This window comes from Streptomyces sp. NPDC001204, assembly GCF_053598035.1.
Genome location: NZ_JBSFJL010000002.1, coordinates 534149 through 577783, shown reverse-complemented (window position 1 = coordinate 577783; position 43635 = coordinate 534149). Strand labels below are relative to the sequence as shown.

The following is a 43635-nucleotide window of genomic DNA, read 5'->3' as shown; positions in this document are numbered from 1 at the left end:
GCGTTGCGGCGGGGGGGGCCACCCGGGGTTGCGGGGGTCCCGCTGGGTCTCACACCCCCCGGGGGCGCACCCGGGGGGCCCCCCCCCGCGGGGGGGGGGCCCCTCGGGTTCCGCCAGCGGTCGTATTCCGGAGCGGAGGGATCCCGAAGCCGTCAGACCACCTGGTGCAGCCAGCGCACGGGAGCGCCTTCACCCGCATAGCGGAACGGCTCCAGTTCGTCGTCCCAGGGCTTGCCCAGGAGCTTGGCGAGTTCGGCCTCCAGGTCGGTCTCGCCGCGCTGGGAGCGCAGCAGGGCGGCGCGCAGCCGGTCCTCGGGGATGAGGATGTCGCCGTGGATGCCGGTGACGGCGTGGAAGATGCCGAGGTCGGGAGTGCAGCTGTAGCGCTCGCCCTCGGCGGTGGGACAGGGCTCGGCGGTGACCTCGAAGCGCAGCAACTGCCAGCCGCGCAGCGCGGAGGCGAGTTTGGACGCGGTGCCGGGCTGGCCCTGCCAGGAGAACTCCGAGCGCCAGGTGCCGGGCGCGGCGGGCTGCCGGATCCAGTCCAGGCTGACGCGCGTACCGAGCACCCCGGCGACGGCCCACTCGACGTGCGGGCACAGCGCGCGCGGCGCGGAGTGCACGTACAGAACTCCACGTGTCGTCACCGGGACCTCCGGACAGAGCGGGACATGGTGCGGGCGGGCGGACAGCGGTGGCGTTTGAGGCCACGTTGATGGCGAGGCTACCGTGAGACGGGGCAAGGAGTGTGACGTACCGTCGGTCCCAGTGCCAGGAAACGCCCTCCATTCACCCAGGGGGACGCTTGTACGGGTGCGAGCCCCCCACTCGAGTGGGGGCGGGAACACTCGCGCGTTCTCATGGAGGGAAGCACTTCACGACGACCGAGGGGATCACCAGGGCATGCGGAAACGACGTCACCGTACCCGGGCCGCTCACGCCGTCGTGGCGGCGGCCGTACTGGCCACCGCGGGCTGCAACGCCGTCGGACTGGAGGCCGGGGCCGGAGCCTCCCGCCCGTCCGCGGCACCGCCACCCGTCTGGAACACCAGCCCGGACTCGATCGCCGCGGTCGGCGACTCCATCACCCGCGGCTTCGACTCCTGCATGGTGCTGACGGACTGCCCGGAGGCGTCCTGGGCGACGGGCAGCGACGCGTCGGTCAACAGCCTGGCGGTGCGGCTGCTCGGGTTGACCGGGGCGGCCCAGCGCAGCTGGAACTTCGCGGTGACCGGGTCCCGGATGACCGACCTGAACAGCCAGATGGCCAAGGCCGTGCGGAAGAAGCCGCAGTTGGTGACCGTCATGGCCGGAGCGAACGACGCCTGCCGGGACTCCCTGGACGCGATGACGCCGGTGGCGGTCTTCCGGGCCGAGTTCGACGCCGCGATGGACACACTGCGTCAGGCCCTGCCCAAGACACAGGTGTACGTCTCCAGCGTGCCGGACCTGAAGCGGCTGTGGTCCGAGGGCCGTACGAACGCCCTGGGCAAGCAGATCTGGAAGCTCGGCATCTGCCCGTCCATGCTGGGCGACGCCGACGCGCTGGACGCGGCGGCCACCAAGCGGCGCGACACGGTGCAGGCCCGGGTGCGGGCGTACAACGAGGTGCTGAAGGAGGTCTGCGCGAAGGACCACCGCTGCCGCTTCGACAACAACGCGGTCTTCGACTACCGCTTCGGCACCGACCAGCTGAGCCACTGGGACTGGTTCCACCCGAGCCGCGACGGCCAGGCCCGGATCGCCGAGATCGCCTACCGGACCGTCACCGCGAAGACTCCCTGAGAGGCCCTTGAAGACCCCCGCGGAGCCCCTGCGGAGCCGCCGGAAGGCCCTGACGACAGGACTTAGGGTTTCCCCATGAGCGACCCCACGAGCGACCCCATGAGCGAACCCTTCGGCACTCTGGCCGACGGCACCGAGGTGCACCGCTGGAAGCTGGAGCGGGCCGGGGTCCGGGTACGGGTGCTGTCGTACGGCGGGATCGTGCAGTCGGTGGAGGTCCCGGACCGGGACGCGCGCACTGCGGACGTCGTGCTGGGCTTCCCCGACCTGGACGGCTATCTGGCCCACCCCGAGCCGTTCCTCGGCGCGCTGATCGGGCGGTACGCCAACCGGATCGCCGGGGGCCGCTTCCCGCTGGACGGGCGGACGTACGCGCTGGAGCAGAACGAGGGCGGCAACTCGCTGCACGGCGGTGACGGCGGCTTCGACAAGCGGATGTGGGAGGCGGCGCCGGTCGAGCACGGCGTGCGGCTCAGCCGGGTCAGTCCGCACGGCGAGGAGGGCTTCCCGGGCCGCCTGGAGGTCTCGGTGACGTACACCCTGGACGACGCGGGCGCCCTGCACATCGCCTACGCGGCGGTCACGGACGCGCCGACCGTCGTCAACCTCACCAGCCACTCGTACTGGAACCTCGGCGGCTTCGGCGACGCGGGCGGGCACGAACTGCGGCTCGCCGCCTCCCGGTACACGCCGGTGGGCGCGGATCTGATCCCGACCGGTGCCCTCGACGGGGTGGCGGGCACCCGTTTCGACTTCCGGGAGACGCGGAAGGTGGGCTCCGGCTACGACCACAACCTGGTCCTCGACAAAGGCGTCACGGACGAGCCGGTGGAGGTCGCCGTGCTGCACGATCCGGCGTCCGGGCGGGTCCTGACAGTGGCGACGACCGAGCCGGGCCTCCAGCTCTACACCGGCGACCATCTCCCCGCGCCCTTCGCCCCGGGCGACGGGATCGCCCTGGAGACCCAGCACTTCCCGGACTCCCCCAACCGCCCCGGCTTCCCGAGCACCGAGCTCGGGCCCGGCGAGGTCTTCCGCTCGCGGACGGTGTACGGCTTCTCGACGCGCTGAGCGCGCCGGCCCAGCCCCGGCCCAGGGGTCAGGTCCCGGACCGGGGCTGCCGGTGGGCGGACTCGGCCCGGACCCGACGTTAACCGCCGGGGGGAGAAGCCGGCCGGTCATCGGGCACTGTGCCGCGATCTCGTACGAACCCTTCACAAACGAGGGCGGCTTCGCCCGGCTGTGCCCGGCCTCCGCGTCAGGCGGGTGCCGCCGACTGCGACGGCGGCGGCGTCCGGGGTGCCGGGGTGACCGCGTCGCCGGTCTCCTCGTCCAGCAGCTCACGGGCGAGCAGGGTGGCGCCCGCGACCGCGCCCGGCATCAGGAACACCGCCACGAACGGCACCAGGAAGGCCAGGCCGAGCGGGGCGCCGAAGCCCCAGACCAGCAGCTTGCGGGAGCGCAGGAGGGCCAGACGGTCGCCGAGCCCCACGCCCCGGCGCTGGAGGGCGACGGCGGTGAGCTCCTCGGTCAGGAAGAAGCCGGTGACGAAGAACCCGAGCACCGGCACGACCGTCTGCCCGACGAACGGCAGGAAGCCCAGCGCGAAGAGCAGTACGCCCCACAGTGCGGCCCGCACGACGATGCGCAGGCTGTCGCGGGCCGAGATCCACAGGTCGCGCCAGAGCGGCAGGCCGGACTCGGGCGCCGTGCCGTCGGGCGACACCTCCCGGTCCACCTGCTCGGAAAGGCTCTCGTAGAAGGGCTGGCCGATCAGGAGGGTGACCGCGGTGAAGGTGACCACGGCGAGGAGCAGCCCCAGGGCGAACAGCACGGCGGTGAGCAGGCCGCGGAAGAGACCGGTCCAGGGACCCGGCCAGTCGTCGGCGAAGGGGGTGGCCCAGGTGACGGCGTCGCCGCCCCACAGCGCGAGCGCGGTGAGCGCCGCCGTGTACAGCACCAGCGTGATCAGGCCCGGGAGCAGTCCGAAGCGGTACGACTGCCCGTGCCGGGCCATCCAGCGCTGGCCGTTGAGGAGATGGGCGAAGCCGGCCCCGAGGTCACGCATGGAAAAACTGTATGCGGAGCCCGCGCCCGCCCGTCCTCCGGGTACGCGCCCGCGCATGACCCGGGGGATCCACGGCTCGGTCGCCGACGGCTGCGAACCGGTGCGGGAGGAGTTCGCCGCGTTCGTGGCGGCTCAGCGGCCGGACCACAAGGGGCAGTTGTGCGCGTACGTTCTCGGGCGGAGCGTGGTCGACCGGCGCAGCCACCACCGACGGGGGGCGCGCCGGTGCCGAGGGAGCGAACGCGCAAAGGCGCGAAGCGCGGAGCACGATCGGGCCCCCGGCACCGGCTGGAAGCGCCCGCGGGCGACCGAGCCGTCGGCTCAGCCCAGCGTCACCGTGATGTTCCCCCGGGTCGCCTTCGAGTACGGGCACACCTGGTGGGCCTTCTCCACCAGGCTCCTGGCCGTCTCGGCGTCGACGTTCGGGATGTCGGCCGAGATCTCCACGATGATCCCAAACCCGTCCTCGTTCTTGCCGATGCCGACCTTCGCGGTGACGGTGGAGCCGGAGATGTCGGCGCCCTCCTGGCGGGCGACGACGCCGAGGGCGCCCTGGAAGCAGGCGCTGTAGCCGGCGGCGAACAGCTGCTCCGGGTTGGTGCCGGCGCCGCTGCCGCCCATCTCCTTGGGCGGGTTGACGACGACGTCGAGCTTGCCGTCGTCGGTGGCGACCCGGCCGTCGCGGCCGTTCTCGGCGGTGGCGACGGCGGTGTACAGGACGTCAGAACGTCGGATTGCAGGGCTGGGCATGGGGTTGCGTTCCTTCCTTCGTCCGCCGCGACTCGCGCCCACGGTCGCACCTGGCGGTTTCGGGTTCCGGAAAGAAGTTACCGCATACCGAAACTCCAGGGAACGGCCGCCGGGTGGCTCACAGCTTGACGATCATCTTTCCGGTGTTGTCGCCGCGCAGCACACCGAGGAACGCCTCCAGCGTGTTCCCGATGCCTTCGACGAAGGTCTCGCGGTACTTCAGCTCGCCCGAGCGCACCCAGGCGCCGACTTCCCGCACGAACTCGGGCTGGAGGTCGTAGTGGTCGCCGACGAGGAAGCCCTCGATGCGGCCACGGGTCTGGATCAGGCGGGCGAGGTTCTTCGGGCCCGGGGCGGCCTCGGTGTTGTTGTAGACCGAGATCATTCCGCAGATCGCGATGCGGCCGCCCAGGTTGAGGGAGCCGATGGCGGCCTCCAGGTGCTCGCCGCCGACGTTGTCGAAGTAGACGTCGATGCCGTCCGGGGCGGCGGCCCTCAACCGCTCGGCCACCGGGCCGCTCTTGTAGTTGAAGGCGGCGTCGAAGCCGTACTCCTCGGTCAGCAGCCGGACCTTCTCGTCGGAGCCGGCGGAGCCGATCACCCGCGAGGCGCCCTTGAGCCTGGCGATCTGCCCGACCTGGCCGCCGACCGCGCCGGCCGCGCCGGAGACGAAGACGGCGTCGCCCTCCTTGAAGGAGGCGGTGCGCAGCAGACCCGCGTAGGCGGTCAGCCCGGTCATGCCCAGCACGCCGAGGTACGCCGGCAGGGGCGCGGCCGCGGGGTCGACCCTGACCGCGCTGCGGCCGTTCACGGCGGCGTACTCGCGCCAGCCGCCGAAGTGCAGGACGTGGTCGCCGACGGCGATCCCCTCGGCCTCGGAGGCGACGACCTCGCCGACGGCGCCGCCCTGCATGGGCCTGCCCAGTTCGTACGGCGCGGCGTACGACTCGGCCGCACTCATCCGGCCTCGGATGACGGCTGAGTGACAAACATTCAGGTACCCTGTGACCAGGAGGTACGGCGCAACTGCCGTGCCACACAGGGACGGTGGGGAGCCGTCCGGGGAGGGAGACAGGGACATGCGACGGGTACTCCTGGCAGAGCGGATCTCAGACGACAAGGGAGAGCGCTCGGAGTCCATTGAGGACCAGGACCTCAAGCTGAGGACCAGGGCTGTCACTGAGGGGGGTGTGTCCATCGTTGGGACGGCTGCAGACCTGTCCGTCTCTGGTGACGTTGACATGTTCGTCCGGCCCAAGCTGGGGACGTGGCTCACCCCTGAGGGACGTGAGCAGTGGGATGAGTTGTGGGTCACCACTCAGGACAGGCTCAGCCGCGATGACATCCACTTCATGGCCTTTGTGTTCAAGGTCATTGAGTGGGGCAAGTCCGTGATCGTGCTGGATGACCCTCAATTCAATGAGCAGATGCATACGGCTGAGGGACGACTCATCCTTCACGCCAAGGCCCTAGGTCCGGCCAAGGAGCTGGAGCGCATCAAGATCAGGAACCAGGAAAGCCACGACCGCCGTAGGTTCACTAACCGCTGGCCTGGGGGCATCCCTCCCTTTGGCTACCGAGTCGTCAAGAAGTATGAGGGTGGCAAGACTGCCGCATACCTTGAACTCGATGAGGACATGGCCAAGGAACTGCGCTGGATGCGGCAAGAGCTGATCGCCGGCAATTCCTTTGTCGGTATTGCCAAGGGTCTTGACGACCGGGGTGTCCTCACCGCTAGGGACCGCAGTCGTGTCAGCAAGGGAAAGCCTGTAAAGGCTAGGAATGGTGAGGAAGGGACTAGGGAGCGCTGGTCCGAGACAGGAGTTAAGCGCATCCTCACCGATGGCTCTTCCCTTGGCCTGAAGAAGCACAAGCGAGAGATCATCTATGGCATGGACGGTAAGCCCATTCAGCTCGCTGAGCCTGTGTTCACTCAGGATGAGTGGGAATCCCTTCAGGCTGCGGTGAAGCGCAGGGAGGTCACAAGCGTTCCTAGGGTGAATGGCACCAGCCCCATGTATGGGGTGGTGTACTGCGCTCAGTGTGGCTTCAAGGCACGTCACAAGTCTTCCACCCTCCGAGGAGCGACCTACCGCTATTACGTCTGCGGAGCATGGCCCAAGGCAGATAGGTGTGTCGGCATCTCCTGCCGCGCAGAGGCCATTGAAGAGATGATGGAAATCCACTTCCTTCAGAAGTTCGCCAGCGTGCGAGTAACCAAGAGGGTTTGGGTCCCTGGCTCTGACAACGCCAAGGAACTCACCGATATCACTAAGCGCATAGAGCGTCTGCGGAAGCAGGACGAAGAAGGTGACTGGGATGATGACCAGGACGGCTATCGGGCCCGCATGAGCCAGTACAAGCACCGTAAGAAGGAGCTTGAAGCTACGCCTGTCGTCGAGGCTGGATGGCGCGAGGAAGACCAGGGAGTGACCTTTGGGGAACTGTGGCCAAGGCTGGACCTTGAAGGGAAGCGTAAGCAACTCATCGAGTCTGGCTACAGGGTCCTGGTAGGTAAGAAGACGTTCACGTTCACGCCTGAGCCGGACACCTACGAGGAGAGAAAAACCAAGTGGGACGCTCTCAAAGAGGCTGAGATGGTCTGAGAGCCACACCGAACACAATGCACGCTAGGGCCCCCGATCGATTGGGATTGGGGGCCCTTCCCTATCCCTGAGAAGAGAAGCCATGGAACCCGTAAACACAACCTCTAGTCCCTTCGGTGGCCCCAACCCTTGGGAGGTCGACATAGCTCCGTGGGGGAAGCCTGCACAAGCCTCTGAGATGGCCCCTAAAAAGCAGACCGACCCTGAATCCTTGGCGGAGCTTGAAAGAGCCTCACAGGGCCATGTAGAGCCTTACGAAATGACCGATGAGGATAAGGCTGCCGCCTTGACTGAATGGATGGCAGAGAGGGACAGAGAGCCTGCCCCTGACGACTGGCAGGACATGACCGCTACTCCTATGGACTGGCAACGGCACATGATTGGCACTGACATAAAGCCCTCTGCCAAGGTGTTGGGAGTGAGCATGTCCCACTACTGCGGACCGAATAGTCATGGCTGCTCTGCGAGCATTGCAACCCTGGCCGCAAACGCCAATATGTCTGAGCCTACTGCCAACAGAGCAGTGAAGGCACTGAAGGACGCAGACCTAATCAGGCAGTGCGGCACTGGCATGAAGTTCGTGAAGGTGTACCGCCTAGGCAAGCCAGCCTGATCACCTCTATCACTGGTGATAGACCTACCTAGGCCGAGAAGTGTCCAGGTCTATCACTGGTGACATACCTACATCCTCAGCCCTATCACTGGTGATAGAAGAACTACTTACAACTACTTATATATAAACTACTTAGTAAGTAGCCTTGGCTGTCCTGAGAGACAGTCAAGGGCTGGTATCGATCTTTGGGGGATCTCAACCAGCCAAGGCAGAGTGAACGGAGTGAACGAGTCGAACTAGCCAACTAGTTGGCAGTGAGACCCAAGAGCAGACCTCTTGGAGAGGGTGTTTGTTCCGCCCCCGCCGTCACGACTTCTCGGCCACGAAAGAACCACGTCCCGACACTGTGTAGACCAGGCCCTGAGCACGTAGGGAAGTAACGGCACGAGATGCCGTTGACTGAGACACGTTGAACTCAGAGGCGATGCTCACTGTCCCCGGTACACGCTCCCCAGGCTTGTACTCCCCTGCCAGGATGCGCCGCTTGATCTCCTCTGCCACCTGAGGCCAATGAGGAAGCTGCCTGTTGATCTCCACCTAGTCAGGGTGCGACCAAACCTCCTGCCGTGCTATCGACGTTTCGAGGTAGTCAGGTAGTCTGGCCAGCCAAGAGAAACGGCCCTGGGCAGAGGGACTAGCTCTGATCCAGGGCCTTGATTCGGAAGGTGATCCGAACCCATGCACAGCATCCCAGAACCTCTGTCCGAGCTTCCACGGTGCCCTGAGAGCCGTCTCTCTCGGTTCGGCTGTCTGAGGGATCCAGGACATGAGGGATCTCACCGTGACTCCCTCGGTGTCGAGTGGGGAGCCTCTCAGCGACTCCAGCGCATGCCAGCGGACGAGGCAGGGCGTACTGCCTACTACCAACCTGGAGGCCTCATGGCAGTCATCGCTGAGACCGCAGAGGCGGCAGCCCTCCGGACCGCAGCCAAGGACGTTGGCCGTGTTGAGAGGCTGCTGAAGAAGCACACAGAGGTGACCAGGGCTGAACTGGTTCATGCGCTCTGCTTCCTGGTCCAGTCGGCCAAGGCTGCCGTGGACGTTGCTGAGTGTCGTGGTGAGCGGCTGGAGGCTGCCAAGGAAGTGATCTAGGTCTCTCTTTCGCCAATCGGCGTCCCTTTGCGCCACAAAGGACACGTACATACATAGTGAGAAGACTTCCGAGAGGGCTCTTTCTCACTGTTGGCCCTGGCTCTCTAGCTCATTGCGCTAGAGGGTCAGGGCTTTTCATTTGCCCACACACAATCCTCTAGGAGTAATCGTGGATAAGAGCATAGTGGCCAAGGTCTACAACGGTCGTGAGTGGCGATACCGGCGCAACAAGGTTCTCAACATGAGCTATGAGGAACTAGCGGCAAAGGTAGGAGTCCATCCCCACAGCATTCATCGATGGGAAAACGGCACTAGGACGCCGACTGCGGCTCAGGTCGTTGTAATGGCTCACCATCTCGGAATCCCGATCATGGAATTGACAGACAAGGTCTCCGAGGATGCCGAAGCCTTTCGAGCGCTCCTCACTCTTGAAAAGATGCGCTGGGCCGAGGACGGAGAGGAACCGATTACCCGTTACCCGGCCGAACGCGATTGACATTCAGGCCAATGCCTCAGCCGGCATGACGCCCCAGGACATTTGAAGATAGATGCACGACGGGGGAATGATGACCGATCGAAAGCAGTGCAGTAAGTGCGGTGAGCTGAAGCCAGGAAGCGACTTCAACAAGGACGGGAAACGCAATGGGGTGCAGCGCTACCGGTCAAGCTGTAGCCCTTGCGAGCATGAGCGTAACAAGCTCTACATGGAAGAATACCTCAGCGATCCGGAGCGCAGAGTCAAGACTCTGAAGGAGATCAGGGAAAGGGTTGCGAGAAGGAGAGCCAAGGACCCTGAAGGCGGCAGAGCATATCGACGCGTACACAAGACTCTGCGACGTTCTCTAGGCCCTGCTAGCGAATACACCTGCATTGGTTGCGGGAACCAGGCCGAGGAATGGTCACTGAGGCCAGATGCAAAGGGCCTTATACGAACTGCGCTGCACTCTTGGTCTGAGTCGATTACCGACTATGACCCAAGGTGTGTGCCATGCCATCGAGCCTTGGACAAGGAAATCAGAAGGAGTGCAGCGGCCTAGGCCAAAGAGGCTTACAAAATGCAGGAGAGACACAATGGAGAGGAAGCACACACGAGAGCGCTCTACGTCAAGGCTGTTGCCATTTTTCGGCAGGCCCATGGCACTGCGCGAACTAGGACAGGGTAGATCACCAAAACTCTGGCTCTTGCCATTGGACACACGTTGGACGCTGCCCCCCAGAGGACAAGAACTCCTTTACAGCCTGACGCACAAGAGCGATGGGAATTTCCGAACGGTTCGGAAATTCGGTCACATTTCCCATGATGGAGAAGGAGATCCCTCCTCGCCCCTTCGAGGAATCAAGCGAGACAAAATTTCCGTTGTCCATGAAGGCGAGGACTCCGACTTGAAGGTCTCCGTCAGCCCCAACCAGCAACTCATGGTCGGGAACCCCTGCTGGCATGAGCGGACGTTCCAAGCTGTGCAATGCGGCCAAGTTCTCCGATGGCCGACTTGCGAGGAGCGCGTCGATCAAATCGTCAACATCGCTTGGGCTTTGAAGCAAAACAGGGTTATCCCCGTGTTCGTGTCGATAGTAGGCCTCCACCTGGCCGTACGTCACTTCACGCCTCCATAGGTTTTATTTGCGTAGCCGCCTTTTTTCCGTTCGGCCAGTATAAAGCAAGCTCCCTATCGCCGACTCGCGCTTGATGGCAGCCCATCGCTGCGGGCATGGCCCCGCAGGGTTGTTGATTTGCTGCCAGCCTGACCTTTTCCTCTGCGCTCTGGCTTATGTAGCGCAGTCTTACCATGAATACCGACTGATCAAGGAGTACCACCATGCCTAAGCCTTATGACACTAACTTTGAGATCGAACCCCCGGCAGACCTCCCACTCTCACCCAAGGTGAAGAGTCTCAGGAAGGTGTATCAGGACGCCGAGGCGGCTCACGAGAAGTACATCCAGGAGAATTCCCGATACCGCACTATCAATGTGGCTCCGGTATGGTCCAGCACCCGCCAGGATGGCTCCCTTGCCCTTGAAGACGCTAAGAGGGAACTCCGAGAGGCTGAGATTGCCGCCGTAGGGGCTAAGAAGCCGCTCCCTGATAAGGATGAGTTCCTTGCCCCGGTGAAGAACAAGATGGATGAGTACGACCGTACTGTGTCTGCTCTGAAGGTCCTGGCTCAGAAGGCTAAGCAGGAGTATTCACATGCTCTGCACGGTGAATTGAAGGCCATGGGCCTCAGGCAGGCCGAGAAGGCAGCCAAGGCACGTGATGAGTGGGAGCAGGCTTATCGCGCCATGGTTGCTGCCAGGGAAACCATGCTGCGCCATGTCGGCCTGTTCACTTTCTGCGTCTCGGCTGGCGATGCCGACTTCCACCCGAGGCATGGACACAGTCAGGGTGAGCGTCTTGAGGTCTGGCAGCTTACCAAGGATGGAATGCTTACCTTTGAGGCTTCCCAGGAGCTTGAATACCCTGGCTACCTCATCAAGGTTGAGGGGCTTATTGAGCCTAACCCGAATCCTCCGGAGCCTGTGAAGGAAGTCGAGTTCAAGATGCCTCCCCAGCACCACAGCAAGCCTGCATGGGATGAGAACGTTAGTTACGTTGGAGAGATCTACTGACGATCCTGGGGACCTCTGGTGAGTAATTTCACCGGGGGTCCCCTTTTTTTGTGCCTTCTGGAGAACACTAGGTGTCCTGCCGGGGAAACCGAGACACGGACACTCGAAAATAATTGAAACCCGTACAGCTACGAAGAAAGGCGCCCCTGCGGTCCCCGTGGAAGAATTACGTTATCATTACCCCCGGGTTATCACGTCATGGGGTGATGTAGTAATTACGTTATCGGCCCGTTATATAGGGGCATTGTTATTGCAGCATGAGGTTGATGTGGGATATCAGTCCAGCGGCTACACGCTCAGTGATGACATGCTTACATACAGCACTGGAGGCGGTTACAGAGCGTGTAGTTTGTCAAAACCTCGTAATCCGGCCCCGCATATAAGGGTCGACGGAGAGGTACTCGTTGCGTACGAGGACCTGACCCTCGCCCGGCTGCGGGATCCCGGTCTCGACCAGGGCGAAATCCTCGGGCTTCGGCCAGCCGACCGGACGGCTGAGCAGGTGCCATTCTCGGTTGATCACGACAGCGCCTTTCGATTACTTCAGTTACTGAAACAACCATGCGCCTAAATATTTCATGAAGTCAAGTAAGCCGGTACGCTGGACGCATGGCCGCTGCACCGAACACCCGCCGACCCGACGCGCTGACCCTGGAGGTCGTCGAGCTGATCGGCGACGTCGTGGCCCGGTTCTACGAGGACTACGAGGAAGCCGCCGGGGAGCACGCGCTGACCGGGGCGCAGGCGCGGCTGCTGAGCCTGCTGTCGCTGGAACCGCTGCCGATGCGGAAGCTGGCGCAGAAGCTGAAGTGCGAGCCGTCGAACGTCACCGGGATCGTGGACCGGCTGGAGACGCGGGGACTGGTGGAGCGGCAGGCGGATCCGGGCGACCGGCGGGTGAAGCTGGCGGCGGCGACCGAGGACGGGCGGCGGGTGGCCCGGGAGCTGAGGGAAGGGCTGCGCTTCGCGCGCGAGCCGCTGGCGGGCCTCTCCGAGGAGGAGCGCATGGCGCTGCGGGACCTGCTGCGGCGGATGGTGGACCAGGGGGAACCCGGCTGACCGCGGCCGCCGTCACGGCGACGTGGAGCCCAGCGCCGACGACGCGGCCCGCCGGCCCGTGGATCGCCCGCTACGTGCACCACCACAGGAAGCGGTCGCACTTGTGCGTCGGCGTGGGGGTCGGATCCGGCTGAGGGGCCGGTGGGGCGGGGTCCGTCGTCGGCGGGTCCGCGGGCCGGGGCGCCTCCGAGGTCGCCGGGTCCGGAGCGCCCGGTCCGTCCGAGCCCCCGCCCGTGCCGTTCTGCGCCGTGGCCTCCGCCGACTCCCGGGGGCTGCTCGCGTCGCTCGCGTCCGGTTCCGGTTTCCCGCCCTTCGCGGAGGCGGAGGGCGAGGCCGACCCGGAGGCGTCCGGCGAAGCCGTGCCCGTACCGGTCCCCGGAGCGTCGTCAGCCGGCGCGGTCGTCCCGCCGGTGCCGGTCGGGGACGCGTCGCCCTCCTCCGCATCGTCACCGACCGCCGCCGGTTCGGGGTGGGAGAAGCCGGGCAGGCCCGGTGCGTCGACGCCGAGTTCGGCCAGGCTCAGGCCACTGCCCGCCAGTACGAAGCCGACGGCTATCAGCAGGACCCGGCGGCGGCGCCGGCGGTGGGCCGCGGCCTTGCGGTCCCGCCGGCTCGCGCCCCGGCGCCCCTCGACCTCCGCGCTCTCCGTGTCCTCCGTGCCCTCGGAGTCCCCCGCGTTCCCCGCGCCCCCTGCGTCCTCGGCGTCCTCGGCGTCCTCGGCGTCCTCGGCGTCCTCGGCGTCCGTCCGGGCCGCCTCGGCGGCTCCGCCCCGGCCGCGGCCGCGCGTGCGGCGCCGCCCGGCCCGCCCCTCCGGCTCGGCAGGACCGCCGTCGAGGCCATCCCCGTCGCGGCCGTCGTACCCGTCGTGGCTGTCGCGCCCGTCCCGCCCCTCTTCGGGGTGGAACTCACGGCTCTCCTGCGGGACTTGGAAGTTCGCCGTTTCCGCGCCCACTCCCCGATCCCCCGCGTACGCGGAAGGTGTCTCCACTGGGGTGCCGCACCCCGGGCAGGCGAGGGCGCCGTTGAGGTGCCGTCGGCACGGGTGGCAGTAGTTCATGACGCGGGAAGAGTAAGTTCCGGATGGGTGCGGTTCCTAGGCACCCCTGTGAAGGTTCTGTGCGGGATCGAAAGGGTTGTCGAAAGTCTCGCCGAAACCGTTATCTGTCGGACCCATTGACACCCTCACCACCCCCTCCTTACTGTCTCGCCAGCATTTCGAACGACTGACGAAATCTCGAACAGCGACATCGATGTCGAGCAGCCGAGAGGCGGGCACCGTGCGCATCACCGGAATCAGCACCCATGTGGTCGGGACGCCGTGGCGCAACCTGACCTACGTCCAGGTGCACACCGACGAGGGCATCACGGGGGTCGGCGAGACCCGGATGCTGGGCCACACCGACGCGCTCATCGGCTACTTGAGGGAGGCCGAGGCCAACCACATCCTCGGCTCCGACCCGTTCGCCGCCGAGGACCTCGTCCGCCGGATGAAGTACGGCGACTTCGGCCGCGCGGGTGAGATCGTGATGTCCGGCATCGCGGTGGTGGAGATGGCCTGCTGGGACATCAAGGGCAAGGCTCTCGGCGTCCCCGTGTGGCAACTGCTCGGCGGCAGGGTCACCGACCGGGTCAAGGCGTACGCCAACGGCTGGTACACCACCGAGCGCACCCCGGAGGCGTACCACAAGGCCGCGCGGGAGGTCATGGAGCGCGGTTACCGGGCGCTCAAGATCGACCCCTTCGGCACCGGGCACTTCGAACTCGACCACGAGGGAACCCTGTACGCCGTCTCGCTCATCGAGGCCGTACGGGACGCCATCGGCCCGGACGCCGAGCTGATGCTGGAGATGCACGGCCGCTTCTCCCCCGCCACCGCCGTCCGGCTGGCCAGGGAGATGGCGCCCTTCGCCCCGGCCTGGCTGGAGGAGCCGGTCCCGCCGGAGAACCTGAAGGCGCTGCGGAAGGTCGCCGCCAAGGTGGACGTACCGGTCGCCACCGGAGAGCGCATCCACGACCGGATCGAGTTCCGCGAGCTCTTCGACGACCAGTCCGCCGACATCATCCAGCCGGACGTCGGCCACATCGGCGGCATCTGGGAGACCCGGAAGCTGGCCGCGACCGCCGAGACGCACTACATGCTCGTCGCCCCGCACAACGTGGGCGGGTCCGTGCTCACCGCGGCCTCGCTCCAAGTCGGCTTCACCACACCGAACTTCAAGGTCCTGGAGCACTTCAACGACTTCGCGGACGCGGAGATCAAGCAGGTGGTCAGGGGCGCGCCCCGGGTGGACCCGGAGGACGGCTGCTTCCACCTCTCCGACGCGCCCGGTCTCGGCGTCGAGCTGGACGTCGACGCGGCGGCCGAATTCCCCCAGCAGCAGGCCCGGTTCGACCTGTGGGCCGAGGGCTGGGAACAGCGCAGGCCGAAGGGGACGAAGTGAGCACCGAGGTCGTCGTCGAGGCCCCGGGCGCGCACCGGATCGCCGGGCACACGCCGCGCGACCCGGGTCCGGGTGAGGCGCTGGTCGCCGTGCACGCCGTGGGGATCTGCGGCAGCGACCGCGAGCTGTACCAGGGCAACCGGCCCGAGGGGTACGTCCGTTACCCGCTGACGCCGGGCCACGAGTGGTCCGGGACCGTCCGGAGGGTGGGCACCGGGGTGCCCGGCGGTCTCGTGGACCGCAAGGTGGTCGGCGAGGGTTTCCGCAACTGCCAGGTGTGCGACCGCTGTCACGCGGGCGAGACGACCCTGTGCACTGCGGGCTACGAGGAGACCGGCTTCACCCGGCCCGGCGCGATGGCCGCCACGCTGACGCTGCCGGCCAGGCTGCTGCACGTGCTGCCCGAGGACGCCGGCCTCACCGCCGCCGCCCTGCTGGAGCCGGCCGCCTGTGTCGCGGCCGCCGCGCTGAAGGCGGACGCCCGGCCGGGCGAGCGGGTCGCCGTGGTCGGCACCGGCACGCTCGGGATGTTCGCCGTGCAGTTCCTCAAGGCCCTCTCCCCGGCCGAGCTGCTGGTCGTCGGCACCCGCGACGACCGCGAGGCCCTGGCCCGGCGGTTCGGCGCCACCGGCTTCTCCACCAAGGACCGGCGGCTGCCCGGCGGCTTCGACGTGGTGATCGAGACCGCCGGGTCCGCGGGCGCGGCGCGGACCGCCGCCGCGCTGCTCAGACGTGGTGGGCGGCTGGTCCTGACGGGCATCCCGGCACCGGGCGCCGAGGGGCTGGACCCGACCGACCTCGTCGTACGGCAGCTGGAGGTGCACACCGTCTTCGGGGCGCCGCCGCACGCCTGGGCGCACACGGTGCGGGTGTTCGCGGCCGGGCTGCTCGATCCGCTCCCGCTCGTCACCCACGAACTCCCGCTCGCCGAGTTCTCGCACGCCATCGATCTGGTGGGGGCGGGCGATCCGAAGGTGGGCAAGGTGCTGCTCCGCCCGTGACCGTGCGCCGCTCACGGCGTGACCCGACGACGTCGGGAGCGGCGCACCGGGGCCCGGATCAGCGGCAGCGGTGCACGGGGCCGGTTCACCGCCGGCCCCGTGCACGGCCCGTCACACCCGGAGTCGCGAACCTTGTCCGAGATACCGAACACGAAGGACTGCCTGTGACCGACGCTTCCGCAACGGCCGCCCGCAGGCCCGGTGAGCAGACGCTCACCGCGCTCGGCCTGGGCGCCCCCGCCCTCGACCCCGCCGACGCCTCGCCCCACGCCTTCCCTGGCGGCGGCCGCTGGCGCACCGAGATCCCCTCGTGCGAGGGCCCGGAGGCGCTGGCGGTGGTCCTCGACGAGGCCGCACGCCTCGATGTGCCGATCCACCGGATCAGCCAGGGCAGCGGCGTGTGGATGCTGACCGACGCCGAGATCGCCGAGATGGCCGGGGCGAGTGCCGCACGCGGCATCGAGCTGTGCCTGTTCACCGGCCCGCGCGGCACCTGGGACACCGGCGGCTCGGTGCGCTCCGACTCGCGCGGGGCGGGACCGCGCGCCCGCGGCCACGACGCGGTCGCCGGGTGCGTCGAGGACGCCGTACGGGCCACGGAGCTGGGCGTGCGCTGCCTGCTGGTCGCCGACGAGGGGGTGCTGTGGACGCTGCACCGGGCGCGTACGACGGGACTGATCCCGGCCGACACCACCCTGAAGGTGTCCGCGCTGATCGGCCCGGTGAACCCGGCGTCGTACGCCGTCTTCGAGCGGCTGGGCGCCGACTCCGTCAATGTGCCCAGCGACCTGACGCTCGATCACCTCACCGAGATCCGGCGGGTGTCGGGTGCCCCCATGGACATGTACATCGAGGCACCCGACGACCTCGGCGGCTATGTGCGGATGTACGAGGTCGCCGAGCTGATCCGGCGCGGCGCACCGCTCTATCTGAAGTTCGGCCTGTCCAAGGCGCCCGGCATCTACCCGTACGGACACCATCTGCGCGAGCTCACCCTGGCCACCGCCCGGGAACGGGTGCGGCGCGGCCGGCTCGCCCTGGACCTGCTCGCCCGGCACGGCGCCGCCGGTGACATGGCGCCGCTCGGCTCCCGGCTGCCGGGCCCGCTCCACCGCTTCCCCACCGGCGCCTGACAGGCGCCGGGAGCACCTCCCCACACCCCACCCCGACCAGACGGACAAGGACTGATCACCATGCGCAACCGCAGAGCCGCCCTCGCCGCCACGGCCGCAGCCGCGTCCCTCGCCCTGACCCTGTCCGCCTGCGGGCAGAACAGCGAGGGCGGCAGCAAGGAGAAGGCGGGCAGCACCAAGGGCGCCACCATCGGCATCGCGATGCCGACGAAGTCCTCCGAGCGGTGGATCTCCGACGGCGACAACGTCGTCAAGGACCTCCAGGCCAAGGGCTACCGGACCAAGCTGGTCTTCGGCGAGGACAACCCCGACACCCAGGTCTCGCAGATCGAGAACCTGATCACCCAGGGCGTCAAGGGCCTGATCGTCGCCGCCATCGACAACAAGTCGCTGAACAACGTGCTCCAGGAGGCGGCCGACGCCGGCATCCCGGTCATCGCCTACGACCGGCTGATCCTCGGCACGGAACACGTCGACTACTACGCCTCCTTCGACAACGAGAAGGTCGGCCGGCTCCAGGCCGGCTACATCGTCGACAAGCTCGGCCTGAAGGACGGCAAGGGCCCGTTCAGCATCGAGCTGTTCGCCGGCTCCAACGACGACAACAACACCAAGTACTTCTTCAACGGCGCGATGAGCGTCCTGAAGCCGTACCTGGACAGCAAGAAGCTGGTGGTGAGGTCCGGCCAGACGCAGCTCACCAAGGTCACCACCCTGCGCTGGGACGGCGCGACCGCGCAGCGGCGCATGGACGACATCCTCACCTCCTCCTACAAGAGCGGCCGGGTCGACGCGGTGCTCTCGCCCTACGACGGCATATCCATCGGCATCCTCTCCGCGCTGAAGTCGGACGGCTACGGCTCGGGGAGCAAGCCGCTGCCCGTCGTCACCGGTCAGGACGCCGAGCTGGCCTCGGTGAAGTCGATCATCGCGGGCGAGCAGACGCAGACCGTCTACAAGGACACCCGCAAGCTCGCCGAGGTGGCCTCGGCCATGGTCGACGACGCTCTGAAGGACAAGAAGCCGCAGGTCAACGACACCAAGACCTACGACAACGGCACGAAGGTGGTCCCGGCCTACCTGCTGCAACCGGTGAGCGTCGACCAGAGCAACTACGAGGAGGTCCTGGTCAAGGGCGGCTACTACACGGACGCCGAGCTGAACAAGTAGCCCGGGAAGCGACCGCCGCATCCACCGACCCCAACCGACTGGAAGGCACGACCATGGCGGGACCCGTCCTGGAAATGCGCTCGATCGGCAAGACCTTTCCCGGTGTCAAGGCGCTGTCGGACGTCACGCTGACGGTTCGCCGGGGCGAGGTGCACGCCATCTGCGGGGAGAACGGCGCCGGCAAGTCCACCCTGATGAAGGTGCTCTCCGGCGTCCATCCGCACGGAAGTTACGAGGGCGAGATCCTCTTCGAGCAGGAGGTCTGCCGCTTCAAGGACATCCGGGCCAGTGAGCGGCGCGGCATCGTCATCATCCACCAGGAACTGGCGCTGGTGCCGTACCTGTCCATCGCGGAGAACATCTTCCTCGGCAACGAACACGCCACCCACGGGTTCATCAACTGGAACGACACCCTCCGGCACGCCACCGAACTGCTGCGCCGCGTCGGCCTCGACGAGCACCCCGAGACCCGGGTCGCCGACATCGGCGTCGGCAAGCAGCAGCTCGTGGAGATCGCCAAGGCGCTGTCGAAGTCGGTGAAGCTGCTCATCCTGGACGAGCCGACGGCCGCCCTGAACGACGAGGACAGCGGCAAACTCCTGCGTCTGATCCTGGAGTTGAAGAAGCAGGGCATCACCTCGATCGTCATCTCCCACAAGCTGAACGAGATCCGCCGGGTCGCCGACTCGGTGACGATCCTGCGCGACGGCCGGACCATCGAGACCCTGGACGTGAAGGCGGCCGGCACCACCGAGGAGCGGATCATCGCCGGCATGGTCGGCCGCGACCTCGACCACCGCTTCCCCGAACGCACCCCGCACCAGCCCGAGGAGGGCGCGGCCCCGGCCCTGGAGATCCGGGGCTGGACGGTGTTCCACCCGATCGACCGGCAGCGCCGGGTCGTCGACGACGTGTCGGTCCGGGTGCGGCGCGGGGAGATCGTCGGCATCGCGGGCCTGATGGGCGCCGGCCGCACCGAACTGGCGATGAGCGTCTTCGGCCGCGCCTACGGCCGGTACGCGGCCGGCACGGTCCTCAAGGACGGCCGGGAGATCGACACCAGAACCGTCGCGGAGGCGGTCGGGCACGGCATCGCCTACGTCACCGAGGACCGCAAGCACTACGGCCTGAACCTCATCGACACCGTCCACCGGAACATCTCGCTGACCGCGCTGCGCAAAGTGGCCCGGCGGGGCGTGGTGGACGAGCACGAGGAGCGGCAGGTCGCCGAGGGCTTCCGCACGTCCATGAACATCAAGGCGCCGACCGTCCTCGAGCCGGTGGGCAGGCTGTCCGGCGGCAACCAGCAGAAGGTCGTCCTCAGCAAGTGGATCTTCGCCGGTCCGGACGTGCTGATCCTGGACGAGCCCACGCGCGGCATCGACGTGGGCGCCAAGTACGAGATCTACACGGTCATCGACCGCTTGGCCGCCCAGGGCAAGGCGGTCGTCTTCATCTCCTCCGAACTGCCGGAGCTGCTCGGCATGTGCGACCGCATCTACACGATGGCCGCGGGGCGGCTGACCGGTGAGGTGCCGCGGGCCGAGGCCACCCAGGAAGTGCTGATGCGCCACATGACGAAGAACACGAAGGACGAAGAGGTGACGCGATGAGCACGGACGTGACCGCGCAGACCCCGGCCCCCGCGCCACCGGAGCGCGGCGCGGCGGCCGCCGGACGCGGCCTGCTCCGGCTGGTGCTGAACGGCCTGCGCCGCAACATGCGGCAGTACGGCATGCTGATCGCGCTCGGCCTGATCGTCGTCCTGTTCGAGATCTGGACCGGAGGGGACCTGCTGCTGCCGCGCAACGTCTCCAACCTGGTGCTCCAGAACAGCTACATCCTGATCCTGGCCATCGGCATGATGATGGTGATCATCGCGGGCCACATCGACCTGTCGGTCGGCTCGCTGACCGCCTTCGTCGGTGCGGTGGCGGCGGCGCTGACGGTCAGTCACCAGGTTCCGTGGCCGGTCGCGATGGGCCTGTGCCTGCTGGTGGGGGCGGCCGCGGGCTCGCTGCAAGGGTTCATGATCGCCTATCTGGGCATACCGTCGTTCATCGTCACCCTCGCCGGGATGCTGCTCTTCCGCGGTCTGACGGAGATCCTGCTCAAGGGCCAGACCCTCGGCCCGTTCCCGGGCGGGCTCCAGAAGATGGGCAACGGCTTCCTGCCCGAGGTCGGCCCGAACACCAACTACCACAACCTGACCCTGCTCCTCGGCCTCGTCCTGATCGCCTCCGTGGTGTGGCAGGAGGTGCGCGACCGGCGCCGGCAGCAGGAGTTCTCCCTCGGCGTCCTGCCCGCGCGGCTGTTCGCGCTCAAGCTCGTCGCCCTCGTCGCCGCGGTCCTGGTCGTCACGCTGCTGCTCGCCAGCTACAAGGGCGCGCCGATCGTGCTGATCGTCCTCGGCGTGCTGGTCGTCGGCTACGGCTATGTGATGCGCAACGCCGTCTTCGGCCGCCACATCTACGCCATCGGCGGCAACCTGCCGGCCGCGAAGCTGTCCGGCGTCAAGGACAGGCGGGTCACCTTCCAGGTGTTCCTGAACATGGGCGTGCTCGCGGCCCTGGCGGGTCTGGTGGTGGCGGCCCGTCTGAACGCGGCCTCCCCGAAGGCGGGCGTGAACTACGAACTGGAGGCGATCGCCTCGTCGTTCATCGGCGGCGCGTCCATGAGCGGCGGTGTCGGCACCGTGCTCGGCGCGATCATCGGCGGCCTCGTCCTCGGCGTGCTGAACAACGGCATGAACCTCCTCAGCGTCGGCACCGACTGGCAGCAGGTCATCAAGGGCCTGGCGCTGCTGGCGGCGGTCGGGTTCGACGTGTGGAACAAGCGCAGGTCCGGCTCGTGAACCGGCCCTCGCCGCACCCGCGCGGGGTCGCGGTTACCCGGGAATCACACTTCCCACACATGAGTTGAACAACGCCGCCTCCGTCTCCGTATCCATGGGTGGCCCGTGCTCCCCCGCGCGGGCCACCCCAGGACGACGGGCCCGGTCGTCCCCGCCGGGCCCGCCACACACGGAGGTTCCATGGCCGACAACGTCACCTCGCTGTTCCGCAGCACTGCGGCGCACAGCCCGTCGATGGCGGCGCTGACGCGGGAGGGCGGCGACGGGGCCGGGCCGGTGGACTTCTGCATTCCGTGCAACCCCTACTTCCCCACGCCCGCCATGTTCCAGGACATGGCGGCACGGCTGCGCGAGATCGTCACGTACTACCCGTCCAGCGCCGACACGATCACCGCCGAGCTGTGCAGCCTGCTCCAACTGCCGCCCCAGTGCGTGGCGATGGGCAACGGCTCCACCGAGCTGATCACCTGGATCGACCACCTGCTGGTGCGTGAGTCCCTGGCCGTCCCCGTCCCCACCTTCGGCCGCTGGACCGACCAGCCCATGGAGACCGGCAAGCGGGTCGACATGTTCCCGCTCCAGGAGTCCAACGGCTTCGCCCTGGACCCGGCGCAGTACGTCGAGTTCATCCGGGCTCGGGGAACCAGGGTCGCCGTGGTCTGCAACCCCAACAACCCCGACGGCGGCTTCGTGCCCAAGCACGCGCTGGAGCAGTTCATGGACGCCCTGGCCGATCTGGACCTGGTGGTGATCGACGAGTCGTTCCTGGAGTTCGCCGACGCCGAGGCCGAGCCGAGCGTGGTGCAGGAGGCGATGCTGCGCCCGAACGTGGTCGTGCTGCGCAGTCTGGGCAAGAACTTCGGCCTGCACGGCATCCGCTTCGGGTATCTGGTCGCCAATCCGGCGCTGGCGGGCAAGGTCCGTTCGATGCTGCCCAAGTGGAACCTCAACTCCTTCGCCGAGCACGTGGTGTTCATGCTCAAGGAGCACGGCGCGGAGTACCGGCAGAGCCTTCAGCAGGTGCGTCGCGACCGGCTGGAGATGGCCGCCCACCTCTCGGCGCTGCCCGGCCTGACGGTCTACCCGTCCCAGGGCAACTTCCTCTTCGTGCGCCTACCCGTGGGCGCCGAGGGCACCGTGGTCCGGGACCGGCTGCTCACCGAGCACCGGATCCTGGTCCGTGAGTGCGGCAACAAGATCGGCTCCTCCAGCCGCTTCCTGCGGCTCGTGGTGCGCCCCGAGGTGGACGTTCGTCGTCTCGGCTCCGCCTTGGAACAGGTGCTCTACGGGAGCGGGAGGGGAACGGCCGTACCCGAGCTGGGTAATGGGACCAACTACAGCTCGGGTACGGCCGCGGTGGACCGTCTGGTGAGCGAGACCAACGGGGGCGGGCTGCGAATGCCGGCCGCCGTTCCCGGGATAGCCGCCGCACCGGGGACACCCGCCCCGGCCGCCGGCACCGCGATGCCGCTCCCCGTCACGGCGTCGGAGGCCCCAGCCCCTCAGCAGGTCACCCCCGGCACGCCCCTGCCGGCGGCCACCGCCCAGCCGCCGGCCCCCGCACCGGCCCCGATGCACCCCCTGGCACCGGCGGCACAACAGGTCCCGGCTCCCGCCCCCGCCCCCGCCCCCGCCCCCGCCCCGGCACCCGTACCGGCGCCCACTCCCGGGCCCACCCCGCCTGGTGTCCCCGCCCGCGGCGGCCTCACCGCCGCCCAGGTGCGCGGCATGACCGCCCCGCCCCCCGGCACCCCCGGCCTGACCCCGGCCCCGGCGACCGGCTGGCCCAGCCCCCAGAACTGGCCGAACGCGGCAGGCATGGGACAAGCGGGCTAGGCGACGGGGCCAGGGGCGCCTCCCCGCGGGCCTCCGGCGGCGCTCGTACGCCGTCGTGCGACCGCGTCGAGTTCCGGTGCGCGTGCGGGGCGCGGGGCGGCTTCCGTGCAGAATGGCGGCACCCGCGCCCCGTAAGATCGCCCCGGAGGCACACCCTTGGCGCTCAGCAGACGTTCATTCAGCGCCCTCGCCGGCGCCGCCGCGCTCGGACTGGCCCTGGGCGGCAGCGGCGGACCGGGGGCGCCGTCGGCCTACGCCGCCCGCTCCGTGCCCACCGGCCCGCCGCCGCCCCCGCCGAGCGCCGACGGGCGGCGCCACAGCGTCGGCTTCGACCGCTACTCACTGCTGGTCGACGGCCGCCGGCTGGTGCTGTGGTCGGGCGAGATGCACCCCTTCCGGCTGCCGAGCCCCGCCCTGTGGCGGGACGTGCTCCAGAAGATGCGCGCGTACGGCTACAACGCCGTCAGCGTCTACGTGGCCTGGAACTACCACTCCCCCGCCCCGGGGAAGTACGACTTCACCGGAGTGCGGGATCTGGACCTGTTCCTGCGCATGGCCGCCGAGACCGGCCTCTACGTCATCCTGCGCCCCGGCCCCTACATCAACGCCGAGGTCGACGGCGGCGGCTTCCCCGGCTGGCTGACCGCCACCGAGGGCACCGCGCGGACCGCCGATCCCACGTACCTGAGACACGTCGACGAGTGGCTGGGTCACGTCGACGCCATCGCCACCCGGCACCTGTTCACCCGGGGCACCGGCACGGTCCTGCTCTACCAGATCGAGAACGAGTACGACGCCCACGTGGACGAGCCGACCGGGCGCGCCTACATGGCCCACCTGTACAAGAAGGTGCGCGCCGACGGCATCGACGTCCCCCTCTTCCACAACGACAAGGGCAGGAACGGCCACTGGATCCCCGGCTCGTTCGACACCGGCGGCGAGAAGCGGGGGTGGCTGTACGGGTTCGACGGGTACCCGTCGCCGTCCCAGACCCCGCCCGACTGGGGGTACTTCGGGAGCGGCGGCAGGACCGGCGGGGCGAGCGCCAGTCCGCGCACGCCCGGCTTCATGCCGGAGTCCGGCGGCGGCTGGTTCGATCCGTGGGGCGGTGCCTGGTCGAAGGGCAAGGGGTACGCGGAGTCGCGGCGCACCCGGGACGCGGCGTACGAGCGGCGCTTCTATCTGACCCACCTCGCCAACGGCATCACCGTCCACAACGTGTACATGGCCTTCGGCGGAACCTCCTGGGGCTGGCTGCCGGCGCCGGTCGTCTACACGTCGTACGACTACGGGGCGGCCCTCGACGAGGGGCGCCGGCCCACCGACAAGCTGGTGCCGATGCACCAGATCGGGCACATGCTCCAGCGCGTCCCGGACTTCGCCAGGCTGGACCGCGCGGCCGATGTGAAGGTGCGCGGGCTGAGGACGTACCACCTGAAGAACCCGGACACCGGCACCCACGTCTACGTCCTGCGCAACGACGGCGACCAGGAGGTCTCCTCGACGCTGCGCGCGGCCGGCGCCGACCTGCCGGTGACCGTGCCGGCCCGGGACGCCCGGCTGACGGTCACCGGGCTGTCGCTGGGGCGGCGCAAGGTGCGGTACTCGACCGCGCAGCCGATGCTGTTCCTCACCGCGGGACAACAGGACGTCGCCGTGTTCTGCGGGCGGCAGGGCGAGCTGGCCCGCGTGGTGCTGGAGGCCGCCGAGGAGCCGCTGGTCACCCGGATGAGCCAGGAGGCCGCGTACGCCTACGACCGGGGCCTGCTGCGCCTGACCGTCCCGCTCGGCGCCGGCGGGCTGATCGGGGTCCGGGTGGAGGGCGACGGGAACGACCGCCCGCTGCTGCTGCTCTTCGCCGACGAGGCGACCTCGATGCGTCTGTGGCCGTACGACACCCCGTCGGGCTCGCTGCTGGTCCACGGCCCCGCGCTGCTGCGCACCGCCACCGTGCGCGGCTCCACGGTGCACCTCACCGGCGACACCGTCGGGGAGACCGGGCTGGAGATGTGGGGGCCGCACGGCATCGACGGTATGACGTGGAACGGCCGCGCGATGCCGGTGTCGGCCACCGGCTCGGGGAGCGTGCGGGCCGGCACACCGCTGCCGGGCGTGCCCGAGGTGACGCTGCCCGTGCTCGGCGGCTGGCGGACGCGCACCGAGAACCCCGAGTCCGGGCCGGGCTTCGACGACTCGGCGTGGAAACCCGCCGACCGGACGTCCTCGCACAGCACGACCCCCGTACCGAAGGGGCAGCCGGTGCTGTTCGCCGACGACTACGGCTTCCACTACGGGGACGTCTGGTACCGCGGCACGTTCACGGACTCCACGAGCGTCGAATCGGTCTCCCTCGCCTACAGCACCGGCACACAGGGACTGCTGATGGCCTGGCTGGACGGCGAGCCGCTGGGCACCCACCGGATGCCGGTGCCCGACAACAGCACCATCCGGCGGGGAAGTTGGTCGGACACGGCGGTCTTCCCGGTGCGCGGCCCGCAGCGCGGACCCGGCCGGCACGTGCTGTCGGTCCTGGTACGGCGGATGCAGCACGACCAGGACGGCGCGGCGCGCGACACCCACAAGGCGGCGCGCGGTCTGACGGCGGTCACCTTCACCGGGGCCGCGCCGAAGGTGCGGTGGCGGATCCAGGGCGAGGCCGCGCCCGACCCGGTGCGCGGGCCGCTGAACAACGGCGGGCTGTACGGGGAGCGGGAGGGCTGGCACCTGCCGGGCTTCCCGGACCGCGACTGGGAGCCGGTCACGTTCCCGCGCGCGGCGCGGCGGCAGGGGGTGACCTGGTACCGGACCACGTTCCGGCTGGCCGTGGAGCAGGGCGTCGACGCCTCGATCGGGCTCACCCTGGACGACGACCGGTACCGCTCCTACCGCGCGCAGATCTTCCTCAACGGCTGGAACATGGGCCAGTACATCAACGATGTCGGTCCGCAGCACACGTTCGTCCTGCCGAACGGGATCCTGCGCACCCGGGGCACCAACACCCTGGCCCTGGCGGTGCTGTCGGAGTTCACCACCCTGTCGGGCCCGGGGCGGGTCCGGCTGACGCTGCTGGGCGCGGCGGCCGGCGGGGTGCCGGTGACACCGCTGCCGTCACCGGGGCGGTGACGGAGCAAGCGCTCAACGACCCGAAAGACAGCGGTCGTTCCCGGTCGTACAACGGTCACCGGATCGCATGGCGCGGGCAACTCCCGCCGCGTAGGCTCGGACGGCCCTCCCGTGACGGAGGGCCGGAAGGGGTGTGGCGATGGACTCAGCCGGCGGGCCGGTCCGCCTCGCCCCGGACCCCGCCCGTACCGGCCGGGCGGTGCTCCGTGTCCTTCCGGACCCCGGCCGCCGTGCCGGCGGGGAGCGTGCCCGTTCATGAGTGGCAGGAGTGGGGGAGGAAGGACCTTCCGCCGCCGCGGGCGGCGCGGGGATGATGGGGGCAGGCCTGGGAGATGCACGGGAGAACATGGTGCGTAGGAAAAGGGAGATGCGGCGGCTCGCCGACGCGCTCATCGACCCCATCCAGGTGCCGGTACCCGCTGACCCGGAGGTGCTGTTAACCGCGCTCGTCGACTCCGTCAGCGCCTGGCGGGGCCGCCGGGTCGTCGTCCGGCGGGAGGTGTTCCCGCCGCACACCGCCAGCGGGCTGTGGCTGGAGGGCGAGACGCAGGACGTGGTCGTCGTCGACCAGCGGGCCGCCGTGTGGCACCAGATCGTGATCTTCTGCCACGAAGTGTGGCACATGAACCGGCGGGAGGCCGAAGCGGACGCCGCGCCCGCCGCGGGCCCGCCCCGGCCGGTCGCGGCGCGCACCGACTTCAGCCTGGCCGACGAGCAGGAGGCCGACCGGTTCGGCATGCTGATGGGCCGTCGGCTGCGGACCTGGCTGGAGGCGTCGGCGGATCCGGCGTTCGGCGACGGCCCCGACCACGGCCAGGATCTCGCCGGACGTATCGGGGCGGCGCTCAACTACCGGGGGAACCGGGGAACATGAGCGGTCTGATCAACTACGTCAGCTGCGGTGTGCTGTGGCTGGGTCTGGCGGTCAAGGCCCCCGATCTGGCCCGCCACCGGAGCGATCCCTATCTCCGCGCGATCTGCGCGGTGCTGGGTCTGGGCGGCTTCTGCTTCCTCCTCGGGGCTCCGCCGACGGTCGGCGCGATCAACCGGCTCAGCGGTGTGCCGAACCTCGCCGCGCCGCTCACGTACGCGTCGATCACCGCGTACAGCGCGGCCTCCCAGGTCCTCGTCGTCCACTGGCGGGGAGGCGAGCACGTGCACCGGGTGGCCCGGCGCTGGATCGTGGCCTACGCGCTGGTGCTCGTCGGCATCGCCGTCACGTTCGCGCTCGGCGAGGCGCCGGTGGAGCGCCGTACCGACCTGGACACCTACTACGCGACGACGCCGTTCGTCGCCGAGATGATCGTGCTGTACCTGGTGGGGCATCTCTGCGCCGTCAGCGTCACCACGGTGTCCGCGCTGCGCTGGGCGCGCGAGGTGGCCGGCTGGCTGCGTGCGGGGCTGGTGGTGCTGGGGGTCGGGTCGCTGTGCGCCGGCGGGTACAGCGTGACCAAGCTCGTCGCCGTGGTCGCCCGCTGGTGCGGGCGGGACTGGTCGTCGCTCGGCACGCACGTCTCGCCGGCCGCCGCCGGGCTGGGCGCCCTGCTGACGTCGGCGGGCATCCTGGTGCCGCTGGCCGGGCCCCGCCTCACCGAGTGGCGGCGGTCCCGGGTGGCGTACGCGCGGCTGGAACCGCTGGAGCGCGAGCTGGACGACCTGCTCACCCGCCGCTGTCTGCGGCTGCCGCGACCGCGCTGGGCGACGCCCACCACCCGGCTGATGTGGCGTCAGACCAGCATCCACAACGCGCTCAGCTATCTGGACGCGTCCTTCGACCGGTCCCTGTACGAGCGCACCCACGAGGCGGTGCTGGGGTCGACCGGTGACACCGAGCGCGCCGAGGCCGCCGCGTGGGCGGCGGTCATCGCCGCCGCCGTGCGCGAGCCCGGTGAGCCGCTGCCCGGCGAGGCGGACCGGCTGACCGTCCGGGTACCGGGCCCGGCCGCCCTGGTCCGCGTCGCGGACGCCCTGGTCACCCCCACCTGCGCTGCGGCCACCCGCGTCCCCGCCGGCCCGACCCCCACGACCGCACCATGACCGACTCCCGCGCGGCCCGACGACCGCCACGAGAAACCCCCGGAGCCACGCCCACGGCCCACACGACGGCCGCACCCGCCACCACCGCCCGGGTCCCGGCGGCACACCGGCCGACCACGACGCCCCCGCACGCGACCGCCACCGACTCGCCGTCCAGCAACCGTGGAACCGACCCGCGCCCGTCCCCCACGCACCCGGCCGCCGCACCCGGGAAAGCCGCCCGAAGAACCGTCCCCTGCGAGACCGCCACGCACAAAACGACAGCACCACCGCCCAGTCGGCGAGCGACGCCCCCGCACGCGACCGCCACCGACTCGCCGTCCAGCAACCGTGGACCCGACCCGCGCCCGTCCCCCACGCACCCGGCCGCCGCACCCGGGAAAGCCGCCCGAAGAACCGTCCCCTGCGAGACCGCCACGCACAAAACGACAGCACCACCGCCCAGTCGGCGAGCGACGCCCCCGCACACGACCGCCACCGACTCGCCGTCCAGCAACCGTGGAACCGACCCGCGCCCGTCGGCCGCCCGCCGGACCGGCCCGCGCGGGGCCGCCGCACACGGAGCAGTGACGCCGCCGCCCGGCGAGCGTGGGGCCACCCCGTGCCCGGCACCCGCGCCCCGGACAGCCGTCCCCCGCTGGGGCGCCACACGCAGAGCAGCGACACCGCCACCCGGCACGCGCGCGACCGACCCGCGCCCGGCCGCCGCCCCCCGGACGGCCGTCCGTGAAGCCGGGGTGGTCATGGGAGTTCGGGGTGGCAGCGGTGCGGGGCGGGTCGGGCCTGCGGGGAAGTGGTCGGCGTGAGTCTCGTCGTTTATCTGGCGGCCGGGATCTTCGGACTGTCCGCGACCGTGTTGCTGCGGCGGCCGCGTACCGCGGTGCGCAATCCGCTGACCATGTCCACGTGTGCGGCGATCGTCCTCGGCTCGCTGGTGTTCGTCTGCTCGGCGCCGCTGACGCTGGCCACCGTCAACGACCTCACGGGCATCCCCAACTTCGGTGCCCCGCTGACCTACGGGATGCTCTCCGCGTACAGCTGCTCGCTGCTCATCCTGCTGATCAACTGGCGGGGCGGCCCGCGCGAGCGGGTGCGGAGCACGGTGCTGCGGAGCATCGCCGCCTACGCTCCGCTGATCGTCGTCATCGTCGTGCTGTTCATGCTGGGCGACGCCCGCACCGAGCGGCTGACCGACCTGGACACCTACTACGCCAACACGCCGTACCTGCGCGAGATGATCCTGCTCTACCTGCTCGGGCACAGCGCCGCGACACTGGCGGCGTGCGCGCTGTGCGTCAAGTGGAGCCGCGAGGTCACCGGGCTGCTGCGGGCCGGGCTGCGGCTGATCCTGGCCGGCTCGGTGCTGGACGTGGTGGGCTTCCAGCTGACCAAGTACACGGCGGTCGTGGCACGTTGGGCGGACCACGACCTGGACGTGCTGTCCACGAAGGTCGCCCCGCCGATGGCGTCGCTCGGCGCGCTGCTGTGCTCGGCCGGCTTCGTGCTGCCCAGGCTGCTCCCGGTGGTCCTCGCCCAGGCGCGCGGCCTGCGCGACCACCGGCGGCTGGGCCCGCTGTGGTCGCGGGTGCGGTTCGTGTCCACCGCGCCCAAGCCGCCGAGCCCGTGGTGGCAACTGCCGCTCGCACGCCTCCAGTGGCGGGAGGTGTCCATCCACGACGCGCTGCTGGGCCTCGCCCCGTACTTCGACGACGAGGTCCGCGAACGGGCGCTGGCCGCCGCCCGGCGCGCGGGCCACGGCGCCCACGAGGCGCGGATCGCGGCGGAGGCGGCGATGCTCGCCGACGCCGCGCGCCGCGCCGCCGCCCGCGAGGAGCCGCTCGCGGCGCCGAGCGGATACCGCCTCCACGCCACGGAGGTGTCCGGAACCAGCGGTCTCGTGGAACTGGCGCAGGCGCTGGTCCCCACACCCGCCGAAACCGCCGTACGAGCAGGAACGGTGAGGACCTCCCATGGCTGAGGCCATGGCCGACCCCGAGGAGCCCCATGCCCCGTAGAGCTGTCGTCATCGGTGCCGGACTGGCCGGCATGCTGGCCGCCGCCGTGCTCTCCGACGTCGTGGACGACGTGGTCGTGGTGGACCGCGACGACCTGCCCGAGGGGCCCGAGCACCGCCGGGGGCTGCCGCAGGGGCGTCATGCTCATCTGCTCATGGCCGGTGGCCTGGCCGCCATGGAGGAGCTGATGCCGGGCGGGAGTATCCGGGAGCGGCTGCTGACCGCGGGCGCCCGGGAGATACCGCTGGGCCACGGCATGGTGGCCCTGACCCCCGAGGGCTGGCTGCGGCGCTGGCGGCACGACGGACCGCGGATGCTCAGCTGCACCCGCGCCCTGCTGGACTTCACGGTCCGCTCCGCCGTCGTCGCCCGTACCGGGGCGGTGATCCGCAAGGCGCAGGCGGTCGGCCTGGTGGGCGACGCGCGGCGCGTGCGCGGTGTCCGCGTCGCCACCCCTGCCGCGGAGGAGGTGCTGGCCGCGGACTTCGTGGTCGACGCGAGCGGGCGCGGATCGCGGGTGGTGACCTGGCTCCGCGAGCTCGGGATCTCCGGGGTGCGGGAGCGCGGCGTGGACGCCGGGCTGGTCAACGCCACACGTGTGTACCGCACGCCCGCCGGGGCCGAGCAGTTCCCGCTGACGATGGTGCAGGCGAACCCGTACGTGGGCCGGCCGGGCCGCAGCGGCATGGTGCTGCCGATAGAGGGCGACCGCTGGATGGTCAGCCTCGCCGGCTCGCGGGGCGGTGAGCCGCCGGCGGACCCCGAGGGGTTCCTGCGCTACGCCCTCGATCTGCCGTCCCCCATCGTCGGCCGGCTCGTCTCGGGTGCCGAACCCCTCACCGACGTGTACATCAGCCGCAGCACCAGCAACGCCCGCCGTTACCTGGAGAAGCTGCCGCGCTGGCCGGAGGGCTTCGTGGCACTCGGCGACGCGGTGGCCACCTTCAACCCGGCCTACGGGCAGGGCATGTCGGTGGCCGCGCTCGGTGCGCGGCTGCTGCGCGACGAACTGCGCCGCTCCGGCCCGGACGCGCCCGGTCTCGCCCGCCGTGTGCAGCGCGGCGCCGCCCGTCCGGTCGACGCGGCCTGGGCGGCCGCGGTCGGCCAGGACGTCTGGTACCCGAACAGCCGCGGCGCCGCGCGCGGCGCCGCCGACCGCCTGGTCACCGCCTACAGCCGCCGTCTGACGCGGGCGGCCACCGGCTCCTACCGGGCCGCGGCCGCCCTCTGGGAGGTCACCAGCCTGCGCACCGGCCCGCAGCGCCTCCTCCGCCCCGACACCCTCCTCGACGTACTGAACGGCCCTCTGCTCCCCCCGCTGGCAGGTCCCCCGCTGACCCCGGCCGAGCGCAAGATCCTGGAGGGACTGGACCGGACGGACACCTGACCGGGCCCGACCACCGGAGCGGGCCGGCGGTGTCAGCCCGCGAAGGCGGGTTGGGCCAGGCCCTGGCCCGCGTCGGGGACGACGAGGAGTGAGCCCGCCAGGGAATGGGGGGCGGCCAGGCCCGTACGGGCCGTGGTGACGTAGAGGTCGGTCAGGCCGGGGCCGGCGAAGGCACAGGCCGTCGGGCGGGAGACGGGAAGGTCGAGCACGCGGTCCAGGGTGCCGGCGGGGGTGTAACGGCGGATGGCGGCGCCGTCCCACAGGGCCACCCAGACACAGCCGTCGGCGTCGACCGTGAGGCCGTCCGGGAAGCCGGCGCCCTCCTCCACCTGGGCCAGCTGCCGCCTGCCCGTGACCCGCCGGCCGTCGAAGTCGAAGACGTCGACACGGCGGGTCGGTGAGTCGACGTAGTACATCAGGCGGCCGTCGGGGCTCCAGCCGGTGCCGTTGCTCACCGCCACGGCGGGCAGCACCACCTCGGCCGTGCCGTCGCCGGTCAGGCGGGACAGGGTGCCGCCGCCCGGGGCCTCGTCGTAGCGCATGGTGCCGGCCCACAGGGAGCCGTCGGGTGCCACGGCGGCGTCGTTGCCGCGCCGGCCGGGAACCGGGTCGCGGTGCAGCCAGCGGAAGGCGCCGTCGGGGTCCACCAGGCCCACCCCGTCCCGGAGGTTGAGGACGAGCCCGCCGCCCGCGCGGGGCTTCGCCGCGCCCACGTGCTGCCCGGTCGTACGGACCGTGGACCGGCCCGAGGAGGGGTCGTAGCCGTGCACCCGGGAGGAGAGGATGTCGACCCAGATCAGCCGCCCGGCCTCCGGGTCCCAGGTCGGGCCCTCGCCCAGTTCCGCCCGCGCGCGGACGGCGACCTCGTACCCCGTCATGCCGTGCCCCGGTGGCCGAGCCGCTCCGACAGCTCGGCGGCGCCCTTCGCGGCGAGCCGCTCCAGCTCCGCCCGCCGCTCCTCGCTCCAGCGGATCATGGGCACCGAGATGGACAGGGCCGCGACCACCTGCCCGGTGCGGTCGCGCACCGGCGCGGCCACGCAACTGACGTCCGGGTTGGATTCACGGCTCTCCACCGCCATGCCCCGCCGCCGGATCTCGCGCAGGGCCTCGCGCAGCGCGGCCGGGTCGGTGATGCTGTTCGGCGTCATCGCGACCAGTTCGGCGTCGTCCGGGACGCGCGCGTCCAGCTCCTTCTCGGGCAGGGAGGCGAGCAGCATCTTGCCGACCGAGGTGCAGTGCGCCGGGAGGCGGCGACCGGCCGCGGAGACCATGCGCACCGCGTGCGTGGAGTCCACCTTGGCGATGTAGATGACGTCGGTGTCCTCCAGGATCGCCACGTGCACGGTCTCGTCGCAGGTCTCCGCGACCGAGCGGGCGACCTGCTGGCCCTCGGCGGCGAGGTCCAGCTGCTCGGCGTAGCGGCTGCCGAGCTGGTACGGGCGTACGCCCAGCCGGTAGCGTCCGGGCTGCCCGGTCACGGGCACGATGTACTGGCGGGCGGCGAGCGTGGTGACCAGCTCGTGCACCGTGGTGCGCGGCAGTCGCAGCCTGCGCACGATGTCGGGGGCGGACAGCGTCCCGTCCCCGTCGAGGAAGAGCTCCAGGATGTCCAGAGCCCGGGTCACGGCAGGTACGAGACGTCCCACGACCGGCCCCCTCCCTTGATCCAGTGATTCCGAGTGATCCGAGTGATCCGGTTGATCCAAGCTATGTTCGAAATATCAAAAGGCGGTCGGCATGACGAACACAGGCTAGTCACCGCGGAATGCGCGGGCAATGGGCGGGCGCGCGGGCATTGGGCGGGCGTCGGGCGGGCGCGCGGGCGTCGGGTGGGAAAGGGCCGGGCGGAACGGGGTGGGCGACGATGGATCCCATGACCACGCCCTCCGGAAAGCGCCCCGACGGACCCTTCACCCCGCTGGACTTCCAGTTGGTGCTGCTGCGCCGCATGGCCGACCACAACCCGGACCTGGTGGAGGACGCCCGTCGCACGCTGGGCGCCTCCCGCGCGCAGATGCGCGAGGCCAACAAGCGCTGGCAGGCGATGGCCCGCTCACCACGGTCCCGCTCGGCGGCCTCCCGGTACCGCTCGATCCTCGGCGAGCCCGAGTCGACGACCGCCCGCCGTATCGGCGACCTGGACTGCGAGGCCCGCAGCTGGCCCGTCCCACTCTGGCCCGATCTGCGCCTTGAGGTGCTGGCCGCCCCGGACGGCCGGGTCTGGAACGAGTGGCTGGTGCGCGCCCCGGGGGCCGAGGGACCCGACCTGAGGACCGTGGCCGATCTGACCCCCTGGTCCTGCACGGTCGACGAGGCCGCCCGCGCCTTCGCCCCGGCCCGCCCCCTGGAGGGCACCGCCCCGACCCGCTGGGGCCTGTCCTTCCAGGCCCCGGACGGGCAGGGCGTCCGCCGGGAGGTCGTGGCCGAGTTCACCTGGGGCCTGCTGCAACGGACGCGGATCGGCGGGTGACCCCGCGGGGGCCGCCCCCCGGCAGCGGCTCAGCCCGCGGCGGCCAGGATCGCCTCCGTCACCGCCGCCACCGACTCCGGGTGCAGCCACAGGAACAGGTTCGGCTCCACCAGCTCCAGCTCCATGAGACGGGGTTCGCCGTCCTCCCCGTCCACCAGGTCGACCCGGGCGCAGAGCAGCTCGGGGGCGCCGGGCACGGCGGCCAACGCGCGCTCGGCGACGGAGATTTCGGCCGGGGTCGGGGTCCACGGCGCGATGCCCGGGTGGGCCGCCTTGCGCTCGTCGTAGGCGATGCCGGGGGCGAGGACGGCACCCTTGCGGCCGGCGTGCAGCAGGCGTCCGCCGAAGAACTGGAGCGCCCGCTCCCCGCCCGCGTCGATGCGCCGCATGTAGGGCTGCACCAGGGCCGTGAGCCCTTCGGCGTGCATCCGCGCGAGCTGCCGTACGGCGGTGTCACGCTCGTCGGGGGTGTACCGGGCGGCGAAACGCGCTCCGGCCCCGGACGCCGGTTTGATCACGTACTCGTGGTCGCCGGGCAGGTCGGCCGGGTCTCCGGGAGCCAGGTACCGGGTCGGCACGACGGGCACACCGGCCGCCCCGAGCTGCCCGAGGTACCGCTTGTCGACGTTCCACCGCACGACCTCGACGGGGTTGGCCAGCCGCGTCGCCTTCGCGCACCGCTCGGCCCACTCCGTGAACTCCCCCACCCGCCAGCTGTAGTCCCACGTCGACCGGATCACGGCGAGATCGAACCCGCCCCAGTCGGCCCCGGGGTCGTCCCATGCCACGGCGCGCGCCTCGGCCCCGGCCGCCTCCAGCGCCTCCACCAGCACCGGAAGGTCCGGGTCGTCGCTGATACCGGGCGCGGGCCGGCAGGTGACGAGCGCGATGCGGGGCACGGCGGGGCTCCATCCTCGTAGTCCCTCGTGGATCCGCGTGGATCCGCGCGGATCCTGGTACGAGGCCTCGAACAGTGACGGGCCCGCAGGCTAACAACCTCCCGTGCGGGCGCGTACGGTCGCCCCCGGTGCAGGAACGGAGCGACCGGTCCCGGCCACCCCGTCCCCGGACCCGATCAGGACGGGGGACGGTCCTCCTGGCCGACCCCCACCGCCCGGACGACCTCCTGCCGTACCGAACCGCCCCGGTCGTCGCCCGCGGCGGCCCGCAGCGAGACGGACGAGGCGCCGCGCGGCACCGACAGGGTGCCGCGCCAGGAGGCGTGGCCGCCGGTGAGCGGGACCGGCCGCCAGGTCGCGCCCTCGTCGTAGGACACTTCGAGGCTGCCGTCGCCGATGGTGCCGCTGCCGGTCGCGCCCGCCACGTATTGCGCGCGGACGCCGACCGGCACCCGGCCGCCGCCCCGCAGGTCGCCCGCGAGGTCGGTGCCGATGTCGAACGCGAGGTTGATCAGGGGCAGGGTGGTCCAGCGGTCCTCGGGGGTGGCAGACGAGCGGAACGTCCACTCGGCGTGCCCCCGCGTGGCGAGCCGCCACCTGCCGGCGTCCAGCGCGGTGTCCGTGACGAGCCGGTACGTGTGCTCGGCCGGGGGCGCGTCCGTCACGAACACGGCCGCGCCCGTGCGCCGGTCGGCCAACTGCCCGTCCAGATGGACCGCCGTCGTCTGGGACATGCCGCTGTCCGCGCTCCACACGTCCCCGGAGCCGGCGTGGTCGGGCCCGGAGTCGCCCCAGCCGGGCACGTTGAACTGGAGCCGGTCGCCCGCCCGTTGCTGCCCCCAGCCGAGTCCGGTGCCGAGCCACGGGTGCCAGACCGGCTTGAACCAGTCGAGCACGGGGTGCGTTCCGCCCTCGTAGCGGACCCGGCCACCGCGCTGCTCCAGCGTGCCGTCGCCGACCGTCACCGACTCCTGCCAGCGCTCGCCGGGCCCGGTGGACACGTAGTCGGTGCGCTCGGCCGGGAGGTCGATCCGCTCCTGGAAGCCGATGCCGACGGGGAAGGTGTCGGTGACCGCGTACCGGAACTCGCTGCCGCCCGTCGGCCGCGCCGCGTGGAACCTGGTCCGGATCGCGGCCAGTTGGCGAGGGCCGGGCGCGTACGTCAGCTCCCTGTCGGGGATCGCCCCGCGATGCCCCTGCGAAAGGTCGTACACGTACGGGGTGTTCCGCGTCCCCGCCATGTCGACGCGACCCGCGGCCCGCAGCCGTGCCGCGTCGGCGGCGTCGACCGTGGCGATCTGGAGGGGGCGGTCGGCGTTGTCGTCGGTGCCCCACCAGGCGCTCAGCCGGCCGGGCAGGTCGTCCGTCACGAACAGGGCCTTCACGCCGGCCTCCTGGGCCGCCCGGGCCAGTGCGGCCGGTTCGGCGGAGTCGGTGAGCCGGGCCAGGACCGCCTTGCCGCGTACGTCCCGGCCGGTGAAGCCCCCGTCGCCGACGTCGACGAGCGGCAGCCTGCTGCGGCCCTCGATCAGCGTGCCGCCGGGCTGGACGAGCGCCTCGGCGACGCCCTTGACCTCCAGCTGCGGCTTGCCGAGCCGCCACACGGTCCGGTACTCGAAGGTGCCCCGCGTGACCGGCTCGGTCGGCGCGGCGAAGACGCTGTCGTACGCCACGGGCACCTGGACGGCGCCGAACAGGTCGGAGCCGTCCGCCGTCCGGTCGTACTCCATGAGCAGTTGCCGGGTCTCCGTGCGCCGTCCGGTCTCGGCCTTGACCTCCCGCAGCCGGCGCCCGTCCAGGGTGACCTCGCGGTCCCGGTCCAGCGTGATCTCGGGCGCCGCGAGGAAACCCAGGCCCAGGGAGTCGGCACCGTGACCGCCGCGTACGTCGAGGAAGGAGGTCAGGCTGTACGTGCCCGGCTCGAGGCGCAGGCGGAGGGTGCCCGAGTCGCCGACGTGCGCGGGGTACGGATCGGCGCCGGCGGCGAGCCGCTGCACGGTGAGGTCGGCGGGCACGGGAGCGCCGTCGCGGTCCTTGACCCGCACGGTGAGCGTGTACCGCTCGTCCTCCTTGACCAGCCCGAACACGGTGTGCGCGACCGGGGTGCCGGACGCGGAGGCCACGATCCGCCCGCTGGTCCCGCCCACCGGCGCCTCGGCCGCGTCTCCGGTCACGGTGGTGGTGGCGGTGCCGTGGGCGGGCACGGTGAGCGCGGAGTCGGCGAGGCTGGCCACGCCGTCCGGGGCGCCCTGGACGGCGAGACTCAACTCGACATCGGTGTCGGAGGAGTTGGCGTAGGTGAGCGTCCTGGTCACCGGTTTGTCCGTGTCGGGGGGCCAGCGGTGGAACCCGAGGTCGGCGCTTCCGGTGGCGGTGATCCGCGCGTGCACGGCGTCCGGGACGCTCACCCGGCCCGCCCCCAGCAGGTAGGCGGACGCGTCGAGTTGCCTCGACGTCGACATCAGCGCGTCCTTGATCCGTTCGCCGCTCCAGTCGGGGTGCTGCTGGGCGAGCAGAGCGGCGGCACCGGCGACATGGGGCGTCGCCATGGAGGTCCCGCTCATGGAGGTGTAGGCGCCGTTGCCGGGCGCGAGCCGGGAGCGGGCGGCGAGGATGTCGACGCCGGGTGCCGCGAGGTCGGGTTTGAGGGCGTTGTCGCCGGTGCGGGGCCCGGCGCTGGTGAAATAGGCGGCCCGGTCGGAGGGGTCGACCGCGCCGACGGTGAGGGCGGCGTCGGCGGAGCCGGGCGAGTCGATGGAGGAGGGGGCGCCGGTGTTGCCCGCGGCGACCACGAAGAGGGCGCCGGTCTCCCGGGAGAGGGTGTCGACGGCCCACGCCATGGGATCGGTGCCGTCGCTGGGCTCGCTGGAGCCGAGACTCATGGAGACGATCCGCGCGCGCACGTCCCGGGCGGCCCACTCCATCCCGGCGATGATCCGCGACTCGCTGCCCGACCCCTGGTCGCCGAGCACCTTGCCGACGGCGAGGGTGGCGTCCGGGGCCACCCCCTTCTCGTCACCGCCGGAGGCCGCCCCACTGCCGCCGACGGTGGACGTCACATGGGTACCGTGGCCGTTGCGGTCGGCGTCGTCCTCGCCGTCGACGAAGTTCCTGGTGACGGCGACCCGTCCGGCGAGGTCGGGGTGGGAGGTGTCGACGCCGGTGTCGAGGACGGCGACGGTGACGCCCTTGCCGGTCAGGCCGGACGCCCAGGCCTCGCGAGTGCCGATCTGCGCGTTGCTCTCGGCCATGTCGGCGGTGACCCGCCCGTCGAGCCACACCTTGTCGATACCGCCGGACGGGGTGCCGTGCCCGGTGAACTCACGCCAGAACACCCGTCCCTTGGCGGCCTCCACGGCGGTCCCGCGCACACTGGTGAGACTCCGGGTCCGCTCCGTCCCGCGCGGGGTCGCCGCCCGGACGCCCTCGCCGTAGGTCACGATCAGCGGCAGCTCGCCGGTGCGGGCGTCCGCGAGCCCCTGCCGTAACAGCGTGTCCACGTCGAACAGCCGCCGGTCCAGCCGGCCCGCCCGCAGATACGGCAGGGCCTCGTCCGGTACGACGCTCAGGGCGCCGCCCGCCATCTGCGTGCGCACGGCACCCGTGGCGCCCTGGGGCCGGCGCACCGTGACGGTCCTCTTCCCGCCACCGAGGTCGGTGACGGTGACCGTGTCTCCGGTGACGAGGGTGACGGTGCGGGCGCCGCCCGGGGTGACCGCCGGGGAACCGGGCGGCCCCGCGGGCTGCCGCGCCGCCGCCGGTCCGGCGGCGCCGCCCGGGGTGACCGCCGGGGAACCGGGCGGCCCCGCGGGCTGCCGCGCCGCCGCCGGTCCGGCCGGCAGCAGGGCGATCACGAGCCCGGCCGACACCAGGGCCGCTCTCCGTCCGGGGGGTCCTGCGCGCATCCTGCCTCTCCTCTCCGCGCCACACGTCCTCGGTGCTGCGAAGAGTGGCAGAACCCTTGTGTGGCAGGGGAGTTGGAAGACGACAGTGAGTCGGCGCCTGGCGGGTTCCCGCCAGTGGGACAGGCCCCGGACGGCCGGCGGCGGAAGCCGTCCATGTGTCCCTGACTCTCACTCCTTACGCACGGAGTGCCGGAATCCACCCGTCCAGCGGCGCCCCGCCCGGCCCCCTTGAACAGGCGCCCGTTCCGGTGCGCCCGCACGATGCCAGGGAGGCCTCCGCCCGGTGGCCGCCACGGTCCGCGCTCTCAGGAGGCTCCGCCATGTCCGCCAGTCTGGAGCAGTTGCGCCGCTGCCACTTCGCCGTCGACCTGGGAGCGGCCCGGACCCGTGTCTACGTCAAGGGCCCGGGGCTCGTCGTCGACCAGCCCTCCGTCGCGGCCGTGAACACCCGTAACGGAGCCCTGATCGCGGTCGGCGAGTTCGCGGAGAGGATGACGGGCCGCACCCCCGCCTACATCCGGGTCGTCCGCCCGGTCTCCGGCGGCACGGTCGTCGACATCGAGATGGCGCAGCGCATGCTGCGGCATCTGCTCGGCGACGGGATGCGCCGCGCCCTGCGCCGCAAGGCGCCCCGGCTGCGGGCCGCCGCCTGCACCCCGCACGACGCCGATCCGCTCGCCCAACGGGCCACGATCGAGACGCTCGTCGGGCTCGGCGCGCGCCGCGTGGAACTCGTCGACACGCTGATCGCCGCCGCCGTCGGCTGCGGACTGCCCGTGGAGCGGGCCGAGGCGACCATGATCATGGTGTGCGGGGCCGCGGCCACCCAGGTGGCCGTCCTCTCGCTCGGCTCGATCGTCACCGCCGAGCGCATTCCCGTCGGCGGGGAGGCCGTCGACCACGCCATCGTGCAACACCTGCGCCTCGCACACGCGTTGACGCTGCCCAGCCAGTCCCTGCGGCCGCTCCAGATCGCCCTGTCCGGGAACGGGCTCACCCCGTCCGGCCCGGCGTCCACCGAGATCCACGGGCGGGACGTGGCCACCGGACTGGCCCGGTCCGTGCGGATCGACACCGCCGCCGTACGGGAGGCCATCCAGACGCCGCTGACCGCCGTGCTCGACGGCATCTACAAGGTGCTGCGGGTGTGCCCGCCCGATCTGGTGGCCGACCTCGCCGACCGCGGGATCATGATGGTCGGCGGTTCCGCGCTGCTGCCGGGCCTGGACCAGATGCTGCGCGAGGCGACCGGCATGCCGGTGCACATCGCCGAACGCCCCGACGTGTGCGCGATCCAGGGGCTGGGCGCGATGCTGGAGGGCGAGATCGAGCCGCTGGTGCTCAACCCGCTGAGCGCGTAGGCGCGTTGACCGGTCGGGTCACCGGGACCCCGGTGGCGGTCAGTCGGCGAACCAGCAGCGGACGGTGGTGCCCTCCGCGCCCGTGTGCACGCGGACCAGGTCGGCGACGAGGTTGACCAGCAGCAGACCGCGTCCGCCGCGCTGCTCGCGGGGGACGGGCCGGCGACCGGCCAGCGGATCGTTCAGGCGGCCCTTGTCCCGCACCTCGCACAGCACGCGGCCGTCCTGCGCCCACACCCGCAGGTCGCCCGAACCCCCGCCGTGCACCACGCTGTTGGTGGTCAGCTCGGCCACGGCCAGGGCCAGGTCCTCCAGCCGGGTGGCCGCGGGCCCGAGCCGCGCGCCCTCGGCGACGGCGACGTGCCGGGCCTGCGACAGCGTCTGCTCCGTGAAGGAGAAGGACAGCGCGTCCGGCGCCGGCGGCAGCGGCTCGTTGTACCGGTCGACGACCTGCTCGGGGGCGTAGGCGGCGCTCTCCCGGTGCCCGGTGCCACCGGAGGGGATGACCACGGGGTGGGTGGCGTACGCGTCGGCGAGGGCCCGCCCGTCGAGGCGGGTGGCGTCGTAGGGGCACAGGATGGTGACCTCGCGGCCCTGGAAGGCCGGGTTGATCAGTGCCTCGTGCTGGGCGCAGGCCGGGTATTCGACGGGCGTACGGCCGGCCCAGACCGGCTCGCCGATGATCCGCACCCGGCGGCCGGGCGGCTGGGCGTCGGCGAAGGCCCTCAGCACCGCGGGGATGATCCGGCCGGGGTTGCGCCCGACCTCGCGCATGTCGAGCAGCCGTACGGACCGGGCGTCGGCGCCCAGACCGGTCTCGATCAGACGGAGGTTGTCGCCGGGGACGGCCACCGCGACCGGCTCGCCCGACTCCAGTCCTTCGCGCACGAAGGGCACGGTGCCCGCGAGGTACTCCCGCTCGTCCCGGTAGAACAGGGCGGGGTGGACGAAGGGTTCCGCGGTCGCGGTCATGACGTCGGCACCTCCATCCCCGGCAGCTCGGGCCAGAACATCTCCGTTGCCCCGGACGCGACGCCCCCTGTCCTGCGCCGTCCGGCACCTACGCCTTACGCGTACCCCACTGCGTCCACGACAAGGCCCGTTCCCGGGCGTGTGTAGTCGTACGGGGAGCGGGCAGGCGCAAGGGCAGCACCGCCGGGGTTCCGTGGCTCCGCAGCGCCGCGGCGTGCCTGGGGCGCGGGCCGGCCGGGGCGACGGGGCGACGGGGAAGGCGACGTCGCGAAGACGCGCGAGGGCTGCGGAGGACGGACGGGGCGGGGACATGGCCGCAGCGGCATCACGATCTCACTCACGACGGCGGAACACCCCGGCCGGCACGCTCAGCGTCGACGTCCGCACGGACCCGGCGGCCGACCGGACGTCGCTCACCGCGCGCGGTGAGCTGGTGCACGGCTGCGCGGAGGCCCTGGCCCAGGCGCTGGCCGAGCTGCCGCCCGACGTCGGCCGGGTCGATCTGGACGTGTCCGGGGTGACGTTCATGGACACCGCCGGACTGGAACTCCTGGACAGTCTCGACGACCACGACCGCCGTCCCCCCGTCCGGGTGACCGCGACCGGCTGGACGGGCCAGCCGCGCCGCGTCCTGGAGCTGACCGGACTGGACACCACGGACCCGCCGCACCCGTCGGCCGACACCGCGGAACCGGGACGGCCCGGGCTGCCGGTCGTCTCCGCGGTGGCCCTGGAGCGGACGGAACGGCTGCTCCAGCTCCAGACGGAGGTCGAACAGCTCCGCCGGGCCATCTCCTCCCGCCCGGTGATCGACCAGGCCCGCGGCGTCCTGATGGCCACCCACGCGTGCACCGCGGAACAGGCCTGGAACGTCCTCCGGGAGGCCTCCCAGCGCTCCAACACCAAGCTGCACACGGTGGCCGCCTCGATCACCGCGGGCGCGCGCGACGACGGCCCTGCACCGCCGGGGAGGATCCGTTCCGCGCTGCGCACCGCGCTCGCGCGCCACACGGGCCCCGGCCCTGACACACCGCGGCCCGCAGACGGCACGGAGCAGTACGGACACGGTGACGGCGCGGCTACCGGGGTACCCGATGTGCGGACGAGTGACCAGTCCCGTCCGCAGGAGTCACCACCATGAGAGAGCACACCCCATCCCAGGCCGAGGGCGAACGCGACGACGAGGACACGCAGCGCGCCGCAGGACCGCCGGACACGCCGTACCCGACCCCTTCCCAGGCCGAGGGCGACCGCGACGATCTGCCGGAGACCGCCGACCCCGCCGACGACCGTTCCTGAGCGGCCCGTCAGTAGCCCGTCCGCGCCCGCCGTTGCTCCGGCCGAGTGCAAAACGGGCCAACACGCGCCGATGGCCCCCGGATCCACTTCCGGGGGCCACAGACTTGCTGGGAGTGACCCGCGAAACCGCTGGTCACATCGATTCTGCGCGGGTAGCGCCTGGTGGGGCGGGTGGGACTCGAACCCACGGCCGACGGATTATGAGTCCGCTGCTCTAACCGGCTGAGCTACCGCCCCGTTGCGGCGCGTCGCGTACAAGTGTGCGCGCCGTCTGCCGCAGCATAGCCGCTCATACGATCTCCTGCTTCGGATGGTCGTCTTCCGCGGCTGTTCACGACCTCGAGGACCTCACCGCGGCCGCGGCGGTTCCCCGGGGACATGAAACCGGACATGAAAAAGGACCCCGGAGGGTCCTCGTTCAGCATGCTCCCCCGACTGGACTCGAACCAGTAACCTGCCGGTTAACAGCCGGCTGCTCTGCCAATTGAGCTACGGAGGACCGAGCTCCCCCGACTGGACTCGAACCAGTAACCTGCCGGTTAACAGCCGGCTGCTCTGCCAATTGAGCTACGGAGGAATGCCTCGTTGCATCGAACGCACCTACCTGGGTATCCGCCAGGGGGCGCGCGCTCGCTGCGACACATACATTAGCGCAAGCAGGGGGGTGCTCCGCCAATCGGTTCTCCCCGGCTGTGACCTCGAGGCAAGGGAAGGGTGGCCGCCATGCGTTACCGGCTCACGTTCATCGCAGGGATCGCCGTGGGTTACGTGCTGGGCACGAGGGCCGGACGTGAGCGCTACGAGCAACTGAAGAAGTCCGCCCTTCAGATCGCCCAGAACCCCGCCGTGCGCAACACCGCCGAGACCGCGGCGCAGCAGGGCCGGCAGTTCGCGGGCAAGGCCTACCACACGGTCAGCGAGAAGGTCGGCGACCGCGTTCCCGAATCGGTCGCCCAGCGGGTGCGCTCCCTGCGCGCCCACGCCAACGGCAGCGGCGAGGACGACTGGGGCACCAGCAACACGTGAGCGGCCCGCGCCGGCGGACCGCGCGCACCCACCGCGACGCCGGGGCGACCGCGGCCCGAGCAAGCACGGCGGTACGGCAGAATTTTCGCCATGGGGATAGTCGCCGGGTTGGACAGTTCGCC

General features: G+C 70.7%; 38 protein-coding genes, 3 tRNA genes and 2 pseudogenes (1 of these 43 running past the window's edge). 27 read left to right on the top strand and 16 right to left on the bottom strand.

Features of this window, described 5'->3' with window-relative positions; translation table 11 throughout:
* Positions 1-152: 152 nt before the first annotated feature.
* The gene (locus ACWC91_RS05415; RefSeq protein ID WP_141361221.1) at positions 153-647 is read right to left on the bottom strand and encodes a DUF3145 domain-containing protein; all 495 of its coding nucleotides are present in this window, start codon (positions 645-647) and stop codon (positions 153-155) included.
* A gap of 256 nt (positions 648-903) precedes the next feature.
* Between ACWC91_RS05415 and ACWC91_RS05410 the strand changes: the two genes are divergently transcribed.
* The gene (locus tag ACWC91_RS05410; protein ID WP_450644621.1) at positions 904-1785 is read left to right on the top strand and encodes an SGNH/GDSL hydrolase family protein; all 882 of its coding nucleotides are present in this window, start codon (positions 904-906) and stop codon (positions 1783-1785) included.
* A gap of 99 nt (positions 1786-1884) precedes the next feature.
* The gene (locus ACWC91_RS05405) at positions 1885-2856 is read left to right on the top strand and encodes an aldose epimerase family protein (RefSeq protein WP_450644634.1); all 972 of its coding nucleotides are present in this window, start codon (positions 1885-1887) and stop codon (positions 2854-2856) included.
* A gap of 187 nt (positions 2857-3043) precedes the next feature.
* Here the strand turns inward: ACWC91_RS05405 and ACWC91_RS05400 are convergent, their stop codons facing one another.
* Complete coding sequence (locus ACWC91_RS05400) at positions 3044-3853, bottom strand: EI24 domain-containing protein (RefSeq protein ID WP_450644623.1); 810 nt, start codon at positions 3851-3853, stop codon at positions 3044-3046.
* Positions 3854-3908: 55 nt separating this feature from the next.
* On the opposite strand from ACWC91_RS05400, the pseudogene ACWC91_RS05395 reads away from it, so the two are divergent.
* A pseudogene (locus tag ACWC91_RS05395) lies at positions 3909-4046 on the top strand (EstA family serine hydrolase); the annotation flags it as partial.
* Positions 4047-4174: 128 nt separating this feature from the next.
* Here the strand turns inward: ACWC91_RS05395 and ACWC91_RS05390 are convergent.
* Together ACWC91_RS05390 and ACWC91_RS05385 are read right to left on the bottom strand one after the other, a co-directional pair.
* A complete protein-coding gene (locus ACWC91_RS05390; protein ID WP_225075018.1) occupies positions 4175-4603 on the bottom strand; it encodes an organic hydroperoxide resistance protein in 429 nt (142 codons plus the stop codon).
* 118 nt (positions 4604-4721) lie between these two features.
* Positions 4722-5684: an NADP-dependent oxidoreductase gene (locus tag ACWC91_RS05385; RefSeq protein WP_450644626.1), complete on the bottom strand. Its 963-nt coding sequence runs from the start codon at positions 5682-5684 to the stop codon at positions 4722-4724.
* On the opposite strand from ACWC91_RS05385, the gene ACWC91_RS05380 reads away from it, so the two are divergent.
* Both ACWC91_RS05380 and ACWC91_RS05375 read left to right on the top strand, forming a co-directional pair.
* The gene (locus ACWC91_RS05380; protein WP_450644628.1) at positions 5683-7209 is read left to right on the top strand and encodes a recombinase family protein; all 1527 of its coding nucleotides are present in this window, start codon (positions 5683-5685) and stop codon (positions 7207-7209) included. The two genes, ACWC91_RS05385 and ACWC91_RS05380, sit on opposite strands and share 2 nt — an antisense overlap.
* Positions 7210-7291: 82 nt before the next feature.
* On the top strand, positions 7292-7822 hold the full coding sequence (locus tag ACWC91_RS05375) for a hypothetical protein (protein ID WP_450644630.1): 531 nt from the start codon (positions 7292-7294) through the stop codon (positions 7820-7822).
* 306 nt (positions 7823-8128) lie between these two features.
* Here the strand turns inward: ACWC91_RS05375 and ACWC91_RS05370 are convergent, their stop codons facing one another.
* The gene (locus ACWC91_RS05370; protein WP_450725806.1) at positions 8129-8323 is read right to left on the bottom strand and encodes a winged helix-turn-helix domain-containing protein; all 195 of its coding nucleotides are present in this window, start codon (positions 8321-8323) and stop codon (positions 8129-8131) included.
* Positions 8324-8701: 378 nt separating this feature from the next.
* Between ACWC91_RS05370 and ACWC91_RS05365 the strand changes: the two genes are divergently transcribed.
* Together ACWC91_RS05365 and ACWC91_RS05360 are read left to right on the top strand one after the other, a co-directional pair.
* On the top strand, positions 8702-8914 hold the full coding sequence (locus tag ACWC91_RS05365) for a hypothetical protein (RefSeq protein ID WP_450644661.1): 213 nt from the start codon (positions 8702-8704) through the stop codon (positions 8912-8914).
* Positions 8915-9083: 169 nt separating this feature from the next.
* On the top strand, positions 9084-9410 hold the full coding sequence (locus ACWC91_RS05360; protein ID WP_450644663.1) for a helix-turn-helix transcriptional regulator: 327 nt from the start codon (positions 9084-9086) through the stop codon (positions 9408-9410).
* 668 nt (positions 9411-10078) lie between these two features.
* Here the strand turns inward: ACWC91_RS05360 and ACWC91_RS05355 are convergent.
* The gene (locus ACWC91_RS05355) at positions 10079-10498 is read right to left on the bottom strand and encodes an Imm1 family immunity protein (RefSeq protein ID WP_450725804.1); all 420 of its coding nucleotides are present in this window, start codon (positions 10496-10498) and stop codon (positions 10079-10081) included.
* Positions 10499-10731: 233 nt separating this feature from the next.
* On the opposite strand from ACWC91_RS05355, the gene ACWC91_RS05350 reads away from it, so the two are divergent.
* Positions 10732-11523, top strand: coding sequence for a hypothetical protein (locus ACWC91_RS05350; RefSeq protein ID WP_450644667.1), 792 nt, complete (start codon positions 10732-10734; stop codon positions 11521-11523).
* A 361-nt stretch (positions 11524-11884) separates the two neighbouring features.
* Here the strand turns inward: ACWC91_RS05350 and ACWC91_RS05345 are convergent.
* A pseudogene (locus tag ACWC91_RS05345) lies at positions 11885-12046 on the bottom strand (NADP-dependent oxidoreductase); the annotation flags it as partial.
* Between the two features lie 86 nt (positions 12047-12132).
* Here ACWC91_RS05345 and ACWC91_RS05340 point away from each other — a divergent pair.
* Positions 12133-12582, top strand: coding sequence for a MarR family winged helix-turn-helix transcriptional regulator (locus ACWC91_RS05340; RefSeq protein ID WP_376500941.1), 450 nt, complete (start codon positions 12133-12135; stop codon positions 12580-12582).
* A 70-nt stretch (positions 12583-12652) separates the two neighbouring features.
* Here the strand turns inward: ACWC91_RS05340 and ACWC91_RS05335 are convergent, their stop codons facing one another.
* Entirely contained in the window at positions 12653-13639 is a 987-nt protein-coding gene (locus tag ACWC91_RS05335) for an SCO2400 family protein (RefSeq protein ID WP_450644669.1), read from the bottom strand.
* Between the two features lie 220 nt (positions 13640-13859).
* On the opposite strand from ACWC91_RS05335, the gene ACWC91_RS05330 reads away from it, so the two are divergent.
* The 12 genes from ACWC91_RS05330 to ACWC91_RS05275 all read left to right on the top strand — a co-directional run bounded on the left by ACWC91_RS05330 (position 13860) and on the right by ACWC91_RS05275 (position 31579).
* Entirely contained in the window at positions 13860-15023 is a 1164-nt protein-coding gene (locus ACWC91_RS05330; protein ID WP_225075305.1) for a mandelate racemase/muconate lactonizing enzyme family protein, read from the top strand.
* Entirely contained in the window at positions 15020-16024 is a 1005-nt protein-coding gene (locus ACWC91_RS05325) for a zinc-dependent alcohol dehydrogenase (RefSeq protein WP_225075022.1), read from the top strand. Before ACWC91_RS05330 ends, ACWC91_RS05325 begins: the two co-directional genes overlap by 4 nt.
* Positions 16025-16188: 164 nt before the next feature.
* Positions 16189-17157, top strand: coding sequence for a hypothetical protein (locus ACWC91_RS05320; protein ID WP_281155815.1), 969 nt, complete (start codon positions 16189-16191; stop codon positions 17155-17157).
* A gap of 60 nt (positions 17158-17217) precedes the next feature.
* Positions 17218-18327 (top strand): multiple monosaccharide ABC transporter substrate-binding protein, encoded by a 1110-nt coding sequence (chvE, locus tag ACWC91_RS05315; protein WP_225075024.1) that lies wholly within the window; start codon positions 17218-17220, stop codon positions 18325-18327.
* Positions 18328-18380: 53 nt separating this feature from the next.
* Positions 18381-19940 (top strand): multiple monosaccharide ABC transporter ATP-binding protein, encoded by a 1560-nt coding sequence (gene mmsA, locus ACWC91_RS05310; RefSeq protein ID WP_450643965.1) that lies wholly within the window; start codon positions 18381-18383, stop codon positions 19938-19940.
* Positions 19937-21181 (top strand): multiple monosaccharide ABC transporter permease, encoded by a 1245-nt coding sequence (gene mmsB / locus ACWC91_RS05305; RefSeq protein WP_450643966.1) that lies wholly within the window; start codon positions 19937-19939, stop codon positions 21179-21181. The genes mmsA and mmsB overlap by 4 nt, the downstream gene beginning before the upstream one ends.
* Positions 21182-21361: 180 nt before the next feature.
* Positions 21362-23017: a pyridoxal phosphate-dependent aminotransferase gene (locus ACWC91_RS05300; RefSeq protein WP_450725799.1), complete on the top strand. Its 1656-nt coding sequence runs from the start codon at positions 21362-21364 to the stop codon at positions 23015-23017.
* A 156-nt stretch (positions 23018-23173) separates the two neighbouring features.
* Positions 23174-26140 carry a beta-galactosidase gene (locus ACWC91_RS05295; RefSeq protein ID WP_450643968.1) on the top strand — a complete coding sequence of 989 codons (2967 nt, stop codon included), beginning with the start codon at positions 23174-23176 and terminating at the stop codon, positions 26138-26140.
* A gap of 349 nt (positions 26141-26489) precedes the next feature.
* A complete protein-coding gene (locus ACWC91_RS05290) occupies positions 26490-27014 on the top strand; it encodes a toxin (protein ID WP_450643971.1) in 525 nt (174 codons plus the stop codon).
* Positions 27011-28177 carry an MAB_1171c family putative transporter gene (locus ACWC91_RS05285; RefSeq protein WP_450643969.1) on the top strand — a complete coding sequence of 389 codons (1167 nt, stop codon included), beginning with the start codon at positions 27011-27013 and terminating at the stop codon, positions 28175-28177. Before ACWC91_RS05290 ends, ACWC91_RS05285 begins: the two co-directional genes overlap by 4 nt.
* An 802-nt stretch (positions 28178-28979) precedes the next feature.
* Entirely contained in the window at positions 28980-30155 is a 1176-nt protein-coding gene (locus tag ACWC91_RS05280; protein ID WP_225075030.1) for an MAB_1171c family putative transporter, read from the top strand.
* Positions 30156-30181: 26 nt separating this feature from the next.
* Positions 30182-31579: an FAD-dependent monooxygenase gene (locus tag ACWC91_RS05275; protein WP_450725797.1), complete on the top strand. Its 1398-nt coding sequence runs from the start codon at positions 30182-30184 to the stop codon at positions 31577-31579.
* A gap of 32 nt (positions 31580-31611) precedes the next feature.
* Here the strand turns inward: ACWC91_RS05275 and ACWC91_RS05270 are convergent, their stop codons facing one another.
* Positions 31612-32457, bottom strand: coding sequence for an SMP-30/gluconolactonase/LRE family protein (locus tag ACWC91_RS05270; RefSeq protein ID WP_450643478.1), 846 nt, complete (start codon positions 32455-32457; stop codon positions 31612-31614).
* A complete protein-coding gene (locus tag ACWC91_RS05265; protein ID WP_450643479.1) occupies positions 32454-33227 on the bottom strand; it encodes an IclR family transcriptional regulator in 774 nt (257 codons plus the stop codon). The genes ACWC91_RS05270 and ACWC91_RS05265 overlap by 4 nt, the downstream gene beginning before the upstream one ends.
* 218 nt (positions 33228-33445) lie before the next feature.
* Here ACWC91_RS05265 and ACWC91_RS05260 point away from each other — a divergent pair, with 218 nt between their 5' ends.
* Positions 33446-34051, top strand: a complete 606-nt coding sequence (locus ACWC91_RS05260) for a hypothetical protein (RefSeq protein WP_450643480.1) — start codon at positions 33446-33448, stop codon at positions 34049-34051.
* Positions 34052-34080: 29 nt separating this feature from the next.
* On the opposite strand, the gene ACWC91_RS05255 is transcribed toward ACWC91_RS05260, so the two are convergent.
* Entirely contained in the window at positions 34081-34950 is an 870-nt protein-coding gene (locus ACWC91_RS05255) for an ATP-grasp domain-containing protein (RefSeq protein WP_225075035.1), read from the bottom strand.
* A gap of 176 nt (positions 34951-35126) precedes the next feature.
* Positions 35127-38855, bottom strand: coding sequence for a S8 family serine peptidase (locus ACWC91_RS05250; RefSeq protein WP_450725795.1), 3729 nt, complete (start codon positions 38853-38855; stop codon positions 35127-35129).
* A 320-nt stretch (positions 38856-39175) separates the two neighbouring features.
* Here ACWC91_RS05250 and ACWC91_RS05245 point away from each other — a divergent pair, with 320 nt between their 5' ends.
* Positions 39176-40216 (top strand): rod shape-determining protein, encoded by a 1041-nt coding sequence (locus tag ACWC91_RS05245; protein WP_225075037.1) that lies wholly within the window; start codon positions 39176-39178, stop codon positions 40214-40216.
* A 39-nt stretch (positions 40217-40255) separates the two neighbouring features.
* On the opposite strand, the gene ACWC91_RS05240 is transcribed toward ACWC91_RS05245, so the two are convergent.
* Positions 40256-41188: an anti-sigma factor RsbA family regulatory protein gene (locus ACWC91_RS05240; RefSeq protein WP_450643482.1), complete on the bottom strand. Its 933-nt coding sequence runs from the start codon at positions 41186-41188 to the stop codon at positions 40256-40258.
* A gap of 310 nt (positions 41189-41498) precedes the next feature.
* Here ACWC91_RS05240 and ACWC91_RS05235 point away from each other — a divergent pair, with 310 nt between their 5' ends.
* Positions 41499-42329, top strand: coding sequence for an ANTAR domain-containing response regulator (locus ACWC91_RS05235; protein WP_450643483.1), 831 nt, complete (start codon positions 41499-41501; stop codon positions 42327-42329).
* Positions 42326-42487 (top strand): hypothetical protein, encoded by a 162-nt coding sequence (locus tag ACWC91_RS05230; protein ID WP_172632976.1) that lies wholly within the window; start codon positions 42326-42328, stop codon positions 42485-42487. The genes ACWC91_RS05235 and ACWC91_RS05230 overlap by 4 nt, the downstream gene beginning before the upstream one ends.
* Before the next feature lie 160 nt (positions 42488-42647).
* On the opposite strand, the gene ACWC91_RS05225 is transcribed toward ACWC91_RS05230, so the two are convergent.
* From ACWC91_RS05225 to ACWC91_RS05215, 3 genes are all read right to left on the bottom strand, one after another.
* Positions 42648-42724, bottom strand: a tRNA-Ile gene (locus ACWC91_RS05225).
* Positions 42725-42913: 189 nt separating this feature from the next.
* Positions 42914-42986: transfer RNA gene (locus ACWC91_RS05220), tRNA-Asn, on the bottom strand.
* 5 nt (positions 42987-42991) lie between these two features.
* Positions 42992-43064: transfer RNA gene (locus tag ACWC91_RS05215), tRNA-Asn, on the bottom strand.
* Positions 43065-43210: 146 nt separating this feature from the next.
* Here ACWC91_RS05215 and ACWC91_RS05210 point away from each other — a divergent pair.
* A complete protein-coding gene (locus ACWC91_RS05210) occupies positions 43211-43513 on the top strand; it encodes a YtxH domain-containing protein (protein WP_141361167.1) in 303 nt (100 codons plus the stop codon).
* A gap of 90 nt (positions 43514-43603) precedes the next feature.
* On the top strand, positions 43604-43635 hold the 5' end (the start) of the coding sequence (locus ACWC91_RS05205; RefSeq protein ID WP_450643484.1) for a xylulokinase. It continues 1423 nt past the right edge of the window; only the first 32 of its 1455 coding nucleotides appear in the window; the start codon lies at positions 43604-43606; its stop codon lies beyond the right edge, outside the window.

Excerpts from the sequence above, each read along its gene's own strand:
- ACWC91_RS05410 (WP_450644621.1), top strand. The coding sequence starts at position 904 with ATGCGGAAACGACGTCACCGTACCCGGGCCGCTCACGCCGTCGTGGCG.
- ACWC91_RS05405 (WP_450644634.1), top strand. The coding sequence starts at position 1,885 with ATGAGCGAACCCTTCGGCACTCTGGCCGACGGCACCGAGGTGCACCGC.
- ACWC91_RS05400 (WP_450644623.1), bottom strand. The coding sequence starts at position 3,853 with ATGCGTGACCTCGGGGCCGGCTTCGCCCATCTCCTCAACGGCCAGCGC.
- ACWC91_RS05390 (WP_225075018.1), bottom strand. The coding sequence starts at position 4,603 with ATGCCCAGCCCTGCAATCCGACGTTCTGACGTCCTGTACACCGCCGTC.
- ACWC91_RS05380 (WP_450644628.1), top strand. The coding sequence starts at position 5,683 with ATGCGACGGGTACTCCTGGCAGAGCGGATCTCAGACGACAAGGGAGAG.
- ACWC91_RS05385 (WP_450644626.1), bottom strand. The coding sequence starts at position 5,684 with ATGTCCCTGTCTCCCTCCCCGGACGGCTCCCCACCGTCCCTGTGTGGC.
- ACWC91_RS05375 (WP_450644630.1), top strand. The coding sequence starts at position 7,292 with ATGGAACCCGTAAACACAACCTCTAGTCCCTTCGGTGGCCCCAACCCT.
- ACWC91_RS05365 (WP_450644661.1), top strand. The coding sequence starts at position 8,702 with ATGGCAGTCATCGCTGAGACCGCAGAGGCGGCAGCCCTCCGGACCGCA.
- ACWC91_RS05350 (WP_450644667.1), top strand. The coding sequence starts at position 10,732 with ATGCCTAAGCCTTATGACACTAACTTTGAGATCGAACCCCCGGCAGAC.
- ACWC91_RS05340 (WP_376500941.1), top strand. The coding sequence starts at position 12,133 with ATGGCCGCTGCACCGAACACCCGCCGACCCGACGCGCTGACCCTGGAG.
- ACWC91_RS05335 (WP_450644669.1), bottom strand. The coding sequence starts at position 13,639 with ATGAACTACTGCCACCCGTGCCGACGGCACCTCAACGGCGCCCTCGCC.
- chvE (WP_225075024.1), top strand. The coding sequence starts at position 17,218 with ATGCGCAACCGCAGAGCCGCCCTCGCCGCCACGGCCGCAGCCGCGTCC.
- mmsA (WP_450643965.1), top strand. The coding sequence starts at position 18,381 with ATGGCGGGACCCGTCCTGGAAATGCGCTCGATCGGCAAGACCTTTCCC.
- mmsB (WP_450643966.1), top strand. The coding sequence starts at position 19,937 with ATGAGCACGGACGTGACCGCGCAGACCCCGGCCCCCGCGCCACCGGAG.
- ACWC91_RS05300 (WP_450725799.1), top strand. The coding sequence starts at position 21,362 with ATGGCCGACAACGTCACCTCGCTGTTCCGCAGCACTGCGGCGCACAGC.
- ACWC91_RS05285 (WP_450643969.1), top strand. The coding sequence starts at position 27,011 with ATGAGCGGTCTGATCAACTACGTCAGCTGCGGTGTGCTGTGGCTGGGT.
- ACWC91_RS05275 (WP_450725797.1), top strand. The coding sequence starts at position 30,182 with ATGCCCCGTAGAGCTGTCGTCATCGGTGCCGGACTGGCCGGCATGCTG.
- ACWC91_RS05270 (WP_450643478.1), bottom strand. The coding sequence starts at position 32,457 with ATGACGGGGTACGAGGTCGCCGTCCGCGCGCGGGCGGAACTGGGCGAG.
- ACWC91_RS05260 (WP_450643480.1), top strand. The coding sequence starts at position 33,446 with ATGGATCCCATGACCACGCCCTCCGGAAAGCGCCCCGACGGACCCTTC.
- ACWC91_RS05250 (WP_450725795.1), bottom strand. The coding sequence starts at position 38,855 with ATGCGCGCAGGACCCCCCGGACGGAGAGCGGCCCTGGTGTCGGCCGGG.
- ACWC91_RS05245 (WP_225075037.1), top strand. The coding sequence starts at position 39,176 with ATGTCCGCCAGTCTGGAGCAGTTGCGCCGCTGCCACTTCGCCGTCGAC.
- ACWC91_RS05240 (WP_450643482.1), bottom strand. The coding sequence starts at position 41,188 with ATGACCGCGACCGCGGAACCCTTCGTCCACCCCGCCCTGTTCTACCGG.
- ACWC91_RS05235 (WP_450643483.1), top strand. The coding sequence starts at position 41,499 with ATGGCCGCAGCGGCATCACGATCTCACTCACGACGGCGGAACACCCCG.
- ACWC91_RS05230 (WP_172632976.1), top strand. The coding sequence starts at position 42,326 with ATGAGAGAGCACACCCCATCCCAGGCCGAGGGCGAACGCGACGACGAG.
- ACWC91_RS05210 (WP_141361167.1), top strand. The coding sequence starts at position 43,211 with ATGCGTTACCGGCTCACGTTCATCGCAGGGATCGCCGTGGGTTACGTG.